Annotated in this window: 57 protein-coding genes (1 of these 57 only partly in view); 34 read left to right on the top strand and 23 right to left on the bottom strand. The window is 69.9% G+C overall.

Annotated features, from left to right (window positions below; all coding sequences use genetic code 11):
• The 6 genes from ACYQ1K_RS12175 to ACYQ1K_RS12150 all read right to left on the bottom strand — a co-directional run.
• Window positions 1-96: the start of an enoyl-CoA hydratase-related protein gene (locus ACYQ1K_RS12175; protein WP_459983256.1), read on the bottom strand. The gene continues 717 nt to the left of window position 1, outside the view; only the first 96 of its 813 coding nucleotides appear in the window; its start codon is at window positions 94-96; its stop codon lies off the left edge, out of view.
• A gap of 71 nt (window positions 97-167) precedes the next feature.
• Window positions 168-1,364: an acetyl-CoA C-acyltransferase gene (locus ACYQ1K_RS12170; protein WP_459983255.1), complete on the bottom strand. Its 1,197-nt coding sequence runs from the start codon at window positions 1,362-1,364 to the stop codon at window positions 168-170.
• Between the two features lie 25 nt (window positions 1,365-1,389).
• On the bottom strand, window positions 1,390-2,148 hold the full coding sequence (gene fabG, locus ACYQ1K_RS12165) for a 3-oxoacyl-ACP reductase FabG (RefSeq protein WP_459983254.1): 759 nt from the start codon (window positions 2,146-2,148) through the stop codon (window positions 1,390-1,392).
• A gap of 40 nt (window positions 2,149-2,188) precedes the next feature.
• On the bottom strand, window positions 2,189-3,241 hold the full coding sequence (locus ACYQ1K_RS12160) for a phosphotransferase family protein (RefSeq protein ID WP_459983253.1): 1,053 nt from the start codon (window positions 3,239-3,241) through the stop codon (window positions 2,189-2,191).
• Window positions 3,234-4,049 (bottom strand): SDR family oxidoreductase, encoded by an 816-nt coding sequence (locus tag ACYQ1K_RS12155; RefSeq protein WP_459983252.1) that lies wholly within the window; start codon window positions 4,047-4,049, stop codon window positions 3,234-3,236. The genes ACYQ1K_RS12160 and ACYQ1K_RS12155 overlap by 8 nt, the downstream gene beginning before the upstream one ends.
• A 1-nt stretch (window position 4,050) precedes the next feature.
• Window positions 4,051-5,319: an acyl-CoA dehydrogenase family protein gene (locus tag ACYQ1K_RS12150; RefSeq protein WP_459983251.1), complete on the bottom strand. Its 1,269-nt coding sequence runs from the start codon at window positions 5,317-5,319 to the stop codon at window positions 4,051-4,053.
• Between the two features lie 65 nt (window positions 5,320-5,384).
• Here ACYQ1K_RS12150 and ACYQ1K_RS12145 point away from each other — a divergent pair, with 65 nt between their 5' ends.
• Window positions 5,385-5,858 carry a MaoC family dehydratase gene (locus ACYQ1K_RS12145; protein ID WP_459983250.1) on the top strand — a complete coding sequence of 158 codons (474 nt, stop codon included), beginning with the start codon at window positions 5,385-5,387 and terminating at the stop codon, window positions 5,856-5,858.
• 29 nt (window positions 5,859-5,887) lie between these two features.
• On the opposite strand, the gene ACYQ1K_RS12140 is transcribed toward ACYQ1K_RS12145, so the two are convergent.
• Window positions 5,888-7,405: a class I adenylate-forming enzyme family protein gene (locus ACYQ1K_RS12140; RefSeq protein WP_459983249.1), complete on the bottom strand. Its 1,518-nt coding sequence runs from the start codon at window positions 7,403-7,405 to the stop codon at window positions 5,888-5,890.
• A 4-nt stretch (window positions 7,406-7,409) separates the two neighbouring features.
• A complete protein-coding gene (locus ACYQ1K_RS12135) occupies window positions 7,410-8,447 on the bottom strand; it encodes a sugar ABC transporter substrate-binding protein (protein ID WP_459983248.1) in 1,038 nt (345 codons plus the stop codon).
• Between the two features lie 331 nt (window positions 8,448-8,778).
• Here ACYQ1K_RS12135 and ACYQ1K_RS12130 point away from each other — a divergent pair, with 331 nt between their 5' ends.
• From ACYQ1K_RS12130 to ACYQ1K_RS12105, 6 genes are all read left to right on the top strand, one after another.
• The gene (locus ACYQ1K_RS12130) at window positions 8,779-9,813 is read left to right on the top strand and encodes an ABC transporter permease (protein ID WP_459983247.1); all 1,035 of its coding nucleotides are present in this window, start codon (window positions 8,779-8,781) and stop codon (window positions 9,811-9,813) included.
• On the top strand, window positions 9,810-11,354 hold the full coding sequence (locus tag ACYQ1K_RS12125) for a sugar ABC transporter ATP-binding protein (RefSeq protein ID WP_459983246.1): 1,545 nt from the start codon (window positions 9,810-9,812) through the stop codon (window positions 11,352-11,354). The genes ACYQ1K_RS12130 and ACYQ1K_RS12125 overlap by 4 nt, the downstream gene beginning before the upstream one ends.
• A gap of 373 nt (window positions 11,355-11,727) precedes the next feature.
• Complete coding sequence (gene tatA / locus ACYQ1K_RS12120) at window positions 11,728-12,030, top strand: twin-arginine translocase TatA/TatE family subunit (protein ID WP_459983245.1); 303 nt, start codon at window positions 11,728-11,730, stop codon at window positions 12,028-12,030.
• 29 nt (window positions 12,031-12,059) lie between these two features.
• A complete protein-coding gene (gene tatC / locus ACYQ1K_RS12115) occupies window positions 12,060-12,902 on the top strand; it encodes a twin-arginine translocase subunit TatC (RefSeq protein WP_459983244.1) in 843 nt (280 codons plus the stop codon).
• 17 nt (window positions 12,903-12,919) lie between these two features.
• A complete protein-coding gene (locus tag ACYQ1K_RS12110) occupies window positions 12,920-13,291 on the top strand; it encodes a sec-independent translocase (protein WP_459983243.1) in 372 nt (123 codons plus the stop codon).
• Window positions 13,292-13,363: 72 nt separating this feature from the next.
• A complete protein-coding gene (locus tag ACYQ1K_RS12105; protein ID WP_459983242.1) occupies window positions 13,364-16,846 on the top strand; it encodes a multifunctional oxoglutarate decarboxylase/oxoglutarate dehydrogenase thiamine pyrophosphate-binding subunit/dihydrolipoyllysine-residue succinyltransferase subunit in 3,483 nt (1,160 codons plus the stop codon).
• Between the two features lie 153 nt (window positions 16,847-16,999).
• On the opposite strand, the gene ACYQ1K_RS12100 is transcribed toward ACYQ1K_RS12105, so the two are convergent.
• On the bottom strand, window positions 17,000-17,158 hold the full coding sequence (locus ACYQ1K_RS12100; protein ID WP_459983241.1) for a 2Fe-2S iron-sulfur cluster-binding protein: 159 nt from the start codon (window positions 17,156-17,158) through the stop codon (window positions 17,000-17,002).
• Window positions 17,159-17,453: 295 nt separating this feature from the next.
• Complete coding sequence (locus ACYQ1K_RS12095) at window positions 17,454-17,834, bottom strand: hypothetical protein (protein ID WP_459983240.1); 381 nt, start codon at window positions 17,832-17,834, stop codon at window positions 17,454-17,456.
• A 168-nt stretch (window positions 17,835-18,002) separates the two neighbouring features.
• Between ACYQ1K_RS12095 and ACYQ1K_RS12090 the strand changes: the two genes are divergently transcribed.
• From ACYQ1K_RS12090 to ACYQ1K_RS12075, 4 genes are all read left to right on the top strand, one after another.
• Window positions 18,003-18,674 carry a hypothetical protein gene (locus tag ACYQ1K_RS12090; protein WP_459983239.1) on the top strand — a complete coding sequence of 224 codons (672 nt, stop codon included), beginning with the start codon at window positions 18,003-18,005 and terminating at the stop codon, window positions 18,672-18,674.
• A gap of 51 nt (window positions 18,675-18,725) precedes the next feature.
• Window positions 18,726-19,487, top strand: coding sequence for a helix-turn-helix transcriptional regulator (locus tag ACYQ1K_RS12085; RefSeq protein WP_459983238.1), 762 nt, complete (start codon window positions 18,726-18,728; stop codon window positions 19,485-19,487).
• Window positions 19,484-20,332 (top strand): hypothetical protein, encoded by an 849-nt coding sequence (locus tag ACYQ1K_RS12080; protein WP_459983237.1) that lies wholly within the window; start codon window positions 19,484-19,486, stop codon window positions 20,330-20,332. Before ACYQ1K_RS12085 ends, ACYQ1K_RS12080 begins: the two co-directional genes overlap by 4 nt.
• A 219-nt stretch (window positions 20,333-20,551) precedes the next feature.
• Window positions 20,552-20,884, top strand: a complete 333-nt coding sequence (locus tag ACYQ1K_RS12075) for a hypothetical protein (RefSeq protein ID WP_459983236.1) — start codon at window positions 20,552-20,554, stop codon at window positions 20,882-20,884.
• Between the two features lie 364 nt (window positions 20,885-21,248).
• Here the strand turns inward: ACYQ1K_RS12075 and ACYQ1K_RS12070 are convergent, their stop codons facing one another.
• Window positions 21,249-21,815, bottom strand: coding sequence for a TetR/AcrR family transcriptional regulator (locus ACYQ1K_RS12070; protein ID WP_459983235.1), 567 nt, complete (start codon window positions 21,813-21,815; stop codon window positions 21,249-21,251).
• Between the two features lie 92 nt (window positions 21,816-21,907).
• Between ACYQ1K_RS12070 and ACYQ1K_RS12065 the strand changes: the two genes are divergently transcribed.
• Window positions 21,908-22,918 (top strand): SLAC1 family transporter, encoded by a 1,011-nt coding sequence (locus ACYQ1K_RS12065; protein WP_459983234.1) that lies wholly within the window; start codon window positions 21,908-21,910, stop codon window positions 22,916-22,918.
• 27 nt (window positions 22,919-22,945) lie between these two features.
• Here ACYQ1K_RS12065 and ACYQ1K_RS12060 read toward each other — a convergent pair whose 3' ends face one another.
• Entirely contained in the window at window positions 22,946-23,593 is a 648-nt protein-coding gene (locus tag ACYQ1K_RS12060; RefSeq protein WP_459983233.1) for an NUDIX hydrolase, read from the bottom strand.
• Window positions 23,594-23,837: 244 nt separating this feature from the next.
• Between ACYQ1K_RS12060 and ACYQ1K_RS12055 the strand changes: the two genes are divergently transcribed.
• On the top strand, window positions 23,838-24,104 hold the full coding sequence (locus ACYQ1K_RS12055) for a hypothetical protein (RefSeq protein WP_459983232.1): 267 nt from the start codon (window positions 23,838-23,840) through the stop codon (window positions 24,102-24,104).
• A gap of 4 nt (window positions 24,105-24,108) precedes the next feature.
• Here ACYQ1K_RS12055 and ACYQ1K_RS12050 read toward each other — a convergent pair whose 3' ends face one another.
• Window positions 24,109-24,576 (bottom strand): MaoC family dehydratase, encoded by a 468-nt coding sequence (locus tag ACYQ1K_RS12050; RefSeq protein WP_459983231.1) that lies wholly within the window; start codon window positions 24,574-24,576, stop codon window positions 24,109-24,111.
• Window positions 24,577-24,732: 156 nt separating this feature from the next.
• On the opposite strand from ACYQ1K_RS12050, the gene ACYQ1K_RS12045 reads away from it, so the two are divergent.
• The 19 genes from ACYQ1K_RS12045 (at window position 24,733) to fabG (ACYQ1K_RS11955) (ending at window position 43,962) form a co-directional block, all read left to right on the top strand.
• Complete coding sequence (locus ACYQ1K_RS12045) at window positions 24,733-25,932, top strand: CaiB/BaiF CoA transferase family protein (protein ID WP_459983230.1); 1,200 nt, start codon at window positions 24,733-24,735, stop codon at window positions 25,930-25,932.
• 31 nt (window positions 25,933-25,963) lie between these two features.
• On the top strand, window positions 25,964-26,851 hold the full coding sequence (locus tag ACYQ1K_RS12040; protein ID WP_459983229.1) for an LLM class F420-dependent oxidoreductase: 888 nt from the start codon (window positions 25,964-25,966) through the stop codon (window positions 26,849-26,851).
• A 16-nt stretch (window positions 26,852-26,867) separates the two neighbouring features.
• On the top strand, window positions 26,868-28,319 hold the full coding sequence (locus ACYQ1K_RS12035; RefSeq protein WP_459983228.1) for an aldehyde dehydrogenase family protein: 1,452 nt from the start codon (window positions 26,868-26,870) through the stop codon (window positions 28,317-28,319).
• Window positions 28,301-29,896 (top strand): AMP-binding protein, encoded by a 1,596-nt coding sequence (locus ACYQ1K_RS12030; RefSeq protein ID WP_459983227.1) that lies wholly within the window; start codon window positions 28,301-28,303, stop codon window positions 29,894-29,896. The genes ACYQ1K_RS12035 and ACYQ1K_RS12030 overlap by 19 nt, the downstream gene beginning before the upstream one ends.
• Window positions 29,897-30,039: 143 nt before the next feature.
• Window positions 30,040-31,218, top strand: coding sequence for an ABC transporter substrate-binding protein (locus tag ACYQ1K_RS12025; RefSeq protein WP_459983226.1), 1,179 nt, complete (start codon window positions 30,040-30,042; stop codon window positions 31,216-31,218).
• Between the two features lie 2 nt (window positions 31,219-31,220).
• Window positions 31,221-32,084: a branched-chain amino acid ABC transporter permease gene (locus ACYQ1K_RS12020; protein WP_459983225.1), complete on the top strand. Its 864-nt coding sequence runs from the start codon at window positions 31,221-31,223 to the stop codon at window positions 32,082-32,084.
• Window positions 32,077-33,060, top strand: coding sequence for a branched-chain amino acid ABC transporter permease (locus ACYQ1K_RS12015; RefSeq protein ID WP_459983224.1), 984 nt, complete (start codon window positions 32,077-32,079; stop codon window positions 33,058-33,060). The genes ACYQ1K_RS12020 and ACYQ1K_RS12015 overlap by 8 nt, the downstream gene beginning before the upstream one ends.
• Window positions 33,057-33,851: an ABC transporter ATP-binding protein gene (locus tag ACYQ1K_RS12010; protein ID WP_459983223.1), complete on the top strand. Its 795-nt coding sequence runs from the start codon at window positions 33,057-33,059 to the stop codon at window positions 33,849-33,851. The genes ACYQ1K_RS12015 and ACYQ1K_RS12010 overlap by 4 nt, the downstream gene beginning before the upstream one ends.
• Window positions 33,838-34,545: an ABC transporter ATP-binding protein gene (locus tag ACYQ1K_RS12005; protein ID WP_459983222.1), complete on the top strand. Its 708-nt coding sequence runs from the start codon at window positions 33,838-33,840 to the stop codon at window positions 34,543-34,545. The genes ACYQ1K_RS12010 and ACYQ1K_RS12005 overlap by 14 nt, the downstream gene beginning before the upstream one ends.
• Before the next feature lie 75 nt (window positions 34,546-34,620).
• Complete coding sequence (locus ACYQ1K_RS12000) at window positions 34,621-35,076, top strand: VOC family protein (protein WP_459983221.1); 456 nt, start codon at window positions 34,621-34,623, stop codon at window positions 35,074-35,076.
• A gap of 27 nt (window positions 35,077-35,103) precedes the next feature.
• Entirely contained in the window at window positions 35,104-35,919 is an 816-nt protein-coding gene (locus tag ACYQ1K_RS11995; RefSeq protein WP_459983220.1) for an IclR family transcriptional regulator, read from the top strand.
• Between the two features lie 126 nt (window positions 35,920-36,045).
• A complete protein-coding gene (gene npdG, locus ACYQ1K_RS11990; protein WP_459983219.1) occupies window positions 36,046-36,708 on the top strand; it encodes an NADPH-dependent F420 reductase in 663 nt (220 codons plus the stop codon).
• Window positions 36,705-37,022, top strand: a complete 318-nt coding sequence (locus tag ACYQ1K_RS11985) for an NIPSNAP family protein (protein WP_459983218.1) — start codon at window positions 36,705-36,707, stop codon at window positions 37,020-37,022. Before npdG ends, ACYQ1K_RS11985 begins: the two co-directional genes overlap by 4 nt.
• A gap of 89 nt (window positions 37,023-37,111) precedes the next feature.
• On the top strand, window positions 37,112-38,161 hold the full coding sequence (locus ACYQ1K_RS11980) for an LLM class flavin-dependent oxidoreductase (protein WP_459983217.1): 1,050 nt from the start codon (window positions 37,112-37,114) through the stop codon (window positions 38,159-38,161).
• Window positions 38,158-38,844, top strand: a complete 687-nt coding sequence (locus ACYQ1K_RS11975) for an enoyl-CoA hydratase/isomerase family protein (RefSeq protein ID WP_459983216.1) — start codon at window positions 38,158-38,160, stop codon at window positions 38,842-38,844. Before ACYQ1K_RS11980 ends, ACYQ1K_RS11975 begins: the two co-directional genes overlap by 4 nt.
• A complete protein-coding gene (locus ACYQ1K_RS11970) occupies window positions 38,837-39,994 on the top strand; it encodes an acyl-CoA dehydrogenase family protein (protein ID WP_459983215.1) in 1,158 nt (385 codons plus the stop codon). Before ACYQ1K_RS11975 ends, ACYQ1K_RS11970 begins: the two co-directional genes overlap by 8 nt.
• 37 nt (window positions 39,995-40,031) lie before the next feature.
• Window positions 40,032-42,614 carry a bifunctional FO biosynthesis protein CofGH gene (locus ACYQ1K_RS11965; protein ID WP_459983214.1) on the top strand — a complete coding sequence of 861 codons (2,583 nt, stop codon included), beginning with the start codon at window positions 40,032-40,034 and terminating at the stop codon, window positions 42,612-42,614.
• A complete protein-coding gene (gene cofC / locus ACYQ1K_RS11960; protein WP_459983213.1) occupies window positions 42,611-43,225 on the top strand; it encodes a 2-phospho-L-lactate guanylyltransferase in 615 nt (204 codons plus the stop codon). Before ACYQ1K_RS11965 ends, cofC begins: the two co-directional genes overlap by 4 nt.
• A complete protein-coding gene (gene fabG, locus ACYQ1K_RS11955) occupies window positions 43,222-43,962 on the top strand; it encodes a 3-oxoacyl-ACP reductase FabG (RefSeq protein ID WP_459983212.1) in 741 nt (246 codons plus the stop codon). The genes cofC and fabG (ACYQ1K_RS11955) overlap by 4 nt, the downstream gene beginning before the upstream one ends.
• Window positions 43,963-44,038: 76 nt before the next feature.
• Here fabG (ACYQ1K_RS11955) and ACYQ1K_RS11950 read toward each other — a convergent pair whose 3' ends face one another.
• The 3 genes from ACYQ1K_RS11950 to ACYQ1K_RS11940 form a co-directional block, all read right to left on the bottom strand.
• Complete coding sequence (locus ACYQ1K_RS11950; RefSeq protein WP_459983211.1) at window positions 44,039-45,067, bottom strand: SLAC1 family transporter; 1,029 nt, start codon at window positions 45,065-45,067, stop codon at window positions 44,039-44,041.
• 68 nt (window positions 45,068-45,135) lie between these two features.
• Complete coding sequence (locus ACYQ1K_RS11945; protein ID WP_459983210.1) at window positions 45,136-45,576, bottom strand: OsmC family protein; 441 nt, start codon at window positions 45,574-45,576, stop codon at window positions 45,136-45,138.
• A gap of 2 nt (window positions 45,577-45,578) precedes the next feature.
• A complete protein-coding gene (locus ACYQ1K_RS11940; protein WP_459983209.1) occupies window positions 45,579-46,412 on the bottom strand; it encodes a substrate-binding domain-containing protein in 834 nt (277 codons plus the stop codon).
• Window positions 46,413-46,555: 143 nt separating this feature from the next.
• Here ACYQ1K_RS11940 and ACYQ1K_RS11935 point away from each other — a divergent pair, with 143 nt between their 5' ends.
• Window positions 46,556-47,191 (top strand): GTP cyclohydrolase II, encoded by a 636-nt coding sequence (locus ACYQ1K_RS11935; RefSeq protein WP_459983361.1) that lies wholly within the window; start codon window positions 46,556-46,558, stop codon window positions 47,189-47,191.
• Between the two features lie 94 nt (window positions 47,192-47,285).
• Here the strand turns inward: ACYQ1K_RS11935 and ACYQ1K_RS11930 are convergent, their stop codons facing one another.
• From ACYQ1K_RS11930 to ACYQ1K_RS11905, 6 genes are all read right to left on the bottom strand, one after another.
• Window positions 47,286-48,029, bottom strand: a complete 744-nt coding sequence (locus ACYQ1K_RS11930) for a head GIN domain-containing protein (protein ID WP_459983208.1) — start codon at window positions 48,027-48,029, stop codon at window positions 47,286-47,288.
• 226 nt (window positions 48,030-48,255) lie between these two features.
• Entirely contained in the window at window positions 48,256-48,657 is a 402-nt protein-coding gene (locus tag ACYQ1K_RS11925) for a PGPGW domain-containing protein (protein ID WP_459983207.1), read from the bottom strand.
• 64 nt (window positions 48,658-48,721) lie between these two features.
• A complete protein-coding gene (locus ACYQ1K_RS11920) occupies window positions 48,722-50,335 on the bottom strand; it encodes a DHA2 family efflux MFS transporter permease subunit (protein WP_459983206.1) in 1,614 nt (537 codons plus the stop codon).
• A 201-nt stretch (window positions 50,336-50,536) separates the two neighbouring features.
• Window positions 50,537-52,402: a Na+/H+ antiporter NhaA gene (locus ACYQ1K_RS11915; RefSeq protein WP_459983205.1), complete on the bottom strand. Its 1,866-nt coding sequence runs from the start codon at window positions 52,400-52,402 to the stop codon at window positions 50,537-50,539.
• Window positions 52,403-52,415: 13 nt separating this feature from the next.
• Window positions 52,416-53,594: an acyl-CoA dehydrogenase family protein gene (locus ACYQ1K_RS11910; protein WP_459983204.1), complete on the bottom strand. Its 1,179-nt coding sequence runs from the start codon at window positions 53,592-53,594 to the stop codon at window positions 52,416-52,418.
• Window positions 53,595-53,800: 206 nt separating this feature from the next.
• Window positions 53,801-54,154, bottom strand: coding sequence for a hypothetical protein (locus ACYQ1K_RS11905; protein WP_459983203.1), 354 nt, complete (start codon window positions 54,152-54,154; stop codon window positions 53,801-53,803).
• 38 nt (window positions 54,155-54,192) lie between these two features.
• Between ACYQ1K_RS11905 and ACYQ1K_RS11900 the strand changes: the two genes are divergently transcribed.
• On the top strand, window positions 54,193-54,642 hold the full coding sequence (locus ACYQ1K_RS11900) for a MarR family winged helix-turn-helix transcriptional regulator (protein WP_459983202.1): 450 nt from the start codon (window positions 54,193-54,195) through the stop codon (window positions 54,640-54,642).
• Here the strand turns inward: ACYQ1K_RS11900 and ACYQ1K_RS11895 are convergent.
• Window positions 54,620-55,953: hypothetical protein (locus ACYQ1K_RS11895; protein ID WP_459983201.1), on the bottom strand; the 1,334-nt coding region annotated here is incomplete at its 5' end. The genes ACYQ1K_RS11900 and ACYQ1K_RS11895 overlap by 23 nt on opposite strands.

The raw sequence follows: 55,953 nt of genomic DNA, 5'->3' as shown, positions 1-55,953 counted from the left end.
CCGGTCGGGTCGGTTCAACGTGAGCACGAGCACGCTGCCGCGCCTTTCGCTGAGCACGAGTTCGGCGGGGTTGTCCGGTGTGGCGGGGTTCGTCATGGTGGTCGCTCCTCTGTGGTTGTTGTCGCGGTGTTTGCCGCCGTCTTTGCCGTGGTCGGGGGAGGAAGTGCTCAGGTGAGGGAGAAGAGTCCGGCGGCGCCCATGCCGCCGCCGATGCACATCGTCACGACGACGTTCTTGGCCCCCCGCCGGCGTCCCTCCAGCAGCGCGTGGCCGACAAGGCGCGCGCCGGTCATGCCATACGGGTGGCCGATCGAGATGCCGCCGCCGTTGACGTTGAACCGCTCGGGATCGATGCCCAGCAGGTCGCGGCAGTAGACCGCCTGCGACGCGAACGCCTCGTTGAGCTCCCAGAGGTCGATGTCGTCGGTCCGCAGACCGTGCCTGTCCAGCAGCCGCGGAATGGCGAGAACGGGACCGATGCCCATCTCCTCGGGCCCACAGCCGGCGACCGCGATGCCGCGATATCGTCCCAGCAGCTCCAGCCCGCGGCGCTCCGCCTCCTGTGCCTCCATCAGGACGAGCGCGGAGGCCCCGTCCGAGAGCTGGGAGGAGTTGCCTGCCGTCACGCTGGCCCGCTCGGTGACGACCCCGTCCTCGAGCACGGGGGAGAGGGAGGCGAGCGCCTCGGCCGTGGTGCCCGGCCGGTTGCCCTCGTCCGTGCGCAGGGTCACGGTCTCGAGGTCACTTCCACCGTCGTCCCGGCGGACCTTCTTCACCGCGGTCAACGGGACGATCTCCTCGTCGAAGCGTCCCGCGGCCTGGGCGGCGGCGGTCCGTTGCTGGGATTGGAGCGCGAACTCGTCCTGCCGCTCACGGCTGATCCCGTAGCGCTCCGCGACGATCTCGGCAGTGTGCAGCATCGGCATGTAGAGGTCGGGCACCTTCTGTGCCAGCCAGGGATCCTCGCAGCGGTGGGCGTTGAGGTGCTCGTTCTGCACCAAGGACACCGATTCCACGCCGCCGCCCACCACCACCTGCATCCCGTCGACCACGATCTGCTTCGCGGCTGTAGCGACCGCCATCAGGCCCGAGGCACATTGACGATCGATGCTCATGCCTGCCACCTCGGTGCCCAGGCCGGCCCGCAGCGCGCCCTGCCGCCCGATGTTGTAGCCGGTGCTGCCCTGCTGCAACGCGGCGCCCAGCACGACGTCGTCGACGGCGCCACCCTCCAGACCTGCGCGTTCGACGGCGTTGCGGATGGCGTGACCTGCGAGCTCCTGCGCCGAGGTGTCGTTGAACGCCCCTCGGTAGGCGCGGCCGACCGGCGTCCGGGCCGTCGACACGATGACGGCTTCCCTCATCTTCTTCTCCTTCCCTGGAAGGGCATCAGTCCGTCGGGCCGCCGGCGACGTAGAGCACCTGACCTGACACGAACCCGGCCTCGTCACCGACGAGGTAGGCCACCGTCCCGGCGACGTCCTCGGGCAGGCCCGAGCGCCCGACCGCGATCTGCGCGACGAGCGCGGACTTGAACTCGTCGAACTCGACGCCGAGCCGGTCAGCGGTCGCTCGCGTCATGTCGGTCTCGATGAACCCGGGCGCGACGGCGTTCGCGGTGACGCCGAACCTGCCCAGCTCGAGCGCGAGCGTCTTGGTCAGGCCCTGCAGGCCCGCCTTGGCGGCGGCGTAGTTGGCCTGCCCACGGTTGCCGAGCGCTGAGAGGCTGGACATGTTCACGATCCGCCCGAACTGTGCCTCGACCATGTGCCCCTGGACGGCGCGGGCCATGAGGAAGGCGCCACGCAGATGGACGCCCATGACCTGGTCCCAGTCGGTGAGGGTCATCTTGAAGAGGAGGTTGTCGCGGAGGATGCCGGCGTTGTTGACGAGCACGGTGGGTGCGCCGAGCTCTGTGGTCACGCGGTCGACGGCGGCGGTGACGGATGCCTCCTCCGCGACGTCGATCGTGATGGAGGCCGCGGTGCCGCCGGCATCCAGGATCTCCTTGGCGACAGCACCGGCGCCAGCCTCGTCGAGGTCGAGCACGGCGACCGCATGGCCGTCGGCGGCGAGGCGCCGGCAGATCGCCGCGCCGATGCCGCGGGCTCCGCCGGTGACGACCGCGATGCGCTTGCTGGTGTTCATGTGGTTCCTCCTGATGGGTCTTCTCGCCTGTCGCGGGTGTCTAGATGCCGACCGAGCGGGCCACGGCGTCGGCCTGGCGGACCAGGGCTTCGATCCGGTCGGCGGTCGGCGTGCCGGACTCGGCCCGATTGCGCGGCTCGTCCTGGGCGCGGCGTAGGACGCCCTCTCCGATGACCGCGAGCTTCCACAGGCCGAGTGCGTGCCAGAAGGGGACATCGCTGGTGTCGCGACCGCTGGCCTCTGCGTAGGTCATGACGAGCTCGTCGCGTGTGGGGAAGCCCGGCAGCGCCGATGGCGTGAACGGGTCGATCCCCACCTCGTCGGCGGCCGGCCAGTAGGCGAGCAGCGTGCCGACGTCGGCAAGGGGATCGCCGAGCGTGCTCAGCTCCCAGTCGAGCACGGCCGCGACCTCATTCGTCTGGGGTGACATGATCACGTTGCGCAGGTGGAGGTCGCCATGGACGAGGGTCGTCTCCGTCTGTGGTGGCACGTGTTGCCACAGACGCTCAGTCAGATCCTCGAGGAGCGGGAGGTCGCGAGTCCGGGACCGGTGCCACTGCGCGGACCAGCGTCGTAGCTGACGTGGGGCGTACGGCTTATGGCTCGCCAGGTCGTCGAGGCGGGCCTGGCGCAGCTGCACGGCGTGGACAGCTGCCAGGGCGCGCGCGAGCGAGAGGGCACAGGCTCTCCTTCCAGCGGGCGGGATGGTCTCGACGACCTCAGGCCGGTCGATCACCGTGCCGTCGACCCAGGCCATCACCACCGCAGGGGAGTCGTCGGCGATCACACCGGGCTGCACCGTCCCGTAGATCTGCGGGACCGGCACCGGTGTCGGTGCGAGCGCACAGAGGATCCGCGCCTCCCGGACCACGTCGTGGGCTGACTCCAGCAGCTCACCGAGCGGCGGCCGCCGAAGAACCCATCTCTGCCCGGCCTCGTCGGTCACACGGTAGGTGAGGTTCGACTGTCCCAACCCGACTCGCTCGAGCGCGAGCGCACCGGTGTTGCCGAGGCCGCGATCTGACATCCAGGCTCGGAGAGCGTCGGTCGAAACACCGGAGACCTCCACCGTGGCGCGGCTCGGCTCACCCATGGACCTTCTCCGTCCGCCGGACCGCTTCGGCCGCGGCGCTCGCCGCATCGCCCAGGAGCATCCCGCCGTCGATCAGGAGGGTCGCACCGGTGATCCAGGAGGAGCGGTCAGAGGCGAGGAAGACGATCGCCTCGCCTATGTCGGCTGGCTCGCCGATGCGGCCGAGCGGCAGGGACCTGTTGAGGCTGTCCTCATGGTCGCTCCACAAGGCCTCCGCCAGCCGTGTTCGCACCACACCGGGCGCGACCGCATTGACGCGGACACGAGGTGCGAGCTCGAAGGCCTGCTGCCGCGTGACGTGGATCATCGCCGCCTTGGTCGCGTTGTAGACCCCCAGACTCGGCTCGACCGACATGCCGCCGATCGAGGCGAGGTTCACGATGGAGCCGCCGTGCTCGCCCATCCAGGCTCTGACGGCGAGCGCGCTCCACAGCAGGGGTGCCCAGACATTGACTTCGAAGGTCTTGGTGAAGCGCGCGTGATCCTGGTCGACCAGCGGCCCGTACGCCGGGTTGGTGCCGGCATTGTTGACGAGGATGTCGAGGCTTCCGAACCGGGAGACGGTGTGCTCGACGCAGGCTGCGGCGGCTGTCTCGTCGGCGGCATGGGCACCGTAGCCGACTGCGATCCCGCCTCCGGGCTCGGAGGAGAGGTTGATCTCGTCGGCCGCGGCCTCAGCGGCTTCTCGCCGACGTGAGGTGAGGACCACGTTCGCACCCGCAGCGACGAGAGCGGCTGCGGTGGCCAGACCGATTCCGCGCGATCCGCCGGTGACGATCGCCGTGCTGCCGGTCAGCTCGCCCACCATGTCAGCGGCTTCCTGCGAGGACGGATGCGGTGCTGACGCTGTACTTGCGGAGCTCCTGCCGCGCGATCGCGCGCTTGTGGACCTCGTCAGGACCGTCCGCGAGGCGCAACGTCCGCAGATGGGCCCAGAAGTTGGCGAGCGGCACGTCGTCAGTGACACCTGCCGCGCCATGGACCTGGATCGCGCGATCGACGATGCGCAGGGCCATCGACGGGGCGTCGACCTTGATGGCGGCGATCTCGGTCCTCGCAGCCTTGTTGCCGACGTGGTCCATCATCCACGCGGCCTTGAGCGTCAGCAGGCGACTCTTCTCGATGTCGATCCGAGCCTCGGCGATCCAGTCCTGGATGTTCGACCGCTCGGCGATCGGCACTCCGAATGTCGCGCGGCCGAGGGCGCGACGGCAGAGCAGCTCCAAAGCCCGCTCGGCCATGCCAATGGCGCGCATGCAGTGGTGGATGCGACCGGGACCGAGTCGTGCCTGGCTGATCGCAAATCCCTCGCCCTCGCCGGCGAGGACGTCGGACACAGGGACGCGCACATCCTCGAAGAGGATCTCCGCGTGCCCTTCACGGTCCTGGTATCCAAAGACCGGCAGGCCCCGCACGATCGTCACGCCTGGTGCGTCGATGGGCACCACCATCATCGACTGTTGACGGTGAGTCGCAGCGTCGGGATCCGTCTTCCCCATGACGATGAGGACCCGGCAGTTGGCATGGAGGGCGTTCGAGGCGAACCACTTGCGGCCGTTGAGCACGTAGGCGTCACCGTCGCGCACCATGCGCAGCTCGATGTTCGTGGCATCCGAGCTCGCCACAGCGGGTTCGGTCATGGCGAATGCCGAGCGAATGGTGCCCTCCAGGAGCGGGCGCAGGTAGCGCTGCTGATGCTCCTCGGTCCCGAAGAGCGTCAGAACCTCCATGTTGCCGGTGTCGGGGGCCGAGCAGTTCGTCGCCTCCGGAGCCAGGTGCGGGCTGCGGCCCAGGATCTCGCACAGGTGGGCATAGTCGAGGTTGGAGAGTCCAGGGCCCCAGTCCGGGTGGGGGTGGAAGAGGTTCCACAGGCCGCGTCGCTTCGCTTCTGACTTCAAATCTTCCAGAACGGGCGGGTGGAAGTGCGGGTCGCCCGACGCGTGCATCTGCGCTTCGTACACAGGCTCCGCTGGGTAGACGGCCGCATCCATGAAGTCCTGCAGGTCATCGCGGAAGCGCTTCGCGCGGTCGGATGGTTCGAACACGATCGTGGCTCTCTCTCGGTGGTTGCGTGGCACGAGTATTATTGAAACTGGCTTCAAATTCAAGTTATTGTGAGAAGGAGCTCTTGAAAGGAGCAGTCATGTCTGGCACATCCCCCATCACGCCCGTCACCCGTCGCGATCTGGACGGCCTTCTCAACGTCGAGCTCGGTCCGACGCCGTGGCGCGAGGTCACGCAGACCGACGTCGACGCCTTCGCGGAGACCACCGGCGACCGCCAGTGGATCCATGTCGACGTGGAGCGCGCGGGAGCCAGTCCGCTCGGCGGAACCATCGCCCACGGACTGTTCACGCTGGCGCTCGGACCCGCACTCACCTATCAGCTCATCTCGTTCGACGGCTTTGCACACGTGTTGAACTACGGCTACGACACGGTGCGCTTCCCCTCGGCGCTCCCGGTCGGATCGCGCGTGCGGATGACGGCGACCGTGGTGGCGGTGGACGAGGGCGCACGCGGCATCCAGTTGCGGGTGCGGCAGCGGTTCGAGCGGCAGGGGCACGACAGGCCTGTGGCGGTCGCCGACTCCGTGACGCTGCTGGTGGAGGGGCGATAGCGGCGTCCGAGGCGGAGGGGCGGGTGTGGTCACGCCGAGTGGCTGCGCCCGCCGGCGCGGTCACCTGCGGCCCTGATGGCAGCAGGGTCGAGCGCTCGCTTCTGGATCTTCCCGGTGGATCCCTTCGGCAGAGCGTCGAGGGCGGCGTAGATGCGCGGCAGCTTGTAGGGCGCGAGTCTGAGGGACAGCCACTCACGCAGTTCGGCGCCGCTCGCCGTCTGCCCCTCTCGGAACGCCACCACGGCCGCCACCTCCTCACCCAGTCGGTCGTCGGGGACCCCGATCACCGCCGCCTCGCGAACGGCCGGGTGTTGGTACAGCAGCTCCTCGATCTCACGCGGGTAGACGTTGTAGCCGCCGCGGATGACCAACTCCTTGCTTCGGCCCACGATCCAGAGGTCCCCCTCCTCGTCCTGGCGGCCGAGATCGCCGGTGTGCAGCCATCCGTCGCGGAGGGTCTCGGCGGTGGCGTCGGGCCGGTTCCAGTAGCCGCGCATCACCACCGGGCCGCGGATCACCACCTCACCGGTCGCGCCGACAGGCATCGGCGAGCCGGACTCGTCGACGACCCGAACCTCGAGCCCGGGGAGCGAGCGACCGACGCTGCCCTCCTTCTTGAATGCCTGGGGTCGTGCCATCGTGCCTGCGCCAGTGCTCTCGCTCATGCCGTAGCCGTCCAGGACCGTGCAGCCAAACCGGTCCAACAGGCGTCGCGCGACCTCCGCTGGGAGAGCGGCCCCGCCCGAGATCGCAAGCCGCAGGTGCGGCGTCTCCCTTTGCGCGAGCCGGCGCGTCTGGAGCATGTCGTTCCACATCGTCGGCACGCCGTAGAGCACGGTCAGCTCGTGCTCCCCGGCAAGCCGGACGAGCCCATCACCACTGAACGGGTGCAGGAGTGAGAGTGTCGCCCCCTGCTGCAGGGCACACCCGAGCACCGCCACCTGCCCGAACACATGGAAAAGGGGGAGCGCGGTGCCCAGACGGGCATCGTCACCGAGATCGAGGAGCTCGACGAAAGCCGCTGCGCTGGCCGTGAGGTTCGCGTGGGTGAGCTCCGCGCCCTTCGGGCGACCGGTGGTGCCGGAGGTGTACAGCAGCACGGCGACGTCGTCGTCGGCTCGAGGCTCCGGCTCCGCCCGGACGGCAGCGGCGGCCAGCACGTCCGGGCGGAGGACCCATGCGGGCAACCCGCGGGCGAGCGCCGCTCGGCACGCCGCTTCGGCACCTTCGGGCCACACGACTGCCATCGAGCTGCCCGAGTCGTCGAGGAAGTACGACATCTCCGACTCGGTGCAGGCCGGGTTGACCGTGACGGCCGTGGCGCCGGCAGCGAGGATCCCGAAGTAGGCGACGACGAACTCAGGCGACGTCGGTGCGACCAGGAGCACACGGTCACCCGGCCTCACCCCTGACTTCCGGAGGCGGTCGGCGAAGGCGGCGGACGCCTCCGCCACGCTCCGGTAGCTCCACGTGCCTTCCGCGGTCCGCAAGGCGGGCCGGTCCCGGTGTCGTTGCGCCGACGCCCAGAGTGCTCGGGCGGTGTTCACTGCCTCAGCCTGTGTAGTACGGCGTCAGGCCGGTGCCCTCGGGGATGACCCCGGGCTTCGGAACGTTGTCGGACGTCACGAGCGGTGAGTCGACGAAGAGCTGAGGGTTCTTCGGCGGCTTTGCGCCACCGAGGATCTTCCCGATCTGGTCGAGGACGACGTTCGACACAGCCACCATGTCGTTGACGACGGTCGCGCCCTGGGGGCCACCCTTGCGGATCGAGTCCAGGTTGGGCTGCTCGCCGTCAAGCGACACGACGAAGATGTCGTCGCGCCCGGCTGCCTCCAACGCCGAGACCGCGGCGTACCCGCCCTCGTCCCACGGCACGAAGACCGCGCCCAGATGGCCGCCCTTCGGGAAGCGGGTGAGGATGTCCCCGGTCTTGTTCTGGACGTCGACGGCGGAGTTGTCGGCGTTGACCTCTTGGCGCGAGACGATGGGGATCTTGTAGAAGCCGGCCTGGGTCGTCACAGCGAGCTCTCGGGTTCTGAGGTTCGCCAGCGGCGTGTAGCCGAAGATCGCAATCCCACGACCCTTGCCCTCCACGAGAAGTCGCTGTGAGATGTAGGTGGCGACCTTGTTGCCGGCGATCCATTCGTTGGCGCCCACGTCGAAGGCCAGGCCCGGCGCGACACCGCAGTAGAAGCCTGCCACCGGGATCTTCTTGGTGCCGGCCGCCTGGAGCCCGTCGGCGATGTTGGCGGCCTCGGTGTTGGCGACGACGATCGCGTCGTAGCCCTGGTCGGTCCAGACGCGCATGGTGTCGTTGGTCTTGAGCAGATCGAAGGCGGTGTCGACGGCGTCGACCTTGAACTCGTGCTGTTTGGCCAAGCCCTCCATCACGCTCACCGCACGCGCGACGGTCGGACCCTTGAGGTTGATGCCGACGATGCCGACTTTCGCACCCTTGAGGGAGCTGAGATCGACAGCAGCCGCACCCGTGGCGGCGCCCGCCGCGGGCGCCGTAGTGGCTGGCTTCTCGGCGGCGCCGCCGCTCACGCTGCACGCGGCCAGCAGTGCTCCGGCTCCGGTGCCTGCCATGCTCCCGAGAACGAACCGACGGGAAATCGATTGAGTGGTCATTTCCTCTGCCTCATCGCGGAGTCGCCGCGGCCGAGTGAGACGGCCGCCGCGGGGTTGACGCACGGTGCTCCGAGGTGCCGCGCGTGGGGTCAGTCGGGACACTACGGCCGGGCAGCGGTGCCCTCCAGTGCACCAAGGTGGACACCCTCGACACCCTCCGACCAGGCAGCCGGCGTCTCGATCTGTCCACTTTGGTGGACTGGAACCGGCCCCGGCGGCGGCCTACTTTTTCGGTACGGCGGACGTGGTGACGCGCTCCCCTCACCCACGACTGACAAGGGAGTCATTGATGGAACGGACGGAACTCTCATCCGCGGCGGCTGCTGAGCCTGCGGCCATCCCTGCTTCCTCGCCGCCGGTCGACGGCCGTCGGCGCGACGCGTCCGGGCGCTGGCTCCTCCTGCTCGCGCGATACGGAACCCTCGTCGGCTTCGTCCTCATGCTGCTGATCTTCTCGATGGTCGCCGACTCGTTCTTGACCGTGAGCAACCTGGGCAACGTCTTGAAGGCCAGTGCGGCGCTGGGTGTGCTCGCGATCGGGCTGACGATCGTGTTGATCCTGGGCGACTTCGACCTCTCGATCGGATACACCGCCACAGCGGCCGGCATGCTCGCCGCCGGCACCGCGCAGTCCTTCGGAATGGCGGGCGGAACGGTCGCCGCCCTTCTCGTCGGTCTCGGCGTGGGCCTTGCCAACGGCCTGGTCGTGACCCGCCTGGGTGTGTCCGCGTTCATCACGACACTGGGCGCCGGTCAGATCATCGCCGGATGGCTCATCGCCTATCGAGGCGGCATCCAGATCTCCGCAGACCTTCCGCCCGACTTCACCACGCTTGGCCGTGGCAGCGTCGGCCCCGTGTACGTGCTGATCATCGTCTGGCTGGCGGTGTCACTCGGCGCATGGCTGCTGCTCGAGCGCACCACCGTTGGTCGCAGGATGTACGCCGTGGGCGGGAACCCCGTCGCTGCGCGGCTCTCCGGAATCAACAATGAGACCGCGCGCCTCCTCGCGTTCATCCTCAGCGGGCTGCTCGCCGGCCTCTGCGGCCTGATGGTCACCTCGAGCCTCGGCGTGGGGAACCCCACGTCCGCTCTGAGCTATCTGCTGCCCGCGTTCGCCGCGTGCTTCATCGGTGCGGCGACCCTGCGCGAGGGTCAGTTCCACATCGGTGGGACCGTCGTGGGTGTGCTCATGCTGAGCTTCTTGTCCAACGGGCTGGTCATCGCCGGCGTCGAGCGGGCTTGGACGATCGCCTCGCAGGGCATCGTGCTCGTCGCTGCCGTCACCATCAGCACCTTCGCTCGTCGAGTGGCCGCCCGATGAGCGCCGAGGCTGGGGTCCTCGCCGGGCAACCCTGGTTGCGGGTTCGCGGTCTGGCCAAGAGCTTCCAGGGCGTGCAGGCCTTGAGCGGCGTCGACTTCGAAGTCCGAGCAGGCGAGGTCCACGGACTCATCGGGCAGAACGGCGCAGGGAAGTCGACCCTGATCAAGATCCTGGCCGGCGCGTACCGGCCCGATGCCGGCTCGATCGAGATCGAGGGTCGCACCTCCACCTTCGCGAACGCAGCGCAGTCGACGGCTGCCGGCATCGCTGTCCTGCATCAGGATCCGCAGTTCGTCGCCGATCTGGCCGTCTACGAGAACGTCTACCTGGGCCTCAGGCCGCCGCTGCTCGGACCGTTCATCAACCGCCGGGAGATGCGGGCCCGATGCCGGGAAATCCTGCACAGGATCGGCATCGACATCGACGTCGACGCGCGAACTGCTGACCTGTCCGCACCGGAGAAGTCGATGGTCGCGCTCGCCCGCTGTCTGCTGCTCGGCGCACGATTGATCATCATGGACGAGCCGACCGCCTCGCTGGGCGCGCACGAGGTCGAGCAGGTCTACGCCACCGTCGAACGACTCAGAGGTGAGGGCATCGGGGTCGTGTACGTCTCCCACCGACTCGACGAGATCGCCGCTCTCTGCGACCGGGCGACGGTCCTCCGGGACGGCCGCATCGTCGGCGAGGCCTCGCAGGAAGACCTGCAGGACCGGCAGAAGCTGGTGCGACTGATTCTCGGTGTCGAGCCGTCGAACCTCGTGACCGCGAAGCACAACGAGCGCGGCGCCATCGCTCTCCAGGCAACCGGGCTCGGTTGGAAGAACAAGGTACGTGGCGTCGACCTCACGCTCCATCGAGGACAGGTGACGGGGATCGCCGGCTTCGTCGGCTCAGGGCGCTCGGAGCTCGTCCATCTCCTGTTCGGCGCGCTCCGTCCGGACAGCGGCCGGATCCTTCTCGGTGATCGTGCGTTCACGCCCTCCTCTCCCGGACGCGCCATCCGGCGCGGGATCGCGCTGGCGCCGGAGGACCGGCGCAAGCAGGCTTCGATCGGCGAATGGACGGTTCGCGAGAACCTCACGTTGGCATCGCTCGACAAGGTCTCCCGGTTCGGCTTCATCGACCGCCGCGAGGAGCGTCGGCGCTACGATGAGGATCGACGCCTGCTCGGCATCAAGGCCGCCAGCTGTGAGAGTCGGTTCAGCCATCTGTCGGGAGGCAACCAGCAGAAGGTGGTCATCGCCAAGTGGTTGGCGACCGACGCCGAGGTGTTCATCTTCGACGAGCCTACTCAAGGCGTCGACGTGGGTGCCCAAGAAGAGATCCATCGCGTTGTCCGCGACATCGCCGAGCGCGACCGTGCCGTCGTGTTCATCTCCAGCGACATCGCCGAGACGGTTCGGATCAGCGACCGGTTGCTGGTGATGCGTGAGGGCCGCATCGTCGCGGACGTCGACACCGCGGACACGACATTGGAGCAGGTCCTGTCGCTCTGCTTCGGCGGGGTCGCCGACCCTGTGAACGACATGGCGAAGTAGCGCTACCGGTCCGAGGACTCTGATGCGTGATCTACCGACCCCCGCTTCTCGGCGCAAGCGGCGCAAGACGACCGTCCAGGCACCTTCGGCAAGGCCGACCTATCTGGTCACGGCGCCGCACATCGCAGCGAGCCGGAAGGGCGACCTTCAGGTGAGGATGCCGGAAGGTGAGTGGCACGCACGCCAAGAGGGCAGTCTGCAGACGGTCTGCGGTCGGTCCGCCGTGACGTGGCGCCTCTTCTGGACGTTGCGCTTTGATCGCGCCGGCCCCCGTGCGTGTCGCGACTGCGCTCAGGCGCTGGTGAATCGGGCCGACTACCCGTCGGTGCTGCCCGCCTGGGACCACATCCATTGTTCGACGTGAGGTGATGTCATGTCTTCACTACTCCTCGGCGGCCTCGGCACGCCCGAGCTGATCTTGATCTTTCTCGTCGTGATGCTGCTGTTCGGGGCGTCGAAGCTGCCGGACCTGGCGCGTGGCAGCGGCCGTGCCCTGCGGATCTTCAAGGCCGAGACCAAGGGTCTGACCGACGACGACGTCGACGACGTCGAGGACCGTGGGACGACCCAGACGCCGCAGCGCGCCGCTGAGCTGGTGAGTCGGCGGGCTGAGCTGGATGCGAGGCAGGCTGTGCTCGATGCGGAGCGTGCGCGTCTGCGGCGCGAGCAGTCCTGACCGCGCCTGTGCACAGGTAGGAGCCGGTCATGTCATTCGTCGGGGTGCTCGGCCTGTATCGGGCGCGGCCGCATCACAGTGTCGGGGCCGATGGGCGGATGGCGCTCTCGGACCACCTGCGGGAGCTGCGCGCCCGGATCATCCGCTCGGTCACGGCTCTGGTCGTGGCGTTCGTCGTGGCGCTGTTCTTCTACGACCAGCTCCTCCAGCTCGTCGTCGAGCCCTACAGGGAAGCGGTGAAGATCCTCGGCGACAAGGTCAACGCCGAGATCGTCATGTCCGGGGTCAGCGCCCCGTTGATGCTCCAGCTGAAGCTGTGCGGCATCGCCGCCATCGTGGTCTCCAGCCCCTACTGGCTCTTCCAGATCTGGGGCTTCGTGGTCCCCGGGCTCACCGCGCGGGAGAAGAAGTGGACCCGCGTCTTCGCCCTCATCGCCGGACCGCTGTTCATCGCCGGGGTCGCGTTGGGCTACTACGTGCTGCCCAAGGGGGTCGAGGTGCTGCTCACCTTCACCCCCGCGGGGGTGAAGAACCTGCAGGACTTCGGTGAGTTCTTCACCTTCATGACCCGGATGATGCTGGTCTTCGGCATCGCGATGGAGATCCCCCTCTTCGTGGTCCTGCTCAACCTCGCCGGGGTGGTCTCGGGCAGGATGCTGGCCCGCTACCGGCCCTGGATCATCCTGGGCACCTTCGTCTTCGCTGCCGTCGCGACCCCCTCGACCGACCCGTTCTCGATGCTGATGCTCGCGGTCCCGATGACGGTCCTCTTCGGAATCGCCGAGGTCATCGCCCGCATCATCGACCGCCGCCGCGGCCGTCACCAGCACTCCACCGACCAGTGGCCCGACGACGAGACCTCCCCGATCTGAGAGGCGGAGGGATCGAGATGTTCGGAATCGGACTGCCCGAGCTGGCCGTGATCGCGCTGGTCGCGGTCTTCGTCTTCGGACCCGACCGGCTGCCCGACATGGCGAACCAGGCTGCTCGGCTCGTCCGCGCGGGCAAGAAGCTCGCCGACAGCGCCCGCGACCAACTACGAGACGAGCTGGGTCCGGAGTACGCCGACCTCGAGCTCCGCGACCTCGACCCCCGCGCCTTCATCCGGACCCAGATCGCCGAGGTACTCGCCGAAGCCGACGCTGAGCCGGCTGTGGAGGCGACGGACCCGCCAGGCGCCCGCAGGACCGGGCGCCCGTCGGTGACCCCAGTGCCGAAGAGCTCACCGCAGCGCTATCGCGGTGACCGAGGATCTGGCTGAGCGACGGCCAGGCGCTCTCGTGAAGCGTGAGTCGCCCCACACGTTATTGACTTTGAGGTACAAAAACCTAGCGTGGAAGAAAGGCGGAACCAGCAGACGGACAGGATGGGACGGGCGATGACCCTCGAGGCAACGCGACCGGATGAGGTGCAGAGGCCAGGGTCGGCGGGGGTCTCGGGCCGCGCGGAGGGCGCGAACGACGGCGCGCCGATGCTCCGGCCCATGCGAGGCGTGGCACGGACGATCGCCACCAACATGGACCTGAGCCTGAGGGTGCCGACCGCCACGAGCGTCCGTGCGGTGCCGGCGAAGCTCATGCGCGACAACCGGATCGTGATCAACAACCACCTGCGGCGCACCGTGGGCGGCAAGGTCACCTTCACCCACCTCATCGCGTGGGCGATCGTCCGTGCGCTGGACACCCACCCGGGCATGAACGCGCACTACCTCGACCAGGACGGCACGCCGACTCTCGTCACGCCAGGCCGGGTGAACCTGGGGCTCGCGATCGACGTCATGCGTGCCGACGGCACCCGGAGCTTGATCGTCCCGAGCATCAAGAACGCCCAGGACCTCGGGTTCCGGGAGTTCCTCGACGCCTACGACGGGATCGTCGCGAGAGCGGGACAGCACAAGATCACCGCCGCGGACCTCGGCGGCGCGACGATCTCGCTGACGAACCCGGGCGGCCTGGGGACCCAGCAGTCGGTGCCACGTCTGATGCCGGGACAGGGCGCGGTCATCGGCGCTGGTGCGATCGAGTTCCCGGCCGCGCACGCCGGCGCTTCGGTCCGCGCCCTCGCCGAGCTGGCCGTCGGACCGGTGGTGACGCTCACGAGCACCTACGACCACCGGGTGATCCAAGGTGCCGCCTCGGGTGCGTTCCTGGCCACGGTGCACGCGCTGCTGAACGGTGCGGACGACTTCTACGAGGACATCTTCACCTCCCTCGCCATCCCGTATGCGCCCATCCCGATGGCCACCGACATCGAGGTCGACGAGTCCCTCGAGGTCGGCAAGCAGTCACGGGTGCAGGCGCTCATCGAGGCGTTCCGTGCTCGGGGGCACCTGATGGCGGACACGAACCCGGTCGGCTACGAGCAGCGTTCCCACCCCGACCTCGAGCTCGTCGGACACGGGCTGACACTGTGGGATCTCGACCGGCTCTTCGTCACCGGCGACCTTGGCGGCGGCGCGCCGACTCGGCGGCCCCTGCGCGACATCCTCGGCATCCTGCGCGACGCCTACTGCCGCACCACCGGCGTCGAGTACATGCACATCGCCGACCCCGCCCAGCGCCGCTGGTTCCAGTCCCAGCTCGAGCGCCCCTACGACAAGCCGGGGCGGGCCGAGCAGCTGCGCATCCTCGACAAGCTCAACCAGGCCGAGGCGTTCGAGGTCTTCCTGCAGAGCAAGTACGTCGGCCAGACCCGTTTCAGCCTGGAGGGCGCCGAGTCGCTGATCGCGCTGCTCGATGAGCTCATGCGCCGGGCGGCGGGCGAGTCACTCGACGGCGCCACGATCGCGATGGCGCACCGCGGCCGTCTCAACGTGCTGACCAACATCGCCGGCAAGCGCTACTCGCAGCTGTTCCAGGAGTTCGACGGCACCGACGTGTTCGACGGCTCGGGTGACGTGAAGTACCACCTCGGCACGAGCGGCGTCTACCGCAGCGAGACCGGCGCGGAGCTGCCGGTCCACCTCGCCGCCAACCCCTCGCACCTCGAGGCGGTCGACGCCGTCTCGATGGGCATCACGCGGGCCAAGCAGGACCGCAACGGCGCGCGGCGGTATGCGACGCTGCCGATCATCCTCCACGGCGATGCCGCCATGGCCGGGCAGGGCGTCGTCGGCGAGACCATGCAGATGTCGAAGCTGCCCGCCTACGACCTCGGCGGCACGATCCGCGTCAACGTCAACAACCAGATCGGGTTCACCACGCTCCCGGACGACGGTCGTACGTCGACGTACGCGACCGACGTGGTCAAGTCGGTGCAGGCGCCAGTGCTGCACGTCAACGGCGACGATCCGGAGGCGGTCGTCCGCGCCGCCGAGCTGGCCTTCGAGTACCGCCAGACCTTCCACCGCGACATCGTCATCGACCTGCTCTGCTACCGGCGCCGCGGTCACAACGAGGCTGACGACCCGTCCATGACGCAGCCGCGGATGTATGGGCTGATCGACGCCAAGCCCGGCGTCCGCACGCAATACCTGACCTCGCTCCTCGGTCGGGGAGACGTCAGCCGGGAGGAGTACGAGTCCGCCCACCTGGCGTTCCGGGAACTGCTCGAGGAGGCCTTCGCCGAGGCGCAGAGCTCGGCACAGAGCTCGGCGCAGAGCTCGGTGCCGCCGGCGCGGCGCTCCGTCGTCGCCGAGACCGCGCACCCGGCGCGGCTCGCACCGGCGACCGCTGAGGACCTCGCCGACATCGGGACGCTGCTGACCACCCCGCCGGCGGGCTTCGGGGTCCACCCGCGCGTCGAGAGGATCCTCGGACGGCGTCGTCAGATGGCCACGGGTGGCGGCATCGACTGGGCCACCGCCGAGCTGCTCGCGCTTGGCACGCTGGCACGCCGGGGGATCCCGGTGCGGCTGACCGGGCAGGACAGCGGTCGCGGCACGTTCGCGCAGCGGCATGCGATGGTCTACGACCAGACAACGGGCGCACGGTGGCCCGCTCTCGGCGCCGTCGCGCCGGCCGGTGCCCGTGCCGCCGTCCACGACTCGCTGCTCAGTGAGTACGCGGCGATGGGCTACGAGTACGGCTACTCGGTCGAGAGCCCTGAGAGCCTCGTGCTCTGGGAGGCGCAGTTCGGGGACTTCGCCAACGGCGCGCAGGTCGTCGTCGACGAGTTCCTCTCCTCCGCTGAGCAGAAGTGGGGGCAGCGGAGCTCGCTGGTCCTGCTGCTGCCTCACGGGTATGAGGGCTCCGGCCCCGACCACTCCTCCGCGCGGATCGAGCGCTTCCTCCAGCTGTGCGCGGAGGACAACATGGTGGTCGCCCAGCCAACGACGCCCGCGTCGTACTTCCATCTGCTGCGCGAGCAGGCGACGCGGTCGCCGCGCAAGCCGCTCGTCGTCTTCACCCCGAAGTCGATGCTTCGGACTCGGGCCGCCACCAGCTCGGTCGAGGACCTGACCGTTGGGGGGTTCCGTCCGGTGCTGGACGACCCGACCGTCGGGGACCCGCGCCTGGTCCGACGCGTGATCCTCACGTCCGGGAAGGTGCATCACGACCTCCGCGCCCGCGTCGCGTCGCTGGGCCCGGAGGAGGCGGCGAGGTTCGCGCTGGTGCGCGTCGAGCAGCTCTACCCGGCACCCGTGGACGAGCTGCGCGGGGTCCTGGGCCGCTACCCGGGCGCCGAATGGACCTGGGTCCAGGAGGAGCCCCGCAACCAGGGGCCGTGGCCGTTCGTCGCGACGGACGTCGTGCCGCTGCTGGACAAGCCGGTGCGGGTGATCGCTCGGCCGGCAGGGGCGGCCCCCGCGACCGGGTCGACGAAGCAGCACGCGACCGAGAGCGCCGCCCTGCTGGAGCAGGCGCTCTCGCTTTGACCCGCCGGCCCGGCGGTGAGAGCCCGGGGGCGGTCCCGTCGGAGACGAGGCCGCCTCCGGTGCCGGACCGACGCCCGGGCCGACGCGCAGGTGGGGGCGGGGCGTGCTCGCGACCGCCCGGTGGCTGCCGCGACCTGCGGGCCGAAGGCGTGGTCAGGTCACAGGTCGAGCACCAGGTCGCTCGTGGGCCGAGCCACGCACAGCAACAGCTCGCCGTCCCCGGGAGGGGGTGTCGTACGACGCCTCGCCCGCGACGACTGCCGTCGCACAGGTGTGACAGACGCCTGTGCGGCACGACCACCGTGTCGGCACGTCGCAGTTCTCGGAGAGCTCGAGCAACGACGGGCATCGCTGGGGCCAGGAGGCTCGTGGCTTGACGGCTGTCGACGGAAATCTGCGAAACCGCAGGTCAGCGGCCTAGTCGCGGTCCGGGCCGGGTCGGCGAATGTCGCCCTTGGACACCGATTTCGGGGCTTCGTGCATCACTCTCGTGCATCACTTCGGCTCCATCACGGTGACCCAGTGGCAGCCGAACTTCTGTAACTCTGACCCCTAGGGCGCCACTGTGTCAGGAGCCGGTTGAGTAGTCAGACGGCGATCAATACATCTACTCAACTTCTCGCCCGCGTTCAAGTACTCCCTGGGCTTCGATCCGGCATCGAACGCAGATCTCTTCCAGGTCTGGCGTCTTGGCGTGGTCATGGGCGAACGGCCGGCGCGGCCCGGGCACATCGAGCAGCCACGCGATCGACTTCGTCCCAGAGGCCCTGAACGGGTGCGGGATCGCGCCCTCGTTTTGCCCTGCCCCATCTTCATGTTCAGTCATGCCGTAGCCGCACCAGCAGCAAGCGAGCCCACTCTCGTCCTGCGAGGCGCGGTAGACGAGTTCGGCATCAAGGACTCCGTCGACCGCGAGGTCGCGGAGCTCCTCCAGGCGCGCGATGAACGCGCCCAGTTTCGCGAGCGCACTCCGGTCATCGCCAGACATGCCATCAGTGTGCCCGTCGACGGCGACGTCCAGCACCCTGGTTTGTTGGTCATGTCGAGCCAACTAACACGTCGTTCGGGCGTGTTAGGAATCCGCGGAATCGTTAACACGTCGCGCGACCACGGCGTCGGGACGGCGTGCCGCTCGCGGTGCTGACAGGATGGACGTGTGGTCATCCGTCGTTCGTCGCCCGAGCCTCCGTGGGGCGGTCCCGAGATCAGGCACCAGCCCGGCATGGCCGACGACCTGATGCGTGAGCTGGCTCCCCTCCTTGCCGAGGACGGCATCGACTTCAACGACCCGAACTCGATCCCCGACATGGAGTCGCTGCAGCGTGCCCTCGACCGGGCAGTCGAGCGGAGGAACATGGAGCTCTTCACGCCGGTCGGCGAGTCAGGTGCGCTCGCGTTGACGACCCTGCGCCTGTTCGTGGAGGCCATCGCCGACGACCAGGCGGACCTCGCCGAGGCCATCCTTGCTACCGCCGTTCCGGAGTCTCCCGACGGGTCACAGGCGACGGTTGCCAGCACCATCGGCGTCGCTCTCAACCTGCTCGACACTATCCTCGGCAGCGGGTGTCCCGAGGCCCCGGCCGGCATCGGCGCTCGTGCAAAGCTCCCGAAGGGGCATTGGCACGGCGAGCGCGCCGCTCGCGACATCCTTGACCTCGCGCGCCGCGGCCGTGCGTTCCGTGCGCTCGACTCCCTCATGGCCAAGCAGGGCAGCCCGGCGGTGCAGTCTGGTGCGGCGCTGGCTCTGGCTGGCGCGATGCAGGCATGGGCGGACCTGGCAGGCGAGCCGGTCGACCAGGTCACCCCGACAGCGTTCCGCGCTGAATAGCTCCCACTGTCGTAATGTTGCAGATTTGCAACACTCGCTTAGACTGAAGACATGGACCTTGCGGAGCGCATCTCGACGCTGCGTCGCGTGAACGGGCTGAGTGCTCGTCAGCTCGCGGCGCTGGTCGACGTTGCCCCGACGACGGTCACGCGGATCGAGTCCGGCGCGGTGAGTCCGTCGTTCGACCTCGCACAGGAGATCCTGACGGTGCTGGGTGAGCCCATCGGCTTCACGGGCACCGCGGACGTCGGTGCGATCGCGACTGCGCGTCTCGCTCTCGACCCGGAGCTCGCCGTGCCCTCGACTCCAGGCGTCGAGTTGTGGCGCCAGCGCTGGGCTCGCATCGGACTTCTCGATGGCGACGGTCGTGCCATTCGCGGCAAGGAAGCAGACCTGCTGTTCCGCGCGGGACGTGCAGCACGCCTGACGCGGCGCGCCGGAGCGGTGGACTTCGCGGCGGGATCGGCGGCAGATCAGATCGCTGAGGCGCTTGGTGCAGCAGCGATCGACTACGCCCTCACCGGCGACGCTGGAGCCAACCGATACCGGTCGAGCGCGGGGGAGGCATGGCCGGTTCTCTACGTCGAGGACGTCGCTCGCGCGGCCGAAGCCGCCAGCCTCGCTCGCAAGAGGCCAGGCTCGTTCGGTATGCGGGTAACCCTCATCCCGTTCGACGGTGTGAGCGAAGTCGGTCGCGTCGACATCAACGGCACGACTGTCGTTGCTCGCGACCAGGTCGTCATCGACGCCTACGGTGGCATCGACCGCATGGTCGAGCAGGCCGACATCCTCATGGGGAGGCGCGTGGCGTGACGGACTTCGGGGAGCCGCGCACTGAGATCGAGTGGAGCCGCCGCGCGATCATCAACGTCGTCGAGGTTCTCCAGGTCCACGCGGAGTCGCTCACGTTAGTCGGCGCGCACGCCGTCCTGCTGCGGACGATGGACCTCGACGTGCCGCGTATGCCTACTGGAGATGGCGACCTTGGCGTGACGCCGGGTCTGGTTGGCGACGTGCCGAGCATCGAGGCGCTCCTTGCCGACGCGGGCTACGAGCACCGCACAACCGCGCGACCCGGCCTGTGGGGTCGTACGCCGTACGAGGAGGCTGACGGCACGCTGTCGTTCCGCGAGAAGGTCGACCTGCTCGCTCCCCACGGGCTATCCGGCACCGCCAGCCGCAGCAAGCGTGGAGTCCCGGCCCTACAACCCGTGCACGGCAAGCTCGCGGTGGGCAACGCGCTTGGCCTTGAGCTCGCCGCGTTCAATCGATCGCTGGTCACAATCAGCGACTTCGCCGATCCACGGTTGACAGCTGAGATCTATGTCGCGGAGATCCCCGCGCTCATCTTGGCCAAGGGATCGAAGATCGGCGAACGACTCCGAGAGCCGCGCAAGGGGCCGGTTCGCGACAAGGACCTTGGTGACCTCTGGCGGCTCATGGCAGTCGCGCACCCGAGTGAGACCTTCCGGGTGATCGAGGAGTTCATCGATCACCCCGAGGTCGGCGTCGACGTCCGCCAGAGCGTTGAGTGGACTGCGGAGGTGCTGCGTGACCTAGTGAGCGTCGAGCGGGCCAAGCTCTCGTTCGACACCTTTGTCGACCCCGCCGAGATCGAGCGCGCCTTTTCCGCGTGGCGGGACGCGCTCGCCGGGTGAGAGTCACGAGCCCGCGCGGGTCTTGCTGTCGGTCCACTACGTCAGGATGTCGGCACGGCTCAGAAGCGAATGAGGTCAACAGGTGAGTGACGAGGAAGAGACGGCCCTGCGGCGGGTTCGGTTCTGTGGCGTCCACGACCTGGGCCGCAGGCTGGTTCGTGCCGCGCGTCGCGGGAGATCGCGATGCAGTTCGACCGGTCCGGTGCCCCTACTGACACCATGGACGTCATCGAGCTGCACAACGTGCAGCAGTACCTCGAGAACGGCTTCCTTTCTCGCGACTACACGGACGCGGAACGTGCTGCGGCCATGTCGCGGATTGGCCCGATGCGGAGCACGTTGGCCAGGTACTTCTCGGCAGTTGACGATTCCAACTGCGCCTCGGTCATCACGGATGTCGACTTCGAGTTCCACGCCGACCTACTCGATCTCCTGGGCCGAAACAGAGCCTTCGAACGTTGCAGTGCGGCAGTCATGCTGCCCGCGCTCGATCAGACCGGGGTCCACCTGGGCGCAAATGCTCGCCTGCAAGAAGCTTGTGCTCGCCTATGACGCGGAGATCCGCGACCGTTTGATCGGATCTCCGGCGAACGCCGAACACATCATCCGCAGGCATCTGCAGCAGGATGCGGTCGGGTAGACGTACTTCCCTTGCAACAGGCTCGGAACCTGCCGGAAGCGAGCAGGGTCTGAGGTGCGTCGCCTCCGACATCTTCGGGGTCTCGGGCCGCGACATGCTGGCCGCGTTGATCGCCGGCGAGCGTGACCCCAAGAGGCTCGCGCAGTTCGCCCGTGGACGGATGCGCGGCAAGATCACCGATCTCGAAGAGGCCTTCACCGGCCGCTTCACGTCCTTCGGCAACCCGACGTTGACCGATACCAGCGTGGCCATCCGGGTCACCCCCTCACGTGCGCGTCACAGCGCATCGACGAAGCCGTCGACGATCGACGTGCCGGCGGCACCAGCGCCCGACTTCACCAGGACGCTGAGACCGACCACGAGGGCGAGGAGCTGGCGCCCCGCCACCTCGGGTGCTTCGCCGCCGGTCAGCTCGCCGGTCTCGCGGCCACGACGGATGACGTCCTCGAACCTCGAGGCGATCCCGCTGAAGAGCCGGTCGGCGATCCGGTCCACCTCGGGGTCGGTGGTGCCGAGCTCGGCGGTCGCGTTCACCATGACGCAGCCGCGCTGGTGCTCACCGAGCCCACTGAGCTCCACGGCTGCCTGCTTCAGGCAGGGTGCGACCGGGCCGGAACCGGCGAAGAGGTCGGTGAGGTAGTCGAGCCGCAGCTCCGTGTAGCGCTCGAGCGCTCGGAGGAAGAGCGCGTGCTTGCTCTCGAAGGTGTTGTACAGGCTGCCCTTGCCGATGCCCATCCCGCTGGCGAGCTGCTGGGGGGTGGTGCCGGCGTAGCCCTGGGCCCAGAACAGGTCCATGGCCCTCTCGACCGCGGCACCCGTCTCGAACTGCATCGGCCTGGCCACGCGCCAAGGCTAACCTGTGCGAGTATTAGACCTCAAGGTCAATAACAGTTGCTCGGACCGCCCCGCTCCTCCCTGATCCGGAAGGCATCGACATGCCCGCTCAGCCACCGTCCTCGTCTGCGGCCCGCCCGCGATCCCATGAGCGCGTTCCCCTCACCACGCTCGCGATCCCGTTGGGCCTGGCCGGTCTCGCACAGCTCTGGTCGCTCTCGACATCCGTCCTGGGAGCGCCGTACGGGCTCGCCCAGGCGTTCTGGAGCATCGCCGCCCTGGCGTGGGGGTGGACGGTCGTGGCTCACCTGCACCGGGGCAGTCGCACGGACCACCGACTCCGCGACCAGCTCACGCACCTGGCGCAAGGTCCCCTCGCCGCGCTGCTGCCGATCTCGGCGATGCTCCTCGGCGCCGGTCTGCACCACACCTGGCCCACCGCGGGAACAGTCATCGTCCTCCTGGCAATCGTGGCGGCGGCCGGGTTCGGTGCCTGGATGACGGCCTTCTGGATGAGGGGCGACCTGCCACTCGAGTCGGTCCACGGCGGCTACTACCTCCCGATCAGCGCTGCCGGGCTCGTCGGTGCCCTCTCTGCCGGACAGGCAGGGGTTCGATGGCTCGCCGTGGGCTGCTTCGCCGTCGGGTGCTTCTTCTGGCTGCTGACCACCGTCGTGCTGTTCCTGCGGCTCGCCCTCCGGCCGGCGATGCCCGCCGCGCTGGTGCCGACCCTCGCCATCATGATCGCGCCGCCCGCCGTGGCTGCGTCAGCATGGCTGACCATCTCGGCGGGCCGGCCCGGCCCGATCTTCCAGGGGCTCACGGGCATCACCGCCTTCCTGACCCTGGTGCAGGTGCCGCTCCTGACTCGCTACCGGGCGCTCGAGTTCACGCACGGCTTCTGGTCCTTCACGTTCCCCGCCGCCAGTGTCGCCGGGCTGGCGGTCACCTGGCTCAGGATCGTCCGGCCCGCGGGCTGGCCCGTGATGACGGTGGTCCTCCTGGCCGCTGTCACCGGTCTGGTGCTGGTGATCGCGCTCAGGTCCATCCGCGTGCTCCGTGCCGCCTCTCGCGGTGGGCGGCACGGTGCTCGCACTGCAGCACTGTCCTGAGCCGGACGTGTTCCGGTGGCCGCCTCGCTACGGCCGGGCGGCCAGACCCGCCACCAGTGCCCGCACGATGTCGGCGGTATAGCCCCAGAGCGTCCCGAACGGGAGCTCCGCCGCCGGACCGTGCCATCCGCGGGGGTGATGCAGGTCCTGCCAGGCGGAGAGCGCCGCGAGGGCGCCGAGGCTGACACGGTGAATCGCCGTGGTCTCGCTGCCGTCCGCGCGCAGAGCGGCCGCCCGTCGCTGGTGGGCCAGGACCGCCGTCACGTCGAACCCGGTCGCCACGATGTGCAGCCGCGGGAGGAGCGCCACCGGGTCGACATCAGTCCGGATGAGCCCGATCTCCTCGTCGGCCTCGCGCAGGGCGGTGTCGACCGTGCTCGTGTCGACGGGCTCGCGCCGTCCGCCCGGGAACGAGATCTCGCCCGGGTGGTGTCGCAGGTGTGCCGAGCGCTGCTGGAGGACGACGTACGGCCCGTCGGCCGGGTCCAGGCCGAGCAGGAGGAGGACGGCGGCCTGCCGCTCGCTGACGCCGTCCGCCGGAGGGTCGTGCTCGCTCAGGGTGCGGGCGTCGACAGCGTTGACATATCGGACGAGCGGCACGAGCCAGCCCGGGGCTGCGCCGGGGTCCACCGCGTCCGCGCCGGCCGCAAGCCACCGCTCGATCTCGTCCGTCATCGCGACGTCCGCCCTTCGCCGGTCACGTCGCCCTCACCGCCGAACGTGACGCTTGACACTCGTGAGCCTCGAGTCTAGTTTGTTCGAAATATCGATAACGGTTCGAGATAATGAACAACGCGGAGGGGAGACGAAGCAGATGGGGAGAAAGGGCACGACCTGGCAGACGATGTCGGGTCCCGGGGTCGCCGGCCATGGCGTCGCACAGCCAGCCCGATCGAAACGGGTCAGACGAGCGAGGGCGGTGGTCGCGGCCCCGCGCTGGTTCGCGACCTCGCCGTTCGGGCCCGACGGTCCGACCGAGACCGTCGACGATGTGGACCCGGCGCTGCTGCTGGTGCACGCCAAGCAGGTGGGCACCGATCGTGCCGCGTGCGACCGGAATGCGATGACGTGGCGCAAGCATTGGGAGCCGTTCGGGTCCATCGACCCCGAGCGGGTCTGCCCAGTCTGTCTGGACGTCGTCTCGTGGATGACCTTCGCGCCCGATCCGGGCCGGCCCGGCGCCTGAACGGTCAGGCCCGGACCTCGGGCGCGTGCAGGCGTAGCAGCGTCGTGGCCACGCACGCCGGCCGCGCGCTGCCCTCGATCTCCACGGAGGTCTCGAGGGTCAGCTGGAGGCCGTCAGCCGTCGGTACGACGGTTCGAAGATCGACGTGGGAGCGGATGCGGGAGCCGACGCGGACGGGCGCTGGGAAGCGGACCCGGTCGGCGCCGTAGTTGATGCGTGCCCCGGGGGTGTCGAACCGGTAGATCGTCGAGGCGAGCGCGGGCAGGACGCTGAGCGTCAGGTAGCCGTGAGCGATCGTGGCGCCGTACGGGCCGCCTGCCGCCTGCTCGGGGTCGGTGTGGATCCACTGGTGGTCCCCGGTCGCCTCAGCGAACGTGTCGATGCGCTCCTGAGTCATCTCGAGCCAGTCGCTGGTCCCGAGGTGGCTGTCGGACGCCTCGAGGACCTCCTCGACGGTGGTGAACGTGCGCATACGGCTCCCTTGTCAGGCGTGGTCAGTTATTCGATATACCGAACATAGATCGACACCTCGAACATAGTCCAACGGTCGATCGGACGAGGAGTGACGCTTGACACGCCCAGGGCGCGGGTCTACGTTTGTTCGAAATTCCGATATAAGTTCAGCATCATGAACGGAACCCACGTGCAAGCTCTCGAAGGAATCCGCGTCATCGACGCCGCGACGATGGTCGCCGGACCGCTCGGCGCCTCGATCCTCGGCGACTTCGGCGCCGAGGTGATCAAGGTCGAGCCCATCGGCGGGGACGAGTCGCGGACCTTCGGCCCCGGGCGCGACGGCATGAGCGGCGTCTTCGCCGGTGTGAACCGGAACAAGCGGGCGATCGCGATCGACCTGCGCACCGTCGAGGGCCGGCAGGTGTTCGACGAGCTGTGCGCGGGCGCCGACGTCCTGATCGAGAACATGCTGCCAGCCGTCCAGGAGCGCTTCGGCCTGACGCCGGCCGAGGTGCGGGCGCGGCATCCCCACCTGATCGCGCTCAACGTCAGCGGCTACGGCGACGTCGGCCCGCTCGCCGGCCGGCCGGCACTGGACCCGGTCGCCCAGGCGATCACCGGGTTCATGGCAGCGACAGGCTGGCGCGGCGGTGAGGCGATCAAGGCCGGCCCGCCGGTCGCGGACGCGGCGGCCGGCTACCTGGTCGCGGTCGCGGCGCTGGTCGCCCTTCTCGCGCGCCAGAGGACCGGCGAGGGGCAGGACGGCTCGGTCTCGCTGGTCGGGTCGCTGTTCCACCTGCAGACGCCCTGGCTGGGTCAGTACCTGCTCGCCGACTACGTCCAGGAGCGGCCGGGCAATGCCAGCAACTTCTACGCGCCGTACAACGCCTATCCGACGAAGGACGGCGGCGCCGTCCACGTGGTGGCGTTCAACGACCGGCACTTCGTGAAGCTCGCCCACGCGATCGACCGGCCCGACCTGCTCACCGACCCGCGGTTCGACACGGCCCCGCACCGGCTCGAGAACGCCACCGCCGTCGACGCCGCGATCGCTCCGTGGTTCGCCCGGCACCAGCGTGACGAGATCGTCGAGATCCTCGCCGGGGCCGGCATCATCTGCGCCCCGGTCCTCGGCTACGACGAGTCGGTCGAGCACCCGCAGATCAAGGCCATGGACCTCGTCGTGCGCATCGACCACGACGACCTGGGCGAGCTCAGGGTCCCGGGCATTCCGATCAGGCTGGGTCAGACCCCTGGCGACATCCGCCGCCCGCCGACCTCCGTCGGCGAGCACACCTCCGAGATCCTCGGCGATCTCGGCTACGACGCAGGCTCGATCGCCCGCCTGACGGCAGACGCCGTCGTTCGATGAACAACCAGAAAGATCTGAGAGGAACAGTGTGATGAAGGTCGGAATCAGAATTCCCGGTGCAGGTCCGTGGGCCGGCCCCGAGGCGATCGCGGAGATCTCGCAGTTCGCCGAGAAGGCCGGGTTCGACTCCCTGTGGATGACGGACCACGTCGCTCTGCCGACGAAGGTCGACACCCCCTACCCCTACACCTCCGACGGCAAGTTCCTCTGGGCTCCCGAGACCCCCTACCTCGACTGCCTGACGTCGCTCACGTGGGCGGCCGCCGCCACCGAGCGCGTGGAGCTCGGCACGTCGTGCCTGATCCTGCCGTGGCGCCCCCTCGTCCAGACCACCAAGACGCTCGTCAGCATCGACGTCCTCTCGCGAGGTCGGCTGACCGTCGCGATCGGCGTCGGCTGGATGAAGGAGCAGTTCGACATCCTGGGGGCGCCGTTCAAGGACCGCGGGCGCCGCGTCACCGAGATGATCAACGCGATGCGCCACATGTGGACCGAGGACGAGGTCGACTTCACCGGCGACTTCTACGACCTGCACCACTTCAAGATGTATCCGAAGCCGGTCCGGGGCACCATCCCCGTCTGGTTCGCCGGCTACAGCGAGGCCTCGCTGCGCCGGATCGCCGCAATCGGCGACGGCTGGCACCCTCTTGCCGTCGGGCCGGAGGACTACGCGGGCTACCTCGCGACGCTGACGTCGTACGTCGAGCAGGCCGGTCGCGACATGAGCGAGATCACGCTGACCGCCCGGCCGCTGCGCACGGCGCCCTACAACGCCGAGACGATCGAGGCGTACGGCGCCCAGGGCGTCACCCACTTCATCTGCGACACCTCGTTCGAGCACGAGACGCTCGCCGAGGCGGTCGAAGAGCTGCAGGAGCTGGCCGAGGCCGTTCTGCCCACCGCCCACCAGCTGCCCTGATTCGGACGTGACACTCATGCAGGCATCCACTGACAAGGTCCCGCTCGTCCTCGACGGCGAGCTCGTCGAGTCCTCGACCGGGGCGCGCTTCGACACCGTCAACCCGGCGACCGGCGACGTGTTGGCGTCGGTCGCCGAGGCAGGTGTCGAGGACGTGGACCGCGCGGTCCGCTCGAGCGCGGCGGCGGCCACGAAGTGGCAGCGCATGCGCCCCTCCCAGCGTGCTCGTCTCCTGACCCGGTTCGCCGGGCTCGTGGAGGAGCACGGCGAGGAGCTCGCGATGCTGCAGACCCGCGACATGGGCAAGCCGATCCGCGAGTCGCGGTCCATCGACCTGCCGGTCATGATCGAGACGTTGGACTACTTCGCCGGGCTCGTGACGAAGATCGAGGGCCGGACCACGCCGGCGCCCGGGCGGTTCCTGAACTACACGGTGCGCGAGCCGATCGGGGTCGTCGGAGCCATCACCCCGTGGAACTTCCCCGCGGTCCAGGCCGTGTGGAAGATCGCGCCGGCCCTGGCGATGGGCAACGCCATCGTCCTGAAGCCAGCGCAGCTCGCCCCGCTCGTGCCGGTCGCGCTCGGCGAGCTCGCGCTCGAGGCCGGCCTGCCAGCCGGCCTGGTGAACGTGCTGCCCGGCCGCGGCTCCGTCGCCGGCCAGGCCATCGCCGACCACCCGGGGATCGGGAAGATCACCTTCACGGGGTCGACCGACGTCGGGCGAGGGATCGGCCGCTCGGCCGCCGACCGTCTCATCACCGCCTCGCTCGAGCTCGGCGGCAAGTCGGCGCTCGTGGCCTTCGCCGACTCCGCCCCGGCCACGGTCGCGTCCGTCGTCTTCCAGGCGATGTACAGCAACCAGGGCGAGACCTGCACGGCGCCGAGTCGTCTGCTCGTCGAGCGGGCGATCTACGACGAGGTCATCGACCTCGTCGTGCAGAGGGTCCAGGCGGCCCGCGTGGGCGACCCGGAGGAGACGGCGACCGAGATCGGCCCGCTGGTCGACGCGGCCGCTCGCGCCTCGGTGCACTCCTACGTCACGGCGGGCGTCGCCGAGGGCGCGAACCTGCTGGTCGGCAACGCTGCCGACCCGTCGCCCGAGGAGCCCGGCTTCTTCTACCAGCCGGCCCTGTTCGCCGACGTCACGCCGGACATGCGGATCGCGCAGGAGGAGATCTTCGGACCGGTCCTCTCCGTCCTGCCCTTCGAGGGCGAGGAGGAGGCCCTACGGCTGGCGAACGACACCATCTACGGGCTCGCGGCCGGGGTGTTCACCCGCGACGTCGGCCGGGCACTTCGTTTCGCGCAGACGCTCGACGCCGGGACGGTCTGGGTCAACAGCTGGGGCGTTCTGAACCCGGCGTCGCCCTACAGCGGCTTCCGCTCCAGTGGTCACGGCAGTGATCTCGGTCAGACGGCGATCGAGAGCTTCACCAAGGAGAAGAGCGTATGGGTGCGCTTGGACTGACCCCGGCTCGCGTGATCTCACGGCTCAGCGAGGCGCGCGATGTCGCGTCATGGGTCCCCGACCCGAGCTACTCGATGGTGCGCGACGCCCTGTTCGACCAGAACCCCCACCGGGTCGCGGTGCTGCAGGGGGGCCCGCACGGCGTCGAGAGCGTGACGTTCGGCGAGGTCCAGGAGGCGGTCCGGCGCCTGGCCGGTGCCCTGCGACGACGCGGGGTGAAGCCCGGCGACCGGGTCGCCATGTATCTGGACCCGTCGAAGGAGGCGGCGCAGGTCGTCTGCGCCGTCCTCGCGGCCGGGGCGGTGATCCTCCCGATCCCGAGGCTGATGGCCGGCTCCTCGGTCACCCACCGACTGCGCGACGCCGCGGCGTCGATCCTCGTGACGGACGAGGCCGGCGTGAGCCGGCTGCTCGAGACCCAGGCGTCGGAGACGGGCGTGCCCGTCCTGACGGTCGACTCCTCGTCCGCGGACGACCTCTTCGACGAGGCCCACACGGCTGTCCCCCTCGAGCCTCACGTCCCGGACGGGGACGAGCCGGCCCTCCTCATGTACACCTCGGGGACGAGCGGCAGCCCGAAGGGGATCGTGCACGCGAACCGGGTGCTCCTGGGTCACGCGGGCGTCGACTACGCCTTCGAGCTGTTCCAGGACGACGACGTCTACTTCGGGACCGCGGACTGGGGCTGGGTCGGCGGCCTGATGCTCGGGCTGCTCGTCCCCTGGTCGTTCGGTGTGCCCGTCGTGGCGTTCCGGCAGCAGCGCTTCGACGCCGCCCGGACGCTCTCCCTCTTCGAGCGCTACGGGGTGACCAAGGCGTTCCTGCCGCCGTCGGTGCTGCGGCTGCTCGCGGCTCACGGGCATGGGCCGGAGCGTCGGCTCCGGGCCGTGGTGACCGGCGGGGAGCCGGCGGGAGCCGCGGAGATGGCCTGGGCGCGCCGCCACCTGGCGGCCTCGGTGAACAAGGCCTTCGGGCAGACCGAGGCCAATGCGCTCATCGGCGACTCCGCCGCGCTCGGGTCCGTGGACGATGCCACCATGGGGGCGCCGTACCCCGGGCACGACGTCCGGCTCCTGGACGAGGCCGGCGAGGAGGTCGCGTTCGGAGAGGTCGGAGAGATCTCGCTCCGCCTGCCCGACCCGGTCGCGACGCTCGGTGTGTGGAGCACCGATCTCGGACGGCCCGTGCCGCCCACCGGACAGTGGCACCGGACCGGTGACCTCGCCCGAGCGGTGTTCGGCCACCGGCTCGAGTACCTCGGGCGTGCGGACGACGTGATCAAGAGTCGTGGCTACCGCATCGGTCCCAGCGAGATCGAGGACGCGCTCAAGCTGCACCCCTCGGTCGAGGACGCCGCCGTCGTCGGCGTGCCCGACGCCGAGGTCGGCCAGTCGATCAAGGCGTTCGTCCAGCTCGACCACGCCGAGCTCGACGCGACCCTCGAGCGCGCCCTGCGGGACCTCGTGGCGACGACGGTCGGCCCGCACGCGAAGCCGCGGGCGTTCGAGTCCATCCACGAGGTGCCTCGCACCGAGACGGGGAAGATCCTGCGCCGCGACCTCGCGCCGCACGCCTGAGCCCCAGGTCTTCCAGATCCAGTCTTCCCCAACCCGTTCTTCCCCACCCCAGCTGATCGATCGCTCATCGACAGGCAGTGGCGGCTGGCCGCTGCAACAACGAGTTCTCGGATCAACCAACCCATATTCACGAGGAGATTGCCATGGGACGACCGATGGTGGCCGCGCTCGGTGCCGGCGCGGCGCTGGCCCTGCTGGCCGGGTGCGGCGGAGCGAGCACGACAGGGGGCGGCTCCGCGGCGGGGGCGGAGAAGCCGGCCGGCAAGGAGGTGACGGTGGGCCTGATCGCGCCGTCGTCAGGCGTATACGGGCTCTACGGCCCGGTGCTCGCAGGTGTGATGAAGGGCGCGTTCTCCGCGCCGGGTGCCCCGTCGGGGCTCAATCTGCTGACCGAGGACGACGCCGGTGACCCGCAGACCGCCTTGACCAAGGCCCGCCAGCTGGTCCAGGAGAAGGGCGCCGACGTGGTCGTCTGCTGCGTCAACGGGGCGGCGACCTTGGCGGTCGCCCCCTACCTGCAGAGCGTCGGCGTCACGCAGATCGCGCCCATCCCAGGGCCGGGCGGGCTCGGGAAGTTCACGACCGCCTATTCGGTGGGGTTCTACCCCGCGCAGGTGACCCGGCCGTTCGGCGCCTACGCCGCGAAGGAGCTGGGCTACAAGAAGGCCGTCATCCTCGCGAGCGACTTCGTCCAGGGCCACGACGTCGCGAACGGGTTCAAGGCAGGCTTCACCTCGGCCGGCGGGACGGTCGTCAAGGAGATCTACCCCCCGCTCGACACCTCGGACTACGGGCCCTTCCTCAGCCAGGTGTCGGACGCCGACGTCGTCTTCGGCTTCTTCGGGGGAGCCGACGCGGTCCGCTTCGTCAAGCAGTACGCCGCCGCCGGGCTCAAGGACAAGGCGCAGCTGATCGGGCTCGGCCCGATGGTCTCGCGTCTCGTTCTGAACCAGATCGGCGATGCGGCCCTCGGCGTCCAGGGCGTCTTCCACTATGCGGAGACCGGGACTGCAACGCCGGCGGACAAGGCGTTCACCGCCGCCGTCTCAGCTGTCGCGCCGCCGGCCGTCACGCCCAACTTCGTCCAGGCGAACGCGTGGACCACGGCCCGCGTGATCGAGCAGGCCGTCGCTGACTCACGCAAGTCCGGTGACGGCCTCACCCAGGCGGTCGCGCAGGCGAAGGTCGATGCTCCTTGGGGCCCGTTCTCGTTCAACGCCGAGACGCACTACCCGGCGCTGAAGGGCCTCCTCTTCGAGGTCGTCCCCGGTGCGAAGGGCCTCGACCACAAGGTCCTCGCGACGTTCGACGGCGAGCAGTAGACATGGGGCAGTGGCTGGCGGTCACGGTCAACGGACTGGCGTTCGGGATGCTGCTGTTCATCCTGTCGTCGGGGTTGACCCTGATCTTCGGGCTGGGACGCTACGTGAACCTGGCGCACGGGGCGGTGTACCTCCTCACGGCGTACCTGACGATCGAGACCTACTCGCGCACCGGCTCGTACTGGGCGGCCGCGGTCGTCGCGCTCGTCTCGGCGGCGCTGGTCGGGACCGCGCTCTACGGCTCGTTCGTCCGCGGTCGCGCCTGGCTCCGCGGGAACCCGCTCCCGCAGGTCCTGCTCTCGTTCGGGATCATCTACGTGATCTCCGACCTGACCCAGGCCCGCTACCACGGGCTCGCCCAGGCACTGCCTGTCCCCTCCCAGGTGTCGGGCTCCGTGACGCTGGCGGGTGCCACCGTCACGGAGTACCGCCTGGTCCTCGTCGGCGTCGGCGTGCTCGTCGCGCTCGGCCTCTGGCTGCTGCTGACGCGGACCTCGTTCGGGACCGCGGTGCGCGCCGGTGTGGACGACCACGAGATGCTCTCGGCGGTCGGCCGCAACCCGGAGTGGCTCTTCGCAGCAGTCTTCGCCGTCGGCTTCGGCCTGATCGGCGTCTCGGGCCTCGTCGGCTCGGCGTTCATCGGCGCCTCGCCGGGCGTCGAGTACACGATCATCCTCTACACGCTGCCGATCATCGTGGTCGGCGGCATGGGCAGTCTGCCGGGCGCGTTCGTGGCCAGCATCCTCGTCGGGGTCGGCGACTCCGTCGGCAAGGCCTACTTCCCCGAGCTGTCCCTCTTCCTCATCTTCGCGATCGTGGTCCTCACGCTCGCCTTCCGTCCGGAGGGGCTGGTGCGCAGTGCCTAGTCGGTCCGTCATCCTCGGCGTCGCCCTCGCGGCGCTCGCCATCGTGCTGCTGCGCGGCAGCCTGAGCGGCTACGCGCTGTCGGTGTGGGCGCTCGGTGCCGTCCTCGCGGGGCTGGGCATGAGCCTGAGCCTCCTGGTCACCTATGCCGGTCTCCCGTCCCTGGCGCAGGCTGCGTTCTACGGGACGGGCGGCTACGCGGTCGGGATCCTCGCGGTCCGGCAGGGCCAGGGCAACCTCTGGATCGGGCTGCTGGTGGCAGCGGTCGTCTCCGGCCTGCTCGCCCTCGTCCTCGGGGTGGTCAGTCTGCGGACGCGAGGCATCTACTTCCAGATCATCACGCTCTCCTTCACGGCCATGATCTGGGGCCTGGCCGTGAAGTGGCGCTCGTTCACGGGCGGCGACGACGGGCTGGTCGGGATCTACCCCCCGAACCTGGCGCCCTTCCGCGGCGCCATGGCCGGGCCGCAGCAGGCGTTCACGTTCTCGGCAGTGGCCCTCCTGCTCATCTGCCTCACCGTGCGGATGGTCCGGCGCTCGGCCTTCGGGCACATCCTGGTCGGCATCCGTGACAGCGAGTCGAGGATGGCGGCCCTCGGCTACCGCACGACCGCCTATCGCCTGGGAGCCTTCGTGCTGAGCGGTGTGCTCGCCGCCATCCCGGGGGCGCTGCTCACCTACCAGCTCCAGTTCGCGAGCCCGGCGCAGCTCAACTTCGTCGTCTCGATCCAGGCGCTCCTCATCGTCGTCCTCGGGGCCGGCACGCTGCTCGGGCCCGCGTTCGCGGGCGTCGCCGTGGTCTGGCTGCAAGAGCTCCTCCAGCGCCACACCGACCACTGGCTCCTCATCCTCGGCGCCATCTACGTCGCGGTCGCCCTGGTGAACCCGCCCGTGCTCGCCCTCCGGCTACGGCGGCGCCTGACCGTCCGTCGGCGGCCGGTCAGCTCGGCCGCCCTCGTCCTGGAGGACGCCCGATGACGCGCATCGGCCGCTCCGGCGGCGTGGCACTGGCCGCGGACGCGGTCTCGGTCCAGCTCGGTGGGGTCAGGATCCTGCAGGAGCTCTCGATCTCGCTCGAGCGTGGCGAGCGCCGCGCGATCGTCGGACCCAACGGCGCCGGGAAGACGACGATGTTCAACGTCTTGACCGGGGTCCTGCGCCCCCAGTCGGGCCGCGTGTCCCTGCACGGTCGCGACGTCACGCGCTGGGACGTCAGCCGGCGAGCGGCCGGCGGGATGGCGCGGACCTTCCAGGTCACCAATCTCATGCACACGATGACGGTCCAGGACAACGTCGTGCTCGCGCTCGCCGCGGCGCGGCCGGGGGTTCGCCGCGACCTGGTCCGTCCTCTGCGGTCGCGCCCCCTCGACCGGCCCGCGGCCGTACTGCTCGAACGCTGGGGGCTGGACGACCGTCGTCACGCGCCGGTGCACTCCTTGTCCTACGGGGAGCGCCGCGAGCTCGAACTCGTGCTCGCGGTCGCCAACACTCCCGACGTCCTTCTGCTCGACGAACCGGCCGCCGGCCTCTCGCCCACGGAGACGTCGCGTGTCTGCGAGCTCGTCGAGCGCCTCCCGCGCGAGACGAGCATCGTGCTCATCGAGCACGACCTCGACATGGCGCTGGCCCTCTCCGACAGCGTCACGGTGATGGCCGAGGGCTCCATCAGAGGGACCGGAAGCGCCGACGACCCCGCGATCTCGGCTCTGGTCGAGGACGTGTACGTCGGCGCCGGGCAGACTCAGGAGGACCCCGATGCTGTGCGTTGAGAGCCTGCGGTCGGGCTACGGCTCGATCGAGATCGTGCGCGGGCTGAGCATGGACGTCGCCGCCGGCGAGGTCGTGGCCCTGGTCGGCCGCAACGGGGGGGGCAAGACGACGCTGGTGAACACGATCATGGGCTTCAGTCCGGCCCGGGAGGGGACCATCGTGCTGGAGGGGCGGGACATCACCGGTGCACCTGCGCACGTGCGCAACCGGCGCGGTCTCGCCCTGGTGCCGCAGGGCCGCCGCGTCTTTGGGTCCCTCACGGTGGATCAGACCCTGTCGCTCGCGCGTCGGCCGGGCGGCTGGGACCTCGAGCGTGCGGCCTCCGTCTTCCCGCGGCTCGCGGAGCGGCGCGGCACCCGGGCGCGCAACCTGTCCGGTGGTGAGCAGAGTGCGCTCGCCATGGCGCGTGCGCTGGCCACCGCGCCGAGGATGCTGCTCCTCGACGAGCCGTCCGAGGGGATGTCGCCGCACGTGCTGCGGGCCCTGTCGACCGTCGTCTCCGCGCTGCGCGACGAGGGTGCCGGCGTCCTGCTCGTCGAGCAGAACCTGGCCTTCGCGCTGACGGTCGCCGACCGGGTGCTCGTCATGGCACGTGGCCACATCGAGGTGTCCCTCCCCGGCGACGAGGCCCGGGCCGATCCCGAGGCGGTGTCTCGGCATCTGGTCCTGCAGGGCAGCAACCAGGCGGGCTGAGACGCCGCTCCTACCACCAGATCAAGCAACGAGAGCAAGAGAGAGGAAGTGATCGACGTGCGAAGGTTCTGGCACGTGGGCATCAACGTCACCGACATGGATGCCACGATCGAGTTCTACAAGTTGATCGGCTTCTCCGTCGTCCAGGACAAGCAGGTCGAGGACGCGAACCTCGCCCGGGCGTTCTTCGTCGAGGGCGCGAGCGAGCTCAGGTTCGCCCACATGCGCCTCAACGACTCGCCGGACGAGGCCCTGCTCGACATCATCGAGTGGCACGGACTGCCCGACCAGGGCAGCAACCCGCAGACCGATCTCGTCCACCCTGGTCTGTGCCGGTTCTCGATCCTGACGAGCGACATCCAGGCCGAGTATGACCGGCTGGTGCCCGAGGGCGTCGAGTTCCTCCACGAGCCGCAGACGATCATGGGCCCCGACGGTGTGAACGGCTGGAAGCTCCTTTTCGCGAAGGATCCGGACGGCACCCTGTTCCACTTCGTCGAACTGATCGGGGATGCGGCTACCGTCGGGTGACGCATCGACACCAAGGAGGCACACCGAGTGGCCAGGAACGGGAGCGCCCCACCGGCGCAGTTGGACAACGCGGGGTCCGCCGAGGCCTCGGGGGGACTGCTCGTTCCTGCGGTGACCCGCGCGACCAGGGTCCTCGAGACCCTGGTCCGGCAGCCGAGCGGGGCCAGCCTGACCGAGCTCGCGGAACGATGCGCGCTCGCGAAGAGCACGGCATCGAACCTGCTGCGGACGATGGTCGCCGAGGGGCTGGTGAGCTACGACCCCGAGACGCGCCGCTACAACCTGGGCCCACTGCTGGTGGAGTTCGGCGTCGCGGCGGTCACGAGGACGACGGCGGTCAACGAGGCACGGCCGTTCATGGAGCGGCTCGCCGAGCAGACCGAGCTCGCCTGCCTGGCCATCCAGCCCATGCCCGACGGGCACTTCACCGCGATCGCGAAGATCGAGAGTCGCAAGGACATCAAGATCACGATCGAGGTCGGTGCTCGCTTCGGCCGGAGTGCGCCCCTTCTGTCCCGTCTGGCGAGCGCCTGGCCTGGCCCGGGCGCGACTCCGGCGCTACGGTCCGCGGACAAGAGCGTGGTCGAGCAGATCCGCTCCCAGGGCTACGGCGTCGCCTGGGGCGAGTATCGCCCCGAGCTCAACGTGGTCGGCTTCCCGGTCTTCGACCGCGACGCCCGACCCTGCCTCTACATCAGCCTTCTCGGGATCGGCGCCGACCTGACCGCCGAGGGCGTCGACCGGATGGCCGACTACCTCGTCGAGGCGGCCCGCTCGATCACCACCAGCAGCGGGGGCAGGCTGCCCACCGACTACCCCCCGGCAGGTCGCGAGACCGCCTGACCGCCTGACCGGCTGACCGGCAGCACCGACCCGGGACGCGCGGCCCTACCGCCGCATGCGTCCTCGGGCCCTGCTGCCCTGCCCGAAAACTCCTGCCCATCTCCCATCCAGAACTGGAGGAGCACCATGACCAACCACACGATCGCCGTGATCGGCGGAACCGGACCTCAGGGCCGAGGACTTGCCCGATGGCTCGCCAACGCCGGTCACACCGTCGTGATCGGGTCGCGCTCGGCCGAGCGCGCCGAGGAGGCAGCCCGTGACGTGCGCGAACGGACGAACCGAGACGTGAGCGGCGCCGACAACAGCTCGGCAGTCGCCATGGCCGAGGTCGTCCTGATCGTCATCCCGTGGAAGGGACACCGCGAGCTGGTCGAGTCGCTGGCCGGCGAGCTCGACGGCAAGCTGGTCGTCAGCTGCGTCAACCCGCTCGGTTTCGACGCCGGTGGTGCGTACGGACTCGAGGTCCTCGAGGGCAGCGCTGCCCAGCAGACCCAGGAGATCGTGCCCGGCGCGCGCGTGGTCGGGGCCTTCCATCACCTGTCGGCCGTGAGCCTGTGGGAGAGCGAGAACCCGCTGCACCACGAGGACGTGCTCGTCTGCGGCGACGACCCGGACGCCAAGGAGGCAGTGATGCGGCTCGCCGCCGACGTCACCGGCCACCGCGGCATCGACGCAGGCTCCCTGCGCCTGGCGGCCCAGCTGGAGCCGCTGACCGCCGTCCTCATCAACATCAACCGCCGCTACAAGGCACGCTCGGGCATGGCGATCGCGGGCTTGGAGCGTTGATCTTCGAGCTGCGCGAGTATGTGGCCCTGCCGGGACGCGCCGAGGACCTGCACCGCCGGTTCGCCGACATGACGCTGGACCTCTTCCGCGATGTCGGGCTCGACGTCGTCGGCTTCTGGCACGAGGTGGGGGACCGGCACCGACTCCTCTACCTCAACCGCTTCGACTCGGTGGAGCAGGCCGAGGAGCACTGGACGGGGTTCCGCGCGGACCCGCGCTGGAAGGCGATCCAGGCCGCCACCGAGCACGAGGGGCCGCTGATCGAGTCGATCACGGTCACCTACCTCACCACCCCGGACTACGTGGCCTTCTAGGCGTCCCGGGCTCTTGACCGTGGGACAGTCATGTCCATATTCTGTTCAGAATGATGATCGCAGTTCAGTAAAATGAAACGAGTGCTCACATGATCAAAGGCATCCAACTCCACGCCTGGGCCGGCGCGCCCGAGATGGTGGAGGTCGCGGAGATGGCCGCGGAGGCGTTCGAGACCATCTGGGTGACCGACCAGCTCCAGTCGCGCAGCGTCGCGGCCGTCCTCGGAGCCGTGGCGGCTCGGACCGGTGCGGGCGTCGGCACTGCCGTCACGTTCCCGTTCGGCCGCAACCCGCTCGAGCAGGCGTCGACGATGGCGACGCTGGCGGAGTTCATGCCCAAGGGCCGGAAGGTCAGCATGGGCATCGGCACGGGCGGAGGGCTCGTCAGCGCGCTGATGCCCCGTGAGCGGCCCCTGGAGAGCGTCGCCGAGCTCATCGGCCTCTGCCGCGCCCTGTGGCGCGGGGAGCCCGTCCGGCTGGGCGACTACCCGCTGACCTGCGCCCGGCTGCGCCTGCGCCCGGACGGCAATGTCGACTTCCCGTGGGTGGAGGACCCGGACGTTCGGATCGTCGTCGCCGGCGCCGGCCCCAAGGTCCTGGAGCTCGCCGGCGAGCTGGCCGATGGCGTGATCTGTGCGAGCAACTTCCCTGCCCACAGCCTGGCGGCCTTCCGCAGCGGTCAGTTCGACTCGATCAGCCACCTCGACAGCCTCGACGCAGGCCGCAGCCGGAGTGAACGGCCGGAGTTCGCCCGGATCTACGGGGTGAACATCTCGGTCTCGAAGGACCGGGACGCCGCGAACGCGGCCGCACGCCGACAGGCGTCCCTCATCGTCAGCCAGCAGCCGCACGAGAGCCTGGAGAATGCCGGCTTCGAGCCGTCCGACTACGCCGCGACGCGGGCCGCCGTCCACGACGGGCGCGGCATCGCCCGGGCGGCCGAGCTTCTCCCGCAGCAGGTCGCGGACCAGTTGGTGGTCTCGGGCACGCCTGACGACTGCGTCTCCGCGCTGGGCGAGCTGCTCGACTACGCGCGCGCAGCCGGCTTCACGGAGGCGTACGTCGGCGCGCCGGTCGGACCGGACCCGCGCGAGGCCGTCGAGCTGCTCACGACGCAGGTGCTCAAGGAGTTCCTGTGACGGCGGCACTGCCGATCGGCGAGGACGTGTGCCTGCTCCAGGTCGACGGGCCGGTCGCCACGGTCACGTTGAACCGCCCGGCGGCCAAGAACGCCCTGAACCTCCCGCTGCTCCACGCACTCGCCGATCAGCTCCGACAGTGCCTCGAGGCGGAGGTCTCGGTGCTCGTGCTGCGGGCGGAGGGGACCGCGTTCTGCGCCGGTGCCGACCTGCGCTCCGACGATGGCACCGCGATCGGACAGCCCGGCCTGCGGCGTCGCCTCATCGAAGAGGTGCTGGGCCTGGTGGCGTCCTTCCCGGTCGCGATCGCGGTCGTCCAGGGGCCGGCTGTCGGCGGCGGCTGGGGCCTCGCCTTCGCCGCGGACGTCGTCCTCGCCGCGGAGGACGCCGTCTTCAGGTTCCCCGAGCTCGCGCTCGGGTTCGTCCCGCCGGCGCCGATCGTCGCGCGGTTCGGCGAGGTCGCCGGCCCCGTACGGTCGCTGCGGCTGCTCGGGTCGGGGGAGTCCTTCAGCGCCACCGACCCCGCCCTCGCCGGGCTCGTCGAGACGCTCGCCGCGGACGCTCTGCCCGGCAGGGCCCGCCAGCTCGCCGAGCTGTTCGCCGGATCCGCGCCCGGGCTCCTCCGAGTCCTCAAGGACAGCATCAGCACCGCACCCGTCGTCGAAAGGCACGACCATGAGTAACACCGAGAGCCACGAGTCCGCCGACCAGCTGGAGCTGCGCCGGACGGCGCGCGCCCTGTTCGCCAAGCTCGCGCCCGAGCGCGACATCCGGATCTGGGACGAGGAGGGCACCTACCCGGCCGACCTCTACCGCGAGATCGCGGCCCTCGGCTGGTACGACATCGTGGCCGACGGCCCCATCGAGGGCACCGCCGGCCTCCTGACGGCGCTGTGCGAGGAGATCGGGCGCGGCAGCTCCGACCTCGTGGCCCTCTTCAACCTCAACCTCAGCGGAGTCAGGGACCTGCAGCGTTGGGGCACGCCCGAGCAGCAGCTGACCTACTCAGGGCCCGTGCTGCGCGGTGAGGGCCGGTTCTCCGTCGCCGTGAGCGAGCCCGACGTCGGCTCGGACGCGGCCAGCGTCGTCACGCGGGCTGAGGCCGACGGCTCCGGTGGATGGGTGCTGAACGGGCAGAAGACCTACTGCGAAGGCGCCGGCATTCCCGGCACGGTGATGGAGCTCGTCGCGAAGGTCGGTGACGGGGGGCGCAAGCGCGACCAGCTCGCCGTCTTCCTGGTGCCCGCGGACACACCCGGCATCGAGATCCGACGGATGCCGGCGCTCGGCCGCAACATCAGCGGGATCTACGAGGTCTTCCTGCGCGATGTCCATCTGCCGTCGGACGCGTTGCTCGGCGAGCCCGGGCAGGGATGGGAGATCCTCAAGCAGCGGCTGGTGCTGGAGCGGATCATGATCAGCTCCGGCTTCGTCGGCAGCTCCTCCGCGGTCATCGACATGACGGTCGAGTACGCCAACGAGCGCGAGCAGTTCGGGCGCCCGATCGCGTCCTACCAGGGCGTCTCGCTGCCTCTCGCCGAGATGCACATCCGACTGGACGCGGCGCGATGCGCGGTGAGGCGGTCAGCCGACCTGTTCGACCGGGGCCTGCCGTGTGAGGTGGAGAGCACGATGGCGAAGTTCCTCTGCGGCCAGATCTACGCCGAGTCCTCGGCACTGGCGATGCAGATCCAGGGCGCCTACGGCTACGTCCGCGACCACGCGCTTCCGATGCACCACTCCGATGGCATCATCGCTCGCGTCGTCGCCGGTCCCCCGTCCCTGCAGCTCGACTACGTGGCCCGGTCCATCGGCCTGCGTGTCGGGAAGTGACCATGGGCGCCCTCCCGATGTCCCCGGGATCGCAACGATGACCTCCGCGCCGGGACTGCGCCGTGCGCTCGCTCGGGCCCGGTCAGGGAAGACGATCGACCGCGCCGAGGCAGCCGCGCTCCTCACCGCCCGTGGCACCGAGCTCGACGAGCTGTGCGGCATCGCGGCGGGTGTCCGCGACGCCGGGCTGCGGGAGGCGGGCCGCGCGGGTCTGATCACCTACAGCCGCAAGGTCTTCGTGCCGCTCACCCGACTGTGCCGGGACCGCTGCCACTACTGCACCTTCGCCACGACGCCCGGGCGCGTCGACGCCCCCTACCTCTCGCCGGACGAGGTGCTCGACATCGCGCGTCGCGGCGCGGAGCTGGGGTGCAAGGAGGCGCTGTTCACCCTGGGGGACCGGCCCGAGGACCGATGGGAGGCGGCCCGGTCGTGGCTGGAGTCGCGCGGGTACGACGACACGCTCAGCTATGTGCGGGCGATGGCGATCCTCGTCCTCGAGGAGACGGGTCTGGTCCCGCACCTCAACCCGGGCGTGATGTCGTGGGCCGAGATCCAGCGGATGAAGCCGGTCTCGGGGTCGATGGGCCTCATGCTGGAGACGACGGCGAGGAGCCTGTGGGCCGAGCCCGGCGGATGCCACTTCGGGTCGCCCGACAAGGAGCCGGCCGTCCGGCTGCGGATGATCGAGGATGCCTCCAGGAGCAACGTGCCCTTCACCACGGGGATCCTGGTGGGCATCGGCGAGACCCTGGAGGACCGGGTCGAGTCGATCTTCGAGCTTCGCCGCATCGCGCGCCAGTACGGCGCGATCCAGGAGGTCATCGTCCAGAACTTCCGCGCCAAGGACGACACCGCGATGCGGCTCACCCCGGATGCGGACGCCGACGACTACCTCGCGACGGTCGCCGTCACCCGCGTCGTGATGGGTCCGCGGATGCGGATCCAGGCGCCGCCGAACCTGAGCGATTCGGCCGAGTGCCTCCGACTCGTCGCCGCAGGCGTCGACGACTGGGGTGGGGTGTCTCCGCTGACGCCGGACCACGTGAACCCCGAGCGACCCTGGCCCCATCTCGACTCCCTCGCGGAGCTCACCGCATCCGCCGGCTTCACGCTGCGCGAGCGCCTGGCGCTGCAGCCGGAGTACGTGCTCGACGCCGAGCCCTGGGTCGACAGCCGGATCCGTCCGTTCGTCGAGGCGCTGGCCGACCCGGAGACGGGTCTGGCCCGCGACGTTCGGCCGGTCGGGCGGCCCTGGCAGCAGGCGGCGGGGCAGGTGGAGTCGTCAGGCCGCACGGACCTGCACGTTGCGATCGACGGGGAAGGTCGGCGTACCGACAAGCGCGGCGACTTCGCCGCCGCCTTCGGCTCCTGGGACGTCCTGGCCGACGAGATCAAGGCCCGCCGACCCGAGCACGCACACGCCGGTGCGCCCGTCCGCCTCGAGGCCGATGTCCTGGCGGCGCTGCGGGCGGCGGAGCGTGCCCCGGGCGAGCTGTCCGACGAGCAGGCGATGGTCCTGATCCACGCCGACGGCGCCAGCCTGGACGCCCTCTGCGAGCTCGCCGACCGGGTCCGCCAGGACGCCGTCGGCGACGACGTCACCTATGTCGTCAACAGGAACGTGAACTTCAGCAACGTCTGCTACGTCGGCTGCCGGTTCTGCGCGTTCGCCCAGCGGGCGAGTGACGCGGACGCCTACCGGCTCTCGCTCGAGGAGGTGGGGAGCCGCGTCAAGCAGGCCTGGGACGTCGGGGCCACCGAGATCTGCATGCAGGGCGGGATCGACCCAGGCATGCCCAGCGACTTCTACTTCGACCTCGCCCGCGAGGTGAAGAGGGTCAGCCCGCAGATGCACCTGCACGCCTTCTCGCCGATGGAGGTCATCAGCGGCGCGTCGAGAATGGGCATCTCAATCGAGGAGTGGCTGACCGAGGCGAAGGCCGCCGGTCTCGACTCGATCCCGGGCACCGCCGCCGAGATCCTCGACGACGAGGTGCGGTGGATCCTCACCAAGGGCAAGCTGCCCGCTGAGGAGTGGATCCGGGTCGTCACGACGGCGCACCGGGTCGGCATCGGTTCCACCGCCACGATGATGTACGGCCACGTCGACGAGCCGCGCCACTGGGTCGCACACCTCAAGCTGCTCGCCCGCATCCAGGAGCAGACCGGAGGCTTCACCGAGTTCGTGCCGCTGCCGTTCGTGCACCAGAGCTCACCCATCTACCTGGCGGGCGTCGCCCGACCGGGACCGAGCCGGCGCGACAACCGAGCCGTGCACGCGATGGCGCGGCTGCTGCTGCACGGCGGGATCCCGAACATCCAGTGCTCGTGGGTCAAGCTCGCGCCGCAGGAGTGCGTCGACTTGCTCGCCTCCGGCGTGAACGACCTGGGTGGGACGCTCATGGAGGAGACGATCAGCCGGATGGCCGGCTCGTCCAACGGCTCGATGAAGAAGATCGCCGACATTCGCGAGATGGCGGCCCTCGCCGGGCGCCCGGCCCGCCAGCGCGACACCGCGTACGGGCGCGTCAGTGACGAGCGGGCCCGGGCGGCCGAGAGCTTCGACGTCGACGCTCCGCGCGTCATCCCGCTGAGCGTCGGGTTCGTGGGGTCATGATGGACGACCGACCGGTCCTGCTCGTCCCCCAGAAGGACCTCGCCAAGGCCAAGGGCAGGATGTCCCTGGCGGCGCCACGGCGGCGCGAGCTGGCCGTCGCGATGCTGCGCAACACGGTGACCGCGGCGCAGGCGGCCAACGTCCGCCAGGTGGTCGTGGTGCTCGACAACCCGCATGACGAGCACGAGATCGCCGATCTCGACGCCCTCGCGTTCAGTCCCGGCACGTACGGCATGAACCCGTCGCTCTCGGCGGCCGAGGAGCTCGTCCGGATGCTGTGGGGCCACGTCCCACTCGTCGTCGTGCCGACCGACCTGCCACTGATCACGACGTCGCTGGTCGACCGGGCGCTCCGTCGCGCCGCGGGTGACGAGCGCGCCTTCATCCCCGACAGGTCCGGCACGGGCACGACGCTGCTCTTCGCCGGCCCCGCCGCGCCTCTGCGGCCGGCGTACGGCCTCGGGTCGGCCGTCGCCCACGAGCGGCAGGGCGCCCGCCGGATCCTCGACGAGGACCTCGAGCGGCTGCGTCACGACGTCGACAACGTCTCCGACCTCCATGCCGCCCAGCTCAGGCTCGAACACGGATCACTACGGGAAGGTACGGCGTGAAGCTACTCGAAGGCAGGACGGCGCTCGTGACAGGCGGCGCACAGGGGATCGGTCTGGCGACGGCGGAGGCCTTCGTCGACGCCGGCGCACGGGTCGTGGTCGCGGACCTCGACGTGGACCGGGGGCGTGCGGTGGCCGACGAGCTCGCCGGCCGTGGGAGCGTGGAGGCGGTCCGCTGCGACGTCCAGAGCGGTGACGAGGTCGCGGCCGCGGTCGAGACCGCGGTCAGGCTCTTCGGCTCCTTGGACGTCATGGTCAACAACGCCGGCATCACACGGGACGCGACGATGCGCACGATGACCGAGGACCAGTTCGACCAGGTCGTGTCCGTGCATCTGAAGGGCTGCTGGAACGGCACGCGCCATGCGGCGGCCGTGATGCGCGAGCAGCGGTCCGGGTCGATCGTGAACCTGTCGTCGATCTCGGGGAAGGTGGGCTTCGTCGGGCAGACGAACTACTCGGCCGCGAAGGCCGGCATCGTCGGGCTCACCAAGGCCGCTGCGAAGGAGCTCGCCCATCACAACGTGCGCGTGAACGCCGTGCAGCCGGGTCTGATCCGGTCGGCGATGACCGAGGCGATGCCCCCGCACATCTGGGACGCCAAGCTGGCCGAGATCCCGATGCAGCGGCCCGGCGAGGCGAGCGAGGTCGCGTCGGTGATCGTCTTCCTCGCCTCCGCGATGTCCTCCTACGTCACGGGGACGGTCACCGAGATCACCGGTGGGCGGTACATGTAGGTCGTCGCCGCCCGCATGCACTCCGTGCCCCCGATCCGCGTCGGATCGGGGGCACGGCTGTGTCGAAGGTGGACCGCTACCTGTGCCCAGGCGGCCCGTGAACGAAGCGCCCCTCAGTCACGCCGGGCTGAGCCACTGACCGGCTGAGCTCCAGCAGAGACCTCGCTGCGATCACGCCAATGACGAGGGTGAGGGCTCCGACCAGCGCGACGGTCGCCTCCTGCCACGCGAAGGGACGTTCGATGCCCAACCAGATCATCGCCAGCAATGCGACGCTCTCAAGCGGGAACGTGAAGGACCAGAAGCCGACCGTGAACGGCAGGGCGAGGTACTGCGGGAGCAGCGCCAGCTGCACGAGCGCCATGAAGACGGCGAGGCCCGTCAGGCTGTCGAAGAGCGGGTCGGGTCGGCCGCCGGAGATGGTCAGCCAGGCGCCGGCGGCGAACGCAGGCGGTGCCATCATGATCGCGAGCGTGGGGACGAGCGGCGCGGGCAGACGAGGCCGTAGGGCAAGGCGGAGTAGGAGAAACACCGAGATCACGATGTAGAACAGCACCCCGACCGTGAAGCAGCCGAGCGCCAGCAGGCGCAGCCCCGACTGGCCGGCGGCCAGAGCGCCCACCAGGCCGGACGCGCTGATCGGGCAGTAGTAGCCGCCGTGGACGTCCTCGAGGGAGATCTCCCCCTCCATCCAGAAGGTCAGCATCCACGCTCCGAACACGGCGGCGACGACGATCGAGCAGACGGCCAGGACGGTGCCGGCGCCGGCGTACGTGCGGTGCAGGCCGACGCCGAGCAACATCGCCGTGATGGGGAGCAGTGCGGCGAGCGGCCCGTGGCCGACGTGCCGCAGCTGGTCGGACAGACGGTGGTCGGTCCGGGTCCCACGGTGCACGTGGGCGGCCGCGGTCACGAGCCACGAGATGCCCGCGATGACCCAGAAGACCTGCGCGAACCCGTCCGGCGCGCCGACGGCCGTCATGCCGACGGACCACACCTGGGCGAGACCGGCGAGCCCGAGGGGAATGGCGAGGGTGCTCAGGGGAAGGCGCTCGCGGGCCCGACCGAGGGAGACTGGCTGCCGAATCGGCCGTGGGACTGACATGGTGAACCTTTCAAGCTACGCCCGGCGGTCTCGACGCGGGGTCGTGATGTGGTGGTGCGGCCGTCCGTTCAGGCAAGCGGCGCGCGCACTCCGAGCTCTTCGATGACCTGACCCGCCGCGTCCAGCAGGGCCTGGCCGGGGCGGCGGCGAGCGACCTGCGGGAGTACGGCGCGCAGCCGCTCGGCGTGGTCGTCACTCGCCACGACCCAGTCCAAGCGGACGAGCTCGAAGACGGGGGCGTCCTCCCTGCCCATGACGCGGTCGACGTTCAAGGTCGCCGAGACCCGCAGCGTCGCAGACTCGGCCACCTCGCCCTCGCCGACGAGGCGCAGGACCACCAGCGATGCGGCCGCCAGGCCGGCGATCATGTGCTCGACCGGGTTGGCACCGGTGTCGTGGCCACCGTAGCGCTCGGCCTCGTCGACGACGAGGTCGTGGGTGCGCGCCGCGACACGTGTCCCGTGCGTGGCCTGCTCGGCGTCGACCACCAGGATCTCTCGGATCGCCATCGTCAGCCCACCTCTGCGAAGAAGTCGCTCGCCGCGCTCGGGTCGACGCCCAGGTGGGCGGCCAGCCAGGCCCGGGCCTGCTCGCCGACCCGGTGGGCGACGGCGGCGTCCGGCCCGTACTGCGCCGCGACGATGCCACGCAGCAGGTGGGTCGCATCGGCCCGACTGCCGTCCAGCATCAGGTCCACCATCGCGTCGGCCGCGACTGAGTCCGCCTGCCTGATGAGGGCGAGTGCTGACCGCTGCGCGGCCACCACCGCATCAAGCTCCTGTGGGTCGACGTCACTCTCGACGTCGACCGCGATGCCGGCTGTCGGGAACCGGATCTGATCGCCGAAGTAGGCGACCGGCCTCAGCCCCTGCCTGAGGAGGGCACGTGGCGCGAACGACGAGCCCAGCGCGGCGATGCCGGCGACCCCCGAGGTCAAGGCCTGAAGCCGGCGGCGGTCCCCCTCGAGTCCCACGGGGAAGCGGAGCACCGTCTGCCCCTCGCTCGGCACGCCCTGGTCGGCGAGCATGCGAAGGGTGAAGGCCCACACGATCGACTCCTCCGGGTGCGCGGCGACGACCGGGGGCGTCATCGGGCAGCTGTCGCGGCGCCAGAGCCAGAACATCGGGTGGACGGTGTGCACCAGCGCCGCTCGCCAGTGCCTCGAGCCCTTGAGCGACTCGATGAGCGAGCCGCCGAGGCCGGCCGACAGGGGCGCCTCCGGGTGGTCCGCACCTGCCACCGCTTTGACCTCCACCCCCAACCGCTCGTAGTAGCCGGCTCGTTCGGCGACCTGGTGGCAGATGAGCTCGTGGACGTTGCGATCGCGATAGCCCAGAAGGATCACGGGCCGGCCTCCCCAAGTCAAAGATTGTTCGCTATACTGAACTCTACACAGTATTATGAACTATGAACCTATTGAGGCTGCCCCCGGCTGTCAAGGAGCAACGGCTCGGCGTCATGCCAGGACCTGAGGATCGCGTGGAGAAGATGCCGAGCGCTCGGATCCGCACGTCGGTCGATGTGCCGATCACGTTCGACGACGCCTACGAGACGACCGCCCACGTCGTCACGTTCGATGGACTCGTGGACCGTTCCGAACACCTGCTCCTGGGTCTGGGCGACTGGCGCGCGGCGGTCGACCGCGCCCGTCGTGGGGGCACTCCGCCGCTGGTGCGTCTCCACAGCGAGTGCCTGACGGGGGACGTGTTCGGGTCGGAGCGCTGCGATTGTGGGCCCCAGCTGAGGGAGGCGGTGAAGCTGGTCGCCGAGGCGGGCGGGTTCCTCCTCTATCTACGACAAGAAGGTCGTGGCATCGGGCTGTACCGGAAGCTGGACGCCTACGCGCTGCAGGACTCCGGTCTCGACACCTTCCAGGCGAACGTGGCGCTCGGACGTGGCGAGGATGAGCGGGACTATCGTGCGGCGGCTCAGATGCTGCAGGCGATGGGCACGAATGCCGTGCGCCTCTTGAGCAACAACCCGGACAAGCGCTCACAGCTGCAGGCTCATGGCATCGAGGTCGCGGCGGCGGTCCCGACCGGCGTACACCTCTCCGCAGCCAATGTCCGCTACCTCAGGGCCAAGCGCGACCACAGCGCACACACCCTCGAGATCGACGCCTGAGCATCCTCACTCATGCGTCGGGGTGGGACTGTTGAGCCGTCGCGTTTCGCGGAGCTTGCCGCCTGAACGTCGGGTGACGACGCAAGCTGCGCGGCTACTGGGGCTCGACCGTGCCGCTGCCGGTCACGGATGTGGTCACGTGAGGCGGGTTGCCGGCGTAGAAGACCGCGCCGCTTCCGGACACCTCCGCGTGGAGCGTCTCGGTCGCGTGCACCTGGATCTCACCTGAGCCTGACAGCTGCACCTCGACATCGTGCGCGACGAGCCCGTGCATGTTCATCTGGCCGGAGCCCGGGAGGCTGGCGTCCAGGTGCTCGGTCCGGCCCGAGACGAGCATGGTTCCGCTGCCTGGGAGGCTCGCTGTGAAGGAGTCCGCGTGCACGTCGTCGACGATCAGGTTGCCGCTGCCCGTGAGGCTCGCCCTCGTCAGCCTCGGCACGACGACGGAGACGCGCATCGGCGCCCGGGTCTCGAAGCTCCCCGACGTGTCGACGACCAAGGTGCCCGCGCTGACCGTCGTGTGGACGTGGGCGATCAGGTTGTCGTCGGCATGCACGACGACTGACTGCGGCGTGCCGACCTGGACCGAGACGTTGGTGCTGCCTGCCAGCTCGACGGCAGCGAACGGGGGCAGGGTCCGGGTGTCGCTTGCGCTGACGCCGGATCCGCGAAGGGTGCCCGGGCTCAGCACGCTTCCGCGGTGTCCCGGAAGCAGCAGCGCCAGCGTCACGAGCACGACGGCGACGACCGTGCCGGCACTGAGGACGACGACCAGCGCCGTCGTGGAAGGACGGCGGGTGCGCGGAGCCTCGGTCCGCTGCTCGTGAGAAGTGGTCAACGCTGATCGCCTCCTGACCCCTCCCTCCATCCTCCACCGGTCGGCGGCGGCCCACAGGGCCGAAGGGCCCGGCGGTCGTGGGACCCGAGTCATGGGGATGCTGGGTGTGACATCCCCCGCGCGTCGGTCGTAGACGGGTACACCGAAGTCCGCGCGCCGGGCGTCGGTCCCGCTCAAGACCGCCTCGCCGAGGTGACTTCGGTGTACCCGTGTACGCCGGCACCCCTCAGAGCAGGACCTGCGACCCGACGTACGTCGTGATCGCCCCGGTGATGAGGGTGGTGGCGACGAAGAACCCGGCGGTGCCCAGCAGGCCGATGGCCTTGCGCGCCGGCGAGCTGCCCGACGGCAGGACCACGCGTCGCGCCCAGGCGAGACTGCGGCCGAGGAGCACCAGGAGCCGGCGCGCCCAGGGGTACTCCAACGCGAGCATGGCCAGGCCGAGCGCGATGACGACCAGGCCGGGACCGGGGAGCACGAGCATCGCGACACCGGCAAGGACGACAAGCGGCCCGCCGACGGTCACGAGGACCTTCACGCCGATGGCGCGGATGCCGCCCGCGTAAGACCAGGTCTCGATGCGAGCGAGCAGCGCGTGGGCGCGGGGGGTGAGGGACAGGTGCGACACGTCGGCTCTCGGGTCGGCGGCAGGAGGTGTCAGTCTCGCCGACCGGCCTGAGAGCGACCTGAGGTCACGTGATCGGGACGGGCGGGACCCCTTCGTCGTCGAGCAGGTGGCTCACCTCGCGCTTCCGCGGCAGCATGAGCGCCGGGATCATCGCCACGACGAGGACGACCCAGGCCACCCAGTAGGTGTTCGCGAAGGCCTGTGCGGCGCTCGCCATGCCGTGCGCGACGGCGACGGGGTTGAGGTCCAGCTTGGCGAAGAGCACCGGCTGGGTGTTCTTGAGGATCGCCGCCGTCGTCTGGGTGATGCCGTCCGGGAAGCCCGGGATGTGCTGCGTGCCGGGGATGACCGGGGAGTTCTTGAGGTTGTTGGTCAGCACGACCGACATCGTGGCGACGCCGACGGAGCTGGCGATCTGCTGGTTGATGTTGAGGAGCGTGGAGCCGCGGGCGACCTCGTGGGCCTTCAGCGTCCGCAATGCGGTCGTCATGATCGGCATCATCGTGGCGCCCATGCCCCAGCCCATGACGACGAGCATCGCGATGATCGCGCCGTACGGCGTCGTGGCGGTCAGCTGGGTCAGACCGAACATGCCGACGATGATGAGCGTCAGCCCGATGGGGACGATCCTGCCGATCGGCACGTGGTCGGACAGCCGCCCGGCGATCGGCATCGTCATCATCGCGCCGAGGCCCTGAGGAGCCACCAGCAGGCCGGCGTGCAGCGTGGACTCGCCGCGCACCTGCTGGAAGTACGTCGGCACCAGGAGAAGGCCGCCGAAGAAGGCCGCGGCGAACAGGAACATGGTGATCAACGAGAGCGCCAGGTTGCGGTTGCCGAGCAGACGCAGGTCCAGGAGCGGGTGCTGGGGCCGGAACGACCACCACACGAACGTGCCCATCAGCGCCAGGCCGACGAGTGCGGGCAGCCACACGTGCGGGTCGGTCACGTCGCCGCCGTGGCTGGGCAGAGAGGAGACGCCGAACAGGAACAGAGCGAGTCCGGGCGACATGAGCAGCATGCCGACGACGTCGAGCGACTCCGAGGGCTGAGGGTTGTCGCGCTCGAGGATGCGCCAGGCGTAGATGACGGCGATGATCCCGAGCGGCACGTTGATGAGGAAGATCCAGTGCCAGCTGGCGACCTGGATCAGCCAGCCGCCGATGATCGGGCCCATGATCGGGCCGAGCAGCATGGGGACGCCGAGGATCGCCATGAGGCGGCCCATGCGGTGCGGGCCCGCGGCTCTCGTCAAGATCGTCATGCCGAGCGGCATGAGCATGCCGCCGCCGAGGCCCTGCAGCACGCGGAACCCGATCAGCGCGTTGATGCTCCACGCGGTGGCGCAGAGCGCGGAGCCGGTGGTGAACAGACCGATCGCGGTCATGTAGAGCCGCTTGGTGCCGAAGCGGTCGGCCGCCCAGCCGGTGAGCGGGATGACGGTCGCGAGCGCCAGGGTGTAGCCGGTGACGGTCCAGGCGACGTGGGAGTAGGGGAGCTCCTGACCGCCTTCGGCGAAGACGCGCTGGAAGGTCGGGAGGGCGACGTTGACGACCGTGATGTCGAGGATCGACATGATGGCGCCGAGGACCACGACCCCCGCGATCTTGAGGACGGCGGCGTCGATGTTGTCGGGATACTGCGCAGCCGAGGGGGACTGCGAGGTGGAGGAAGCCATGGGTGAGTCCTTCCGGGGAGGTCCGGTCGGTGCGGGCGCCCCGCGAGCCGTGGACGAGCAGCCCGCGCAGGCGCTGATGCCACCTTATTCTCGGGCAACCTCCACGTCGTCCCCCTTTGTTCCCGGTGTGGAGTGGTGCCGCTGCGGAGCATTCCCTGTGGAGAGCGGGCCGGAGGGCCGGTGGGTCGGAGGAGGGCGCGCTCAGCGCTGCAGCAGCGCTCGCGCCCGCGCGTCGGCGATCGCGGCCGAGAGGGTCGCCAGGTTGAACGAGCCGAAGTGACGCCGGCCGTTGATGAAGAACGTCGGCGTCCCGGCGACGCCGGAGAGGTCCGCCGACTCGACGTCGCGCGCGACGCGGGCAGCATGGCGATGCTCGACGAGGTCGGAGCGGAAGCGCTCGAGATCCAGGCCGATCTCGCGCGCATGGGCGAGGAGGTCGCGCGGCTCGAGCCGGTCCTGATGGTCGAGCAGGCGGTCGTGCATCTCCCAGAAGCGCCCCTGTGCGGCGGCCGCCTCGCTCGCCTCGGCGGCGAGCTGGGCGTGCGGATGCACATCGGTGAGGGGCAGGTGCCGCCATACGTAGCGCAGGTCGGTGTCCTTGAGGAGCTCGCGCACCACCGGCTCGGCGCGACCGCAGTAGGGGCACTCGAGGTCGCCGTACTCCACGAGCGTCACCATCGCCGTCGCGGAGCCCCGCACGTGGTCGTGCTCCGGGTCGACCTCGGTGCACAGGTCCAGCAGCGGCGTCGCGTCGCCGAGCAGCGCGCGGGCGCGGCGTACCTCGTTCATCCGCGCCGTCCGGGCGAAGACGACGACGGAGACGCCCGTCGAGATGAGGGCCGCGGTGAGCACTCCGAGCTTCGCCTCGGCCAGCTGCGAGCCGGAGAGCGCCATGTCGGCCACGATGAAGGAGAGGGTGAACCCGATGCCCGCGAGCGTCCCGCTGCCGATGACGCCCGTCCATCCGACGGCGGGCCGGATCGACCCGCCGCTCAGCCGCTCCACGAGCCAGGACGCGCCGACGACGCCGAGCGGCTTGCCCACGACGTACGCGACGACGATGGCCCAGACGAGCCCGTGGGAGTACGCCGACCCCAGGAAGCTCCAGGACAGGTCGACCCCGGCGTTGGCGAGCGCGAAGAGCGGCACGACGACGTAGCCTGTCCACGGCTGGAGCTTGCTCTGCAGGAGTGCGTTCGTCGACACGCTGCGCAGGACGCCGACGTTCGCCGCTCGGGCCAGCTCCGCCGTGGGTTGCTCCCGGAAGCCGACGAAGAGCGTGCTCGCCTGCTCGAGGTCGTCGCGCGACGGTGCGTAGGCGGAGGTGGCCAGTCCGACGACGAGGCCGAGCACGATCGGGTCGAGGCCGCTCTCGAGCAGGGCCACCCAGGCGACGCAGAGCAGCAGCACGGGGATGAGGAAGGGTCGGGTGGCGAGGCGGCGTACGGCGACCACGAGCGCGAGTGCGACGAGGGCGACCAGCAGCGGTCGGAGTGCGACGTCTCCGGAGTAGGCGACCGTGACGACGAGCAGGGCGACCACGTCGTCGACCACGAAGACGGTCACGAGGAAGACGCGGAGCCGGTCGGGCACGCCGCGGCCGACCACGCTGAGCAGGCCGAGGGCCAGCGCCGTGTCGGTGGACATGACCATGCCCCAAGCGCCGGCGCCCGACCCGCCGTGCAGCACGGCGACGTAGATGACGATCGGCACCACCATGCCGGCCAGGCCGGCGGCGCACGGCAGCGCGAAGCGGCGGCGCTCCCGCAGGTCGCCGAGGTCGAACTCGCGCCGGGCCTCGAGCCCGACGACGAGGAAGAAGAGGGTCATGAGGCCGCTGTTGACCCAGACGCGCAGGGGCTCGCTGATCTCGTGGTGGCCGAGCCGGAAGGTCAGCCCGGTCGACCAGAGGCGCTCGTAGCCGGCCGGGTCGACGGTGCACCAGACGATCGCGACGACCACCGCCGCGACCAGCGCGGCAGCGCCGGAGGACTCAGCGGCAGCGAACGACTTCAGGCCGTGGCCGACACGGTTGACCCAGGGTGTCGAGGTGTCGTCGAAGGCCACGGGTCACATGCTGTCAGGTCGCACCAGCCGCCGTGCTGATCGTGCCCTGGTCGGCACCGTCGAGGCTGCGGCCGATGACCATGCGCTGGATCTGGTTGGTGCCCTCGAAGATCTGCATGACCTTGGCCTCGCGCATGTAGCGCTCGACCGGGAAGTCCTTGGTGTAGCCGGCCCCGCCGAGGACCTGGACCGCGTCGGTGGTGACCTTCATGGCGTTGTCGGTGGCGACGAGCTTGGCGATCGAGGCCTCCCGCGCGAAGGGCAGCCCGGCATCGCGCAGGGACGCCGCGTGCTGCAGCGTCGCCCGTGCTGACTGGACGCCGGCCTCCATGTCGGCCAGCACGAACGACAGGCCCTGGTGGTCGATGATGCGCCGACCGAAGCTCTCCCGCTGCTGGGCGTAGGCGACCGCCTTGTCGAGCGCTCCCTGTGCCAGGCCGGTGGCCACCGCGGCGATCCCCAACCTTCCCGAGTCCAGCGCCGAGAGAGCGATCCGCAGGCCCTCGCCCGGCTCCCCGATCAACCGGTCCCCGCTGACCCGGACGCCGTCCAGCCTCATCGTCGCGGTGGCCGACCCGGTCAGCCCCATCTTGTGCTCAGGAGGATCCGCGCTCAGTCCCGCGGCGTCGGCCGGCACCAGGAAGCAGGAGATGTCGCTGCGAGCCTCGCCGGTGCGGGCCAGCACGGTGTAGAAGTCCGCGTGCCCGCCGTGGGTCGTCCACGCCTTCGCGCCGGTCAGCACCCACTCATCGCCGTCGCGGACGGCACGGGTGCGCATCGCGGCCGGGTCCGACCCTGCATGCGGCTCCGAGAGGCAGTAGGCACCCAGCATCTCCCCGCCCAGCAGCTCGGGGAGCCACCGCTTGCGCTGCTCCTCGGACCCCCGCGTGACCAGCGGGTAGCAGGAGAGGGCGTGCACGCTCACCCCCACGCCGACGCTGGCCCAGACCGCGCCGATCTCCTCCAGGACACGCAGGTAGTCGGCGTAGGCGAGCCCCCCGCCGCCGTACTCCTCGGGATAGGGCAACCCCAGCAGGCCGGTCCGCCCCAACAGCCGGTACACCTCACGCGGGAAGGCCTCCTCGGCCTCCGCCTCCGCGGCCCGCGGGGCGAGCTCGTCGGCCGCGATCTGCCGCACCAGACGGAGCAGGTCGGCGGTCTCTTCACTGGCGACGACATGACGGGCGGGCATGGAGCCACCGTAATACGTGGATATCCAAGTAATCGAGTCCGCGGGCGTCCGAGCGTCAGACGAGGTGGCTGTTCCGGCGGCCGGGTCGCATGACGTCCCGAGCGTCAGACGAGTTGGCTGCTCCGGCGGCCGGGTCGCATGACGTCCCGAGCGTCAGACGAGCTGGCTGCTCCGGCGGCCGGGTCGCATGACGTCCCGAGCGCCCGTCAGCGCAGAGCGAACCAGAGGCCGACGAGGCCGGGGATGAGACCGACGAGGAGCCACGGCGCGTAGGGCCAGGCCTGGGGCTTCTTCCCGTGGATGAGGAACCCCGTGGCGACGCCGATGACACCGAAGGCACAGGCGATGATGGAGAGGCCGACGCGTGCGGCGGTGGCGTCGGCAGCGACGGTGTTCGCCGCGATCGCGATGCCGATGGCGAGGTGCGCGATCGTGAAGACGGCGAGCACCGACATCACCCAGCGCTGCACGTTGGTGAGCGAGCGGTCGTTGACGGGCCGGATCGGGTTGTCCGGGTCCATCAGGTGCCGCGGGCGCTTGGCGGGCGAGGGAGTGCTCACGACATAGTTTGTACACCAATAGTTGGTACGCTTCCAACGTGACGTCGCAGACACCGGAGCCGCCGAACCTGTTGGCCCTCGACCAGCAGGTGTGCTTCGCGCTCGCGCTCGCCTCACGCAGCGTGATCGCGTGCTACAAGCCGCTGCTGGACCCGATGGGACTCACTCATCCGCAATACCTCGTCATGCTCGCCCTCTGGGAGCACGAGCCGCGACGGGTCAAGGAGCTGGCCGGCCTGCTGGCCCTCGACCCCGGGACACTGTCGCCGCTGCTGAAGCGCCTGGAGGCCTCGGGATACGTCCGACGCGAGCGCGACCCGCACGACGAGCGCGCGCTCGCGGTCGTCCTCACCGACCGCGGGCGTGCGCTGCGCGCCGATGCGGAGCACATCCCGCCGGCGATCATCGACCGGCTGGGTCTCGAGGTCGAGGAGCTCATGGAGCTGCACCGCCGGCTGACGACGGTCATCGCGGCTGCGGCGTCGTAGCGGTCCAGATCCTGCCGCGGGCGCCGTCGTCGGACAGGAGCAGGACGCCGGCCTGGCCGGCCGCTACGCCCAGGAAGTGGTCGCCGGCCGTCGCCGGGGCGGCAGCGGGCGTCTCGACATGCTCCCAGGCCGAGGTGCCGGCGCGGTGCCACAGGGCATAGCGGGCGCCGTCGCTCGTCGTCGCCCACAGGTCGTCGCCGTGAGCCGACAGACTCGCGACGAACGGGCTCTTGCTCGCGGTCGAGGGCAGGTGGCCGAAGCTGGCTCCCTTCCTCCAGGCGCCGCCCCGGCGCGTCCACGTGCCGAACCGGTTGCCGCGCAGGCCGAGCGCCACCAGGCCCTCGGGGGTCGCGACGACCCGCTCCGCATCGTCGAATCCCGGGCCGCCCGGGATCTCCTCGCGTGCCCAGGTCGTCGCGTCGTGAGACGTCCACGCCTGGGGCTCACGGTTGAGGCTGTAGCCCGGCCGGTTGCCACCGCCGACGACCACCCACTGCGCGCCGTCCCACGCGGCGTCCTGGGCCAGCGCACTGAGCGACCTGTCGTTGGCGAGCTCCGGCACGCCCTCGTGCAGCGTGAACGCGCGGGCGTCGGCCGACGTCCAGACGGCCGGGCCGCTCACGCGGTTGCCGGTGATGAGCCAGCCATCGTCCCCGCTCGAGATGGGGCCGACGTTGGTGGCCTGCTCGCCGCCGTACTGCGTATAGGGCGCGTCGACGTCGTGCAGCCCCGCTGCGTCCTCGTAGAACGTCGTCACCCGCGGGTTGCCGTGGGCGCCCCCGGAGCGCGCGCCGACGACCGCGATCGCGTCGTGCGTGCAGGCGATCGATGTCAGGATCGCCCGCTGTCCCCAGAAGGTGGCGGCCTCGACCGGCAAAGGCGTCCATGACCGCCCGTCCGTCGACCGCCACGCCGCGGGACGGGAGTCCTGGTCCGCCGTCGGGTGGTCGAGGAAGACGCCGCCGACGACATACCAGGCCTCGCCGCACCGCGTCGCGTCCCGGACGGCGAGCCGCCCGGAGGGTCCCGGGGGGAAGGGCAGCGTCGCAGCCTTCCAGCGGGGTGTCCCAGGGTCGTCCGCATGGCCCGTGCAGCCGGCGAGGGCTGGCGCCGCCAAGGTCAACGCCAGCGCCCCGACCGCGATCGCCCGCAGCTCGGCTCGCGCGACGGCTCGCGCGACGGCTCCCGCGACGGCACGCACGACGGCTTGCACGTCGACTCCCAGGTCGGCTCGCACGTCGACTCCCAGGTGGGCTCGCAGGTCAGTAGGGGTAGAAGCCCTGGCCGCTCTTCTTGCCCAGCAGCCCGGCA

It is taken from the genome of Nocardioides sp. AN3 (assembly GCF_054653495.1).
The sequence above is the reverse complement of the archived record's forward strand: the minus strand, read 5'-3'. Positions and strand labels throughout refer to the sequence as shown.

Excerpts from the sequence above, each read along its gene's own strand:
- ACYQ1K_RS12170 (WP_459983255.1), bottom strand. The coding sequence starts at position 1,364 with ATGAGGGAAGCCGTCATCGTGTCGACGGCCCGGACGCCGGTCGGCCGC.
- fabG (WP_459983254.1), bottom strand. The coding sequence starts at position 2,148 with ATGAACACCAGCAAGCGCATCGCGGTCGTCACCGGCGGAGCCCGCGGC.
- ACYQ1K_RS12160 (WP_459983253.1), bottom strand. The coding sequence starts at position 3,241 with ATGGGTGAGCCGAGCCGCGCCACGGTGGAGGTCTCCGGTGTTTCGACC.
- ACYQ1K_RS12155 (WP_459983252.1), bottom strand. The coding sequence starts at position 4,049 with ATGGTGGGCGAGCTGACCGGCAGCACGGCGATCGTCACCGGCGGATCG.
- ACYQ1K_RS12145 (WP_459983250.1), top strand. The coding sequence starts at position 5,385 with ATGTCTGGCACATCCCCCATCACGCCCGTCACCCGTCGCGATCTGGAC.
- ACYQ1K_RS12135 (WP_459983248.1), bottom strand. The coding sequence starts at position 8,447 with ATGGCAGGCACCGGAGCCGGAGCACTGCTGGCCGCGTGCAGCGTGAGC.
- ACYQ1K_RS12130 (WP_459983247.1), top strand. The coding sequence starts at position 8,779 with ATGGAACGGACGGAACTCTCATCCGCGGCGGCTGCTGAGCCTGCGGCC.
- ACYQ1K_RS12125 (WP_459983246.1), top strand. The coding sequence starts at position 9,810 with ATGAGCGCCGAGGCTGGGGTCCTCGCCGGGCAACCCTGGTTGCGGGTT.
- tatA (WP_459983245.1), top strand. The coding sequence starts at position 11,728 with ATGTCTTCACTACTCCTCGGCGGCCTCGGCACGCCCGAGCTGATCTTG.
- tatC (WP_459983244.1), top strand. The coding sequence starts at position 12,060 with ATGTCATTCGTCGGGGTGCTCGGCCTGTATCGGGCGCGGCCGCATCAC.
- ACYQ1K_RS12110 (WP_459983243.1), top strand. The coding sequence starts at position 12,920 with ATGTTCGGAATCGGACTGCCCGAGCTGGCCGTGATCGCGCTGGTCGCG.
- ACYQ1K_RS12095 (WP_459983240.1), bottom strand. The coding sequence starts at position 17,834 with ATGTCTGGCGATGACCGGAGTGCGCTCGCGAAACTGGGCGCGTTCATC.
- ACYQ1K_RS12085 (WP_459983238.1), top strand. The coding sequence starts at position 18,726 with ATGGACCTTGCGGAGCGCATCTCGACGCTGCGTCGCGTGAACGGGCTG.
- ACYQ1K_RS12075 (WP_459983236.1), top strand. The coding sequence starts at position 20,552 with ATGGACGTCATCGAGCTGCACAACGTGCAGCAGTACCTCGAGAACGGC.
- ACYQ1K_RS12065 (WP_459983234.1), top strand. The coding sequence starts at position 21,908 with ATGCCCGCTCAGCCACCGTCCTCGTCTGCGGCCCGCCCGCGATCCCAT.
- ACYQ1K_RS12060 (WP_459983233.1), bottom strand. The coding sequence starts at position 23,593 with ATGACGGACGAGATCGAGCGGTGGCTTGCGGCCGGCGCGGACGCGGTG.
- ACYQ1K_RS12050 (WP_459983231.1), bottom strand. The coding sequence starts at position 24,576 with ATGCGCACGTTCACCACCGTCGAGGAGGTCCTCGAGGCGTCCGACAGC.
- ACYQ1K_RS12045 (WP_459983230.1), top strand. The coding sequence starts at position 24,733 with ATGAACGGAACCCACGTGCAAGCTCTCGAAGGAATCCGCGTCATCGAC.
- ACYQ1K_RS12040 (WP_459983229.1), top strand. The coding sequence starts at position 25,964 with ATGAAGGTCGGAATCAGAATTCCCGGTGCAGGTCCGTGGGCCGGCCCC.
- ACYQ1K_RS12035 (WP_459983228.1), top strand. The coding sequence starts at position 26,868 with ATGCAGGCATCCACTGACAAGGTCCCGCTCGTCCTCGACGGCGAGCTC.
- ACYQ1K_RS12030 (WP_459983227.1), top strand. The coding sequence starts at position 28,301 with ATGGGTGCGCTTGGACTGACCCCGGCTCGCGTGATCTCACGGCTCAGC.
- ACYQ1K_RS12025 (WP_459983226.1), top strand. The coding sequence starts at position 30,040 with ATGGGACGACCGATGGTGGCCGCGCTCGGTGCCGGCGCGGCGCTGGCC.
- ACYQ1K_RS12020 (WP_459983225.1), top strand. The coding sequence starts at position 31,221 with ATGGGGCAGTGGCTGGCGGTCACGGTCAACGGACTGGCGTTCGGGATG.
- ACYQ1K_RS12010 (WP_459983223.1), top strand. The coding sequence starts at position 33,057 with ATGACGCGCATCGGCCGCTCCGGCGGCGTGGCACTGGCCGCGGACGCG.
- ACYQ1K_RS12005 (WP_459983222.1), top strand. The coding sequence starts at position 33,838 with ATGCTGTGCGTTGAGAGCCTGCGGTCGGGCTACGGCTCGATCGAGATC.
- npdG (WP_459983219.1), top strand. The coding sequence starts at position 36,046 with ATGACCAACCACACGATCGCCGTGATCGGCGGAACCGGACCTCAGGGC.
- ACYQ1K_RS11980 (WP_459983217.1), top strand. The coding sequence starts at position 37,112 with ATGATCAAAGGCATCCAACTCCACGCCTGGGCCGGCGCGCCCGAGATG.
- ACYQ1K_RS11970 (WP_459983215.1), top strand. The coding sequence starts at position 38,837 with ATGAGTAACACCGAGAGCCACGAGTCCGCCGACCAGCTGGAGCTGCGC.
- ACYQ1K_RS11965 (WP_459983214.1), top strand. The coding sequence starts at position 40,032 with ATGACCTCCGCGCCGGGACTGCGCCGTGCGCTCGCTCGGGCCCGGTCA.
- cofC (WP_459983213.1), top strand. The coding sequence starts at position 42,611 with ATGATGGACGACCGACCGGTCCTGCTCGTCCCCCAGAAGGACCTCGCC.
- ACYQ1K_RS11950 (WP_459983211.1), bottom strand. The coding sequence starts at position 45,067 with ATGTCAGTCCCACGGCCGATTCGGCAGCCAGTCTCCCTCGGTCGGGCC.
- ACYQ1K_RS11945 (WP_459983210.1), bottom strand. The coding sequence starts at position 45,576 with ATGGCGATCCGAGAGATCCTGGTGGTCGACGCCGAGCAGGCCACGCAC.
- ACYQ1K_RS11935 (WP_459983361.1), top strand. The coding sequence starts at position 46,556 with ATGCCGAGCGCTCGGATCCGCACGTCGGTCGATGTGCCGATCACGTTC.
- ACYQ1K_RS11920 (WP_459983206.1), bottom strand. The coding sequence starts at position 50,335 with ATGGCTTCCTCCACCTCGCAGTCCCCCTCGGCTGCGCAGTATCCCGAC.
- ACYQ1K_RS11910 (WP_459983204.1), bottom strand. The coding sequence starts at position 53,594 with ATGCCCGCCCGTCATGTCGTCGCCAGTGAAGAGACCGCCGACCTGCTC.